The following is a 57,671-nucleotide window of genomic DNA, read 5'->3' as shown; positions in this document are numbered from 1 at the left end:
ATAGGACGTTCCTCTTGCAGCCTGGCAATCAAACATTGCTAGCTTTCCGCATCGCGGAATCAAGGAGACGCTATGGGCGCGAATGAAAAAACGCTGACCAGCCGTACCTCACAAGATAACAGCCTTCGCAAGTTGTTTGTCCTAGACACCAACATCCTTTTACATGAACCTCACGCCATTTATTCCTTCCAAGAACACGATGTTGTCATCCCAATGACGGTGTTAGAAGAACTCGACCGAATCAAAGACAGTAAACGCGATGTTGCTCGTGATGCCAGGGTGGCGATACGAGCATTAGAAGCCATTTTTCATGACGCGACACCAGAAGAAATATCTCAAGGTATTCCCTTTGGGCATGAGCACCAAACTTCCGGTGCTATCTCAATTTTGGCTGATTACGATGTGCAAGAAAGTGATAAGGCTTTTGCTGATAAAGCCGGAGATAATCGTATTCTCAATGGCGTTCTTGCCCTACAAAAGCAGCACCCTGAACGCGAAGTGGTGTTGATCACCAAAGACATCAATATGCGACTTCGTGCCAAAGGGGCCGGCGTTCAATATGTTGAAGACTACCGCACAGACCAATTAATTGATGATGTGCAATACCTCACTAAAGGCTTCACTCAATATGAAGGCAGCTTTTGGGATAACTTCCAACAAGTAGAAAGCCAAACCGTTGGCAGCAAAACCTTTCATACCGTCGACCGCGAAGGGCTCGAGCCTACCTTCATCAACCAATATTTAATTGATGAAGATACCGATTTTGCAGGCCGTGTTGAGGAATTGCACCCGCACAACGCCAAAATTCGCGATCTCAGCCGAGAGCGTTTATTGCATCGTCATGCCTGGGATATCTATCCAAAAAATATTTATCAAGGCATGGCGATGGATGCCCTGCTCGACCCAAGCATCGACTTAGTAATTTTAACTGGTGCCGCCGGTAGTGGTAAAACCATGCTCGCCATGGCCGCGGCACTGGAAATGACGATAGAGAAGAAAATGTTCGATAAGATCATCGTCACACGTAATACGCCAGATATAGGGGAAGCCATTGGTTTCTTACCCGGCACCGAAGAAGAAAAGATGATGCCTTGGCTGGCGGCGATTACCGATACACTCGAAGCACTGCATAAAAACGATCATTGCACGGAAGGCTCACTCAAATACATTTGCGATAAAGCCAATATTCAGTTCAAGTCGATCAACTTTATGCGCGGACGTTCGATTCAAAACGCCTTTGTATTGCTCGATGAGTGTCAAAACCTGACCGCTTCACAAATAAAAACCATCATTACCCGCTGTGGTGAAGGCACCAAAATCGTCTGCTCCGGTAACTTAGCGCAGATTGACTCCACCTACTTAACGCCGGTTACATCGGGGTTAACTTATATAGTGGAGCGCTTTAAAAACTTTGAAGGTAGCGCCAACATTCACTTAAACGGCGTGGTACGCAGCCGCTTGGCCGAGTTTGCAGAGGAAAACTTGTAGCCGAAAATATTAACTTTCAACCACTTAAAAACGGGCTTTGATGCCCGTTTTGTCTTTATTGAACAAAGCTATCTATCAATAGCTATTAAACAAGCTATGGCTATTAAACAAGAACTAACAAACACTAGCGATTAAATATGAGCGAACAAGAAAGAGATAATCACAAATTGATAAAATATCAAACGGTTAGAATTAAAAGAAATACGCTTAGTTCAAAATGATACTAGCTCTCATCTAAAGATGACATTAGTATCACCGGCTTGTTCAAACTTGAGTTATGTGATCTAGGTCACCATACTATAGATAAACCACATACACTCATCACAAGTGGGTTTCCATAATGCAAAATCATCAAAACGTCCTTGTCATTAAACGCTCAGTGTTACGCTTTCTAGTTCTTGCCGTAGTTGTTGCTTTGCCTGTTATTTGTATTCGCGTCGACATTTTTTATTTTAATAACAATTTAGGCGAAATCTCGCTCACTGAGTTTTTACAAGAAGGCATGTTATTCATTGCCACCTGTTTATTCGCCTCTATTGCTAAAAATAACCCAGATGTTCGCCATGCTTACGTATTAATTGCAGGCTTTTTTGCTTGTTTATTGATTCGTGAACTCGATGCCCTATTTGATCTGATTTATCACGGATTCTGGGTCGTGCCAGCCTTGGTCGTCGCCGCTTCAGCGATTCGCTTTGCACTCACAGATAAAGAAAAAACCGTCGCAGGATTAAGCCAACACGCGCAAGATAAAAACAACAGTTCCATGATGGTGGGATTAGCGGTCTTGCTGATATTTTCACGTTTATTTGGTATGGGCAGCCTTTGGGAAGGATTACTGGGTGATGAGTTCGTGCGAGCAGTGAAAAACGTTGCCGAAGAAGGGACCGAAGTGCTGGGCTATGCGTTAATGTTCTACTCAGCACTTTGTTACTACGTTGACTTTAAGCGTGTTAAATCAGAATCACTCTCACACAAATAGAGTTGGTCTGTTGGTCTTGAAATTCTAGCCGGTGATGCCTCCCGCTTGCAAAAAAGCTTGCAGCGCTTCATTTTCATGCGCTGGATTCAAGGTTTCCATTTCCCCGACTTCACTGACTCGCCCTTGCTGCATAAAGGCAAAATGACTGGCAATCATTTTGGCATCGCTAATATGGTGGGTCACCATTAACACTGTCAATTTTCGCTGCTCAGCGAGCTTAGCAACCAACCGCAACATATCCTCGCGCAGTACAGGATCGAGCGCCGAAAATGGCTCATCCAATAACCAAATGGTATGTGGCTGAACAAAACAACGTGCCAATGCGACACGCTGTCTTTGCCCGCCCGATAACTGCTCTGGCAAACGTTCGAGTAATTCTTCGATTCCAACTTGCTGCGCAGCTTGCTGCACTAATTGCTGCTGCTCCGCCGTAAGTTTTAGCCCCGGATGTAAACCCAAGCCAATATTTTGCCTGACGGTTAAATGGGTAAATAAATTATGCTCTTGAAATAGCATGGCGACTGGACGCTGATGTGGCGCTCGCCCAACAACATTATCGCCATTGACCAAAATCTGCCCCTGGCTTGGCTCAATGAAACCGGCGACCAAACTCAGTAATGTCGACTTTCCAGAGCCGCTCGCTCCCATCAAAGCCATGATAGCGCCTGCGGGAAGTTGCAGTTCAAATTCAAAACATTCATTTTGATATTCATACTGCACTTGGTCTAAAGAGACAGCGATAGCGCTTTGTTCACACCCTTTTTTCATTATTGACTACCACGTTTAAAGACACGTTCGATAAGCACAAAACACAACAGGCTAAACAGTAATAAACAAAGGGCGACCATGGCCGCGGCCTGAATTTGATAGCTGCCTAACAATTGGAATAAATACAAAGGCAACGTCGTTAAAGATTGGCTGCCAAATAAAGCGATCGCACTCAGATCGCCCATAGAAAACATGAAACAAATCGAAAACGCATGTGCGATGGTTTTATTTAACGCTCGCCATTCCACCAAACGAAAACGGTTCCAGCCTGCCATGCCTAAACTTTGACAAAGAGAGTGATATTGCTGCGCCGTCTGCAACATTGGCTGACTCAAGGTTTTAATGATGTATGGCAACCCCATTAAGCTATTGATCACCACCACAACCCAAAATGCCAAACTGAACACATCAACCCGCTCACGTAACAGCAAAAACAGCCCCGTACTGAGCACAATACCTGGCGTGACCAAAATAATAGTGCCCATTAATTCTACTTTACCCGCGCGACTCGATTGACCTTTTAAGTGCCAAGCTCGACTGGTCAATAAAATCGCCATGCCGAGTAATAACGCCAAACAGCTGGCAAGCGTGGCAATTTGTACCGATGCACTCAAAGCATGCCAAAATTTCTCATCTTGCAATACCGCAAAGGAGCGAGGATTTAACCCTTGTCCCACCACCATCATTAACGGCGGCAACACCAAGATCGCCGCTGAAACAATCCAAAACGCATCCCACCATTTCGCTTTTGAGCTATCAATAAAAAAAGCATAACGTTGATGACTGGCCGCATCGGAAGTTGGTAAGGTTTTAGTCAGCTTTAATAACAGCAGGCTTAACCCACCACACAGCAGCATTTGCCACAGCGCCAAAATCGCACCGGCCTGTAAATCAAAATCAAACTTAATCGCCTGATAAATCGCAAGTTCAATAGTGGTGGATTTGGGGCCACCGCCAAGTGCCATTACGGTTGAGAAACTGGTGAAGCACAACATAAACACAAGGCCAGCAATTTGCGGAAGTTGCTGCCTCATTCTCGGCCATTCGACTTGTCGAAACTTTTGCCAACCGGTCATGCCTAAATGCGCACACAATTTATGCTGCTCATTAGGAATCGATTCCAAAGCATGCAATAACAATCGACTCGCGTAAGGCAAATTAAAAAAGACATGGGCGACCAAGATGCCACTTAAACCATAGATAGAAAATGGGAGCTGACTGTCGAAGAATCGGAACAGTTGTGCCACTAAACCACTATTGCCCAAGATAGCTACAATACCAAATACGCCGACTAATACTGGTAGTACTAAAGTGGAAGCAAACAATTTCAGCAGTATAGATTTACCAAAAAACTCTCGCCTCGAAAGCGCATGGGCGACAGGAATGGCCAACCCCACACTGAGTAGCATCGATAACGACGCTTGGTAAAAACTAAAGAAGGTAATGTGGCGGTAATAAGGATCAGATAAAATCCAACCCATATTGAGTGTCGGGGCATGATGAATCAATGCCACCACGGTCGATACCACGAACAGGCCAATAGCCGATGCCACGACAATACCTAATTTAGGTACCTGAATATTGACCATGTTAGCGCCCGACCTCACGCACTTTATTACCGCTCATTCTAATGACCAATCAACTTAGACATTATTCCGAAAGTGCCATTTGCCATTCGCGAGTCCAGCTTTTCAACTGTTTGGCAACCACTTCAGGATCCAGCGACAACATTTTGCTCGGTACGGTTAATTGCTCATAACCTTTTGGCAATTCAATGTCGGTCACCGGATACATCCAGTTGCCTGTCGCCATCACCGATTGGAAATCATCACTCAAAATAAACTGCATAAACTCATCAGCAAGTTTTTGGTGTTTTGAGCTTTTTAACTTAGCGGCAAGTTCAATTTGTGCATATTGACCTTCAGCAAAGTCAGCCGCTGCGTAGTTGGGATCATTTTCAGCAATGATGTGGTAAGCCGGAGAGGTACTGTAAGAGAGCACCATATCACTCTCGCCTTTTAAGAACATAGGATAAGAGTCCGACCAACCTTTGCTTACCGTGACCGTCTTCTTCGCGATTTGTTTCCAAGCCTGAGCGGCGTCATCGCCATAGACATCTTTTACCCACAACAATAAACCTTGCCCTGTGATTGAGGTGCGTGGATCTTGATAAATGATATTGAAATCATCACGCTCCACCAGCTCTTTCATGCTTTTCGGCGGGTTCTTCATTTTGGTTTTATCGTACACAAACGCGAAATAGCCATAATCAAATGGCACAAAATAATCGTTATTCCAACCACCAGGAATCGTCACTTTGGAGGTATCAACATCGTGCTTTGCCAGTAAACCCGTCGCTTGTGCTTGCGCCATAATATTGTTGTTTAAACCCAAAACCACATCCGCTTTGGTGGTCGAGCCTTCCATACGAATTCGACTCAACACCGAGCCGCCATCATCAAGTGCAACAAAATTCAGATTACAGCCGCATTGAGCTTCAAATGCCGTTTTGATTTTCGGGCCCGGGCCCCAATCAGAAGTGAAAGAATCGTAGGTATAAACGGTGAGCGTGGGCTTTTCTGCTGCCATGACAGAAGAAGTAAACACGGCAGCGCATGACAACGCCAGTAGCGTAAAAGATTTCGATGTGAAGTTCACTATAAGCATCCTTTTTAGTGAGCGGCACAAGAAAAAGGAAGGCTAGCTTCACTCATTTCCTACGCCAGCATTATCTGGTTCAGGTCACGGGTGTTATCTCAGCCAGTTTTTACACAAATTACTGCGTATAAACTCGCACCCCGATGAGTCGTGTAGATTGTATACAATATAGTCAGAGATGATCAATCAACGCGATGAGTTTTATTCATTACGCTGATCATAACCCCAACGTGGCACCAGCCCCTGCTCAATGCCAAGGTGATCTAAAATACGCGCCACCATAAAATCAACCAGATCGTCGATGGTTTTCGGTTGATGATAAAACCCCGGCGCGGCAGGCATAATAGTGACGCCCATTTGCGACAACTTATGCATGTTTTCTAAGTGCAGCGTTGAGAATGGCGTTTCACGCACCACCAGCAGCAACTGGCCACGCTCTTTCATCACCACATCCGCAGCACGTTCAATTAAGTTATCCGATATGCCGTGGGCAATCGATGCGACACTGCCAGCCGAACATGGGCATACCACCATTTTTTTCGGCGCCGCAGAGCCAGAAGCCACTGGTGAAAACCAATCTTCTTTGCCACACACGACCAATTTATCGCTGTCACAATATAAGTGTTCAACTAACGCTTTTTGAGCGGCATCAGGTCCGCTAGGTAGCTTTAAATCATGCTCAGTTGCCATCACCACTCTAGCCGCCGAGGAAATCAACAGATACACGGTATAGTCGGCAGCAAGCAAACATTCCAGTAAGCGTAACCCATAAGGTGCACCTGAAGCGCCAGTGAACGCTAAGGTAATTCGTTTATCTGCAACTTGAGTCATACCATGCTCCTATACCTTTAACAGTAAAAAGATCATCATGATCTTTTTGCCTACTATGATCTTTTTACTTATCCGCAGCTAAGATTACTGAATGATGGTGATTACTGCTTCGCTTCTAACGCGGTGAGTAATTTGCCATGTATGCCTTCAAAGCCACCATTACTCATCACTAAGATTTGATCGCCCGTTTGCGCTTGAGCCACGATATGCGCCACAAAGTTATCAATATTGTCATCAACATAACTTGGCTGAGCACATTGATCCGCCACATCTTGCACGTTCCACTTAATGTTATTTGGCTGATACAGACACACTTCATCGGCATGTTTAAAGGCTGCGGCTAATGTGTGTTTATGTACGCCCATTTTCATAGTGCTAGAGCGAGGTTCAAACACGGCAATAATTTTACTGTCGCCCACTTTATTACGTAAGCCTTCTAACGTCAGATCAATCGCGGTTGGGTGATGAGCAAAATCGTCATACACTTTCACGCCATTTACTTCGCCTTTTAGCTCTAGGCGGCGTTTAGTATTAATGAATTTACCTAAGGCTTCACAGGCCAAATCCGGAGTTACGCCAACATGACGCGCAGCGGCAATCGCCATCAAAGCATTATTCACATTATGCTCGCCAACCAAGTCCCATTTAACTTCGCCTTGTAACTGACCATCTAAGAACACAGTAAAGTGACTGCCATCTTTTTGAATCTTTTCTGCTTTCCAATGACCATCATCACCAATGTGCTCAAGCTCACTCCAACAACCACGCTTGATCACATCCGTGAGACCATCATCATTCGCTGGCACTAAGATGCGCCCATTACCAGGAACCGTACGGACTAAATGGTGGAATTGGCGTTTGATTGCTTCTAGATCGTCAAAAATATCCGCATGGTCAAATTCAAGATTGTTCATGACTAACGTGCGTGGGTGGTAATGCACAAACTTAGAACGCTTATCGAAAAAAGCACTGTCATATTCGTCCGCTTCCACCACAAAAAACATGCTTTCACCTAAACGAGCAGACACACCGAAGTTACCTAATACGCCGCCAACCAGAAAACCGGGCGCATAACCACAATCTTCTAAGATCCAAGACAGCATACTTGAAGTGGTGGTTTTACCGTGAGTACCAGAAACCGCAAGCACCCAACGATCATGCAACAAGAATTCTTGCAACCATTGCGGGCCGGAGGTGTATTTCAGATTGTTATTTAATACATATTCCACGCATGGGTTGCCGCGGCTCATAGCATTACCAATCACGACTAAGTCTGGTGCAGGATCAAGCTGACTAGGATCAAAGCCTTCAATAATTTCAATACCTTGAGATTCGAGCAATGTACTCATTGGTGGATAAACATTGGCGTCACAACCGGTGACTTTATGTCCTAATTGACGCGCTAATACGGCAGCGCCTCCCATGAATGTGCCACAAATACCAAGAATATGAATATGCATAACTGAGGTTCCTGCCCCATTAAGTTTGAGGCGTTTGAATTGGAAAAAATTATGGCAGATAGTACCGTAAACTCAGGGAAAAGTATGGATAAAATCGGTAATTTTAAGGGGAAATGAATAAGTTTTACCTCATCACAACAATGTAATGCCCCCTGCCTACTCGCTTCGAATCAATAAAACTTCAAATAAATGAAAGTCACATTTGTGAAATTTCACAAGTTACTTCATTACCATTAAAAAGTTTGTCACTTTACAATCACCTACGCCTTGATTGAAAAGGCACTATTTAGCTTTGCTCTGCCTAACGACACTTTTAAAAGGAATAATCATGTCGAACATGCGCACTCTTGGTGAGTTTATTGTTGAAAATCAGCACCATTTCCCGCACGCCAGTGGTGATTTGTCTTCATTACTGGGTTCCATCAAATTAGCCGCCAAAATTGTTAACCGTGAGATTAATAAAGCTGGTTTAGTGGATATCACTGGCTCCGTTGGGGCTGAAAATGTGCAAGGTGAGGAACAACAAAAACTCGATCTCTATGCCAACGAAAAATTCAAAGCCGCATTGGAAGCGCGCGATCAAGTGTGTGGCGTAGCCAGTGAAGAAGAAGATGAAGCGGTCGCGTTTAATAAAGATCTCAATAAGAACGCCAAATACGTGGTGTTAATGGATCCACTCGATGGTTCATCCAATATCGATGTGAATGTGTCTGTTGGTACCATCTTCTCGATTTATCGCCGTGTTTCACCAATTGGCAGTGCGCCAACCGAAGAAGATTTCTTACAACCGGGTCATAAGCAAGTGGCCGCTGGTTACATCATTTACGGCTCATCGACTATGTTGGTGTACACCACAGGTAACGGTGTTCATGGCTTCACTTATGATCCATCACTGGGCGTCTTTTGTTTATCCCATGAGAACATGACCATTCCTGAAACCGGTACGATTTATTCCATCAACGAGGGTAACTACATTCGCTTCCCAACCGGTATCAAAAAGTACATCAAATATTGCCAAGAGAACGTGCCAGAAGAAAAACGTCCTTATACTTCCCGCTATATTGGTTCACTTGTAGCAGACTTCCACCGCAATCTGCTCAAAGGCGGTATCTACCTATACCCAAGCACTCAGAGTCATCCAAACGGTAAGCTGCGCTTATTGTATGAATGCAACCCAATGGCGTTTTTGATGGAGCAAGCAGGTGGTAAAGCCACTGACGGTAAGAATCGTATAATGGATTTAAAACCAACGGAACTGCACCAACGTGTGCCTTTCATCGTCGGCTCACCCACTATGGTTGATAAAGTCGAAAGCTTTTTGTCGCTTTACCCTGAAGATTAGAGACATATTAGGAAGAATTAAGCGATACTTTGAGGGTCAATTGACCAGTTAAGCCCATTTAATAAAAGCGATAACAAGTTTGTTTGTTATCGTTTTTTTATTCTAGTCGCTAATTTAGCTCAAAACCTTTACAACCCCTTTACAAGTCACGTTATAATCAGGCGGTTAATTTCAATTCAACCTTTATTCAATTCAAACCGAGAAAGGAAGCCTCATGAGCTTGAACAATGTTCCTGCTGGTAAATCACTACCAGATGACCTATACGTCGTAATCGAAATCCCTGCTAACGCGGATCCAATCAAATACGAAGTTGATAAAGACAGCGGCGCAGTATTTGTGGACCGTTTTATGTCTGCACCTATGTTCTACCCATGTAACTATGGTTACGTGAACCACACACTATCACTAGATGGTGATCCGGTAGACGTATTAGTACCAACACCATTCCCGCTAATGCCTGGTTCAGTGATTCGTTGTCGCCCAGTTGGCGTATTAAAAATGACGGATGAGTCTGGTGAAGATGCTAAAGTGATCGCCGTTCCGCACAGCAAACTATCAAAAGAATACGATCATATCCAAGACATCAACGATGTACCTGAACTTTTGAAATCGCAAATCACGCATTTCTTCGAGCGTTACAAAGATCTTGAAGCGGGCAAATGGGTAAAAGTAGACGGTTGGGAAGACGTTGAAGCAGCACGTAAAGAGATCTTAGAATCGTACGAGCGTGCGCAAAAATAACCTTCTACCTTCGTAATTGACGCTTCAGCTTTGCTGACTGCGACGTCAATTACTGTGATATAAAAAAGAGAAGCTAACATTTTGCTAGCTTCTCTTTTTGTTTTTATCTCAATGATAAAGATTAGGCTTTAAACGCTTTAAACGCATTGATTAGGCCATTGGTTGAACTGTCGTGTGAGTCAACCGCTTTGCTGTCTGCAAGCTCAGGAAGAATTTGGTTAGCCAGTTGCTTACCAAGCTCTACGCCCCATTGGTCAAAGCTAAAGATATTCCAAATCACACCTTGTACGAAGATTTTGTGCTCGTACATTGCAATTAGGCTACCGAGTGTTTTTGGCGTAATTTGCTTCACTAAGATTGAGTTAGTTGGGCGGTTACCTTCAAACACTTTGAAGTTCACAAGATCTTTTACTTCTTCAGCGGTTTTACCGGCTGCAGCAAATTCAGCTTCAACTTGCTCTTTTGATTTACCAAACGCTAAGGCTTCCGTTTGAGCAAAGAAGTTCGACATCAATTTCTGATGATGATCGCCCACTTGGTTGTGGCTGATTGCTGGTGCAATGAAATCACAAGGGATCAACTTAGTGCCTTGGTGGATCAATTGATAGAAGGCATGCTGACCATTCGTACCTGGTTCACCCCAAATGATTGGGCCTGTTTGGTAATCCACCGCTTCACCGTTGCGATCAACGTACTTACCATTTGATTCCATGTTGCCTTGTTGGAAGTACGCAGCAAAACGGTGTAAGTACTGATCATACGGTAGAATCGCTTCTGATTCCGCACCGTGGAAGTTGTTGTACCAAATACCAATCAACGCCAAGATAACAGGAATGTTGTGTTCAAATTCAGTATTTGCGAAGTGCTTGTCCATCTCATGCGCACCTTCCAATAACTCAATAAAGTTATCAAAACCTACCGCAAGAGAGATAGAAAGACCGATGGCAGACCATAGAGAGTAACGACCGCCAACCCAGTCCCAGAATTCGAACATGTTGTCAGTATCAATGCCAAATTCAGACACCGATTTCGCATTGGTTGAAAGCGCTGCAAAGTGTTTCGCCACGTGTGCAGAGTCGCTTGCCGTTGCTAGGAACCAATCACGCGCTGTGTGTGCGTTGGTCATAGTCTCTTGCGTGGTGAAGGTTTTAGACGCCACTAAGAATAACGTGGTTTCTGGATTTAGGTTCTTCAAGGTTTCGGCAATATGAGTACCATCAACGTTAGAAACAAAGTGCATGTTCAAACGCGTTTTGTAAGCCGCTAACGCTTCAGACACCATGAATGGACCTAGGTCAGAACCACCAATACCAATGTTCACCACATCCGTGATTTCTTTACCTGTGTAACCTTTCCACTCACCCGATACGATACGGTTGGTGAAGCTTTCCATTTTAGCCAGAACAGCGTTAACACCAGGCATCACATCAACACCATCAACCATGACTGGCGTGTTGCTGCGGTTACGAAGTGCCGTGTGCAGTACCGCACGGCCTTCTGTTTGGTTGATCTTGTCACCCGCAAACATCGCTTGAATGGCAGATTTTAATTCAGTTTGCTCAGCTAATGCGAAAAGATGGGTCAATGTTTCTTTGTTCAACAAGTTCTTAGAGTAGTCGACTAAGATATCTGAACCGAACTTAGCAGAAAATTGATTAAAACGATCCGCATCTTGCGCGAACAACTCAGCCATTTCCATGTCTTGTGCTGATTCAAAATGCTCAGTCAACGCTTTCCATGCTGGCGTTGTTGTTGGGTTAATATTTTTCAACATGATTCATTCCTGGTATGTCTATGAAATTGACTCAAACAAAAACCACTCAAGGTTAATTGCCTGCCCCCGATACAAAACAAGCTCAGTCGAACACTCGACTAAACTCAAAAATTTTTTCAATCACTGGTTGTGAAGATAATTATGGCAATGATTTATGTGATCTATATTGCGTTATATCAGTTTAAATAAAAGTCACAAGTGATCAAATACCTAATCAACCTCAACTGCGGATAACTAGAAGTCACTCTTATCCACAGCTGAGGTGAATCAAAATGGCTGATTGACCATTACACGAAATAGGCTTTCTTCATCACCCCATGCCATTTCAGCACGTACCACCACGCCCTCAACCTGAAAACGTACTGCACCGCCATAACTAACTTGCATATCATCATGCAACTCAGACAAATCATAATCATCTGCGACTCGACCAACATCGGTAAAGAGCACCCATTGCCACCATGGCACGTTATACCAATCGAACACGGGCCAATGTTGCAATGGCTGCCAATCTGGCATCACACGGTACTCTAAACTATAGTTAATCGCAGCCTGTCCTGTGAAACGACCAGAAGAAAATCCACGCTGGCGATACAAGCCACCTAAGCGAACACCTGCGTATTCTGGCGGACGATGCTCACCATTGTCACCTTGATTCCAACTTGGTGTCCCTGCAGTATAAAAATCAAACGCGATCACTTGTTTATTAAAAAGATTGCCTAAAGAACCAATGTCAAAGTACTGGCTATTCTGAAACTCCCACGTACTCCATGATTCGTCATTTCCTAGCTCTGGCGCGTAGGTATAATTGAAAATAGTATGTGAACCGCGGGTGGTATTGCGAGTGCTGTCTCGGTTATCCCAATCTAAACTGAAAATAGCGCCCCAGGTCGACTCCGCTTCATCGACACTGATATCGTCCAGCTTACGAGTTTTATAAAAGGGTGTAATACCTAGCGTTGTCACGCCACTGTCCCATGGCGTCATTCCTGTGATTTCACGACGAGGAGCGTAACCGGCTTGAGCGGCTTTTTCTTTACCTAACCCAAGAGGAAGCACATAACGAAATTTGGCCTGTAGACGAGATTCACGGCCATCGGTTTCAATGTAATCATCAAACTCAGAATCATTGCTCGTGGCGGCACCTAGGTAGTAATTGTAATCTTTAAATTGGGCAAGATAAGCGTCCGCATCCACCAACCAGCGTTCACTGAGTTGGTAATTATACCCTCCCAAATAGCTCACATAACTGCCTTTATCCGACACAAAACCAGTACCTAACAAAGCCGCCTGTGGTTGGCCCGCCCCTTTTAACAATCCTGCTGCACCGATAGAGTTGCCGATAGAATCGGACACAAAGCCAAAGGGCACCACTTTAAAATCGGAATACCAAGAGTCAATTTGTTCATCTTTCGTGTTATTGGTATTTTCCTCATCCGTAGCTCCTTTATCCGACATAGCTCCTTTATCCGATGAGCTTGTATCAGTAACGCGCGCTTCTTGAGTGGGCTGAGGCAATTTAATATCTGGTTCAGAGAACACCTGAGTGGTATACAAACCAAGCAGCCCCAAGCATGCATTCAAGATCAGTCGTGGAGTAAAACGTCCCAGCATTAATAGGGCTCTCTTTGCTATGAATTAAACTTGCTCATTGAGATAAACCATCTCAACACGGCCAGTCAACTTAGTGACCAGCTCATACGCAATAGTACCAATGTGCTGAGCCACTTCTTCTGCGGGTAATCCCTCTCCCCACAAAATGGCTTTATCTCCCACCTTATCTTGGCTATTGGCTCCTAAATCAACCGTCAGCATGTCCATTGAAACACGGCCTGCAAGGGGAACCCGACGTCCATTGATGATAACCGGCGTGCCATTTGGCGCGGTACGTGGATAGCCATCGCCATAGCCCATCGCAATCACACCAATTTTAGTATCTTGCTTCGCAGTCCACGTCGCACCATAACCGACACTTTCGCCCGCTTTCACTTCTCGCACTGCAATAAGCTGCGATTTCAGCGTCATCACTGGTTGATAGCCCATGGATTGCGCGGTCTTATCTGAAAATGGAGACACGCCATATAAGATGATCCCCGGACGAACCCACTCTAAATGACTATCAGGCCAAGCTAGAATGCCCGATGAGGCAGCAATAGAGCGCTCACATCCCGATTCAGCCAGTTCTGTAAACACACTGATTTGCTGCATCGTGATCGGATTTTCCAGTTCATCGGCACACCCAAAATGACTAATAAAGCGTAGCGGCTTTTCGACATTGGGGCAGGCATGAAGTCGAGAAATAAACTCTGGTATTTGCTCAGGACGAACCCCTAAACGATGCATGCCTGTATCAATTTTTACCCAGACTTTTATTGGAGAAGATAATTGGGCTTGCTCAAGGGCTTCTAGTTGCTCCAAACAATGTACAGCGGTGTGCAAATTATTGGCTTGTAAAATCGGCAAGTCTGAATCGGCATAAAAGCCTTCTAGTAATAAAATCGGCTTACTGATCCCGGCACTGCGTAGTTCTAATGCCTCTTCTAAGCGGGCCACCCCAAAACTGTCTGACTCACTTTCGAGCGCTAGCGCAACCGGTACAGCCCCATGACCGTAACCGTTGGCTTTCACTATGGTAGTAATTTTACTTTTGGCCGCAGTTTGTTTGATTTGAGCAAGGTTGTGACGCAAAGCAGCTAAGTTAACGCAAGCTGTAGCAGCCAAAGTGGGCTTCATCGATATATCCTAAGTAAAAAATATAAGCCAGAGACAGAAAAAGTAGGCCATATGACAGCCTACTTTTCAGGTTATTTATTCATCATCAAACGCCGGGCCTGCGTAATTATCAAAGCGAGAGAACTGCCCTTGGAAAGTCAAACGAACCGAACCAATCGGGCCATTACGTTGCTTACCTATAATGATTTCGGCAATGCCTTTGAGGGCGCTGTCTGGGTGATACACTTCATCACGATAAATAAACATGATTAAGTCGGCATCCTGCTCGATCGCCCCCGATTCGCGCAAGTCCGAGTTAATAGGACGCTTATCGGCACGTTGCTCCAATGAACGGTTAAGCTGAGAAAGTGCAACCACCGGCACATTCAGCTCTTTCGCCAATGCTTTTAATGATCGAGAAATTTCAGAGATTTCTAACGTACGGTTATCTTGTAGACCCGGCACTCGCATTAACTGCAAGTAGTCGACCATGATCATGGATAACCCGCCGGTTTCACGCGCAATTCGACGGGCACGAGAGCGTAATTCGGTTGGGGTTAAGCCTGAGCTGTCATCGATATACATATTCTTCTTTTGCATCAGAATACCCATGGTCGATGAAATACGAGCCCAATCTTCATCATCCAACTGACCAGTACGGATCTTGGTTTGGTCAACTCGAGAAAGAGAAGCCAGCATACGCATCATGATTTGTTCTGCTGGCATCTCTAGCGAGAAGATCAGTACCGGTTTATCTTGATCCATCGCGGCGTTTTCACACAAGTTCATGGCAAACGTGGTTTTACCCATCGATGGACGAGCCGCGACAATAATCAAATCTGAACCTTGTAGACCAGCAGTCTTCTTATTCAAGTCAGTGAAGCCAGTTGATACACCAGTCACACCATCTTGTGGCGTTTTATAAAGCTCTTCGATGCGCTCTAAGGTTTTTTCTAAAATGTTATCAACGCTCTGTGGGCCTTCATTTTCGGTCGTGCGTTCTTCGGCAATCGCAAACACTTTACTCTCAGCCATATCAAGCAAATCGGCTGAACTGCGACCTTGTGGATCATAACCCGCATCGGCAATTTCATTTGCCACTCCTATCAGGTTGCGCACCAGCGCACGTTCACTGACAATATCAGCATAAGCGTTGATGTTGGCTGCACTTGGAGTGTTTTTGGCCAAGTCAGCTAAATAAGCAAAACCACCAACAGATTCCAGCTCTTCACGCTGTTCTAAATACTCAGAAAGGGTAATTAAATCCAGTGGCTGACTGTTTTCTAAAATGGATTTGATTGCCGCATAAATCAGACGATGAGGTCGGCTATAAAAGTCTTTTTCGACCACTTTACCCGCAATTGAATCCCAACGTTCATTATCAAGTAATAAACCACCTAAAACCGACTGTTCGGCTTCAAGGGAATGAGGTGGGACTTTTAGGGCATCGACTTGTGCATCTGATTTTTTTCGGGGGATATTATCTGCCATAGGAACCACTTACTTGAAAATTTGAGCTCATCATTATACCCAAGCTTCTTCAATATGATAGCCATGAATCTCGTCTATTGCGCTAACTTCAAGGTATTCGAAATGTTCTGATTTACTCTAACACTATCGAATTAGAAAAAAATTAACGGTATGATGACGGCAATTTTTATACATACGTTATCATCACTCGCAGTGATTTTATTGAGGTATTATTCTTAGTGCAAAAACGCCTATTGCCGCTCTTGTTTTTATTGTTAAGCCAGCAAACTTACAGTGAAACAACGGTATCCAGTGAGGATACTGATAACTCACAAGCTGAAAGTGCGGCCGCTACAACCAAGGATGATACGCAAACTGATAATAATCTGTCTGACGATACTCAGACGGAAAGCTCTGACGCACCTGAAACCTCAGATGATAACGCTTTATATTTTGAACAACCTGCCACTGACAATAATAGCGACACTTCAGCGCCAACTACTGAAACCTCTGAAACCTCTGAAACCTCTGAAAATCAAAACACAACGAAAAGCGAAGCGACACCAGAAAATAAATCGAATGTTGATGAAGACGGTGTGGATGAAGAGTTAATCGCCGAGCTTTTAGAAGAGGATGAAGATGGTAACGAGAAAAATGATGAGCCAGTTGAACCAAAAAAAATAAAGGTGGAAGAAGACAGTGAGCCACCAAGCACATCAAGCTGGTTACCTGAAATTGAATTTGGTTATCGTTCAGAACAAGGTAATGAAGACGAGCGTTCTTTAAATGCTCGCTTAGCACTGGATTATATTTCTGGCCGCTTAAGAAACAGCGGTGAAGTGAAAATTTACATGAAAAATGAAGACGGTGAAGAAGACGATAGAAAGCAAAGCTATCAACTACAAAGTGACTATAAGATCAGCCCTAAGATGTATATTTACGGTAGTTTCAAAGGAATAGACTCTAAATACAGTTCTTATTTTCATGATTACACCTTCTCTACTGGTTTAGGTTATCAGGTGACCAACACAGATACTCTCACGATAGAAACCGAGCTCGGTCCAGGTTACCGCTATCAAGAACCGAACACAGATGAAATCGATGATGACGATCCGATCTTCCCGGAAAATGTCGATGAGCCGATCATTCGAGCCAATTTAACCGCAAAATGGAAACCGTTTGATAGCACATCATTTAACTTCGATGGCACGGTGGTGAGTGGTTCAAGTAATACACGTATTGACACCGAAATTAGCATTATCAATAACATCACTGAAGATGTGGCGCTTAAGATCGCGCAGTCACGTCAACATTTAAGCCGCGTGCCTAACAACTTAAGCAAAACAGACAGCACCATTACCATCAATATTTTGTACTCGCCTAAATAGCTTCAGCTGTGAATAACTAAAAGTCACTCAATACCGAAAACAGCGCACTTTTCGGTGCCTAACTTCCTTAAAATCAACGTGATACTTCCCGCTATCACGTCTAGCATTTTCCATTATTCAGATATAAAAAAACCGACACGAGGTCGGCTTTTTTATTGTGCTTTGATGCTGATGATTAGTCAGCAGCAACAACTTGAAGTTTAACTTCAGCGAATACTTCAGAGTGAAGTTGGATGCTGATTTCAAACTCGCCAGTTGTACGTAGAGCGCCTTCAGGAAGACGAACTTCGCTCTTAGCAATTTCAACGCCTGCTGCAGTAACTGCATCAGCGATATCACGAGTACCGATAGAACCAAATAGTTTACCTTCGTCACCCGCTTTAGAAGCGATTACAACTGCTTCTAGTGCGTTAACTTTCTCAGCACGAGCTTGTGCAGCAGCTAGTTGCTCAGCAACTTTAGCTTCTAGTTCAGCGCGACGTGCTTCGAAAACTTCAACGTTAGCTTTAGTAGCCATAACTGCTTTACCTTGTGGGATAAGGAAGTTACGAGCGTAGCCAGATTTAACGTTAACTTGGTCGCCAAGGTTGCCTAGGTTACCGATTTTATCAAGTAGAATAACTTGCATTATCTTAGTCCTCTTAAACTTAATTAAACTGCTGCCAATTACTGATGTTTGTCAGTGTATGGAAGAAGTGCTAGGTAGCGAGAACGCTTGATAGCGCGAGCTAGTTGACGCTGATATTTAGCACTTGTGCCAGTGATACGGCTAGGTACAATTTTACCAGCTTCAGTGATGTAATTTTTAAGAGTTGCTACATCTTTGTAATCAATCTCTTGTACGCCTTCTGCAGTGAAACGGCAGAATTTACGACGACGGAAGAAACGAGCCATGGGCTATCTCCTGATCTTAAATTTGAGTAATGTTGTCGGCATGCAAAACTAATTTTCCTAAACCATTTCGGCCGGTATGGTAAGCGACAAAACCGCTTGCCTTAATTTGACTGCCTAAAACTAAATGTTGAGTGATATGTTGTGACCCTTGCCCACTCACGACCACCTGCATGCGACAATAAACTTGTCTCGGTAAACTCGCTTCTTGTACTGTCGAACGGTGCTCAATACTAAAATGGCAATGGGCAATGCCCGCAGGACTTAGGCTTCTAACCGGAGCTTTGACGACAGTGCCGCTTAACTCCAATCGATTGGTCATCAATTAATTACTCAGCTGCTGCTTCTTCTGACTTAGCTTCAGAACGCTCTTCACGACGAGGTGCGCGCTCTTCACGTGCTTTCATCATGATAGATTGTTCAGTCACTGCAGATTTAGTGCGCATGATCATGTTACGTAGAACTGCATCGTTGAAACGGAAAGCAGTTTCTAACTCATCAATCACAGCTTGCTCAGACTCAACGTTCATTAGAACGTAGTGTGCTTTGTGCAATTTGTTGATTGGGTAAGCCATTTGACGACGGCCCCAATCTTCTAAACGGTGGATAGTACCGCCAGCTTCAGTGATAGTGTTAGTGTAACGCTCGATCATGCCAGCAACTTGCTCGCTTTGATCAGGGTGCACCATGAATACGATTTCGTAATGACGCATCGGTTGCTCCTTACGGATTATTAGCTTCCACATTGGCTCGGCCATCCGGAGGAAGCAAGGAACGAAAATATAAAAGGCCGAGATTTCACAGGGGGCGGATTGTATAAGACGTCGATAAAATAGGCAAGCAAAAAGATTACTGCGAGGAAGAGCAAAAGATTGTTTCGAGAGCCGAGTGCGCTTCGCTTCGAGTTGCGGGTAATAGCAAAAGCGGTTACGGGGTGCGAGTTCGCTCCGAGCCACGAGAAACAACGCGCTCGAATACCGATAAACGATATCGCTTTTCGGATATCGAGCGCAGCGTCCCCGTATCTCGCTTCTAGCTTTAGCCTAAACGCTGACGCACCGCTTCAAACAAACAAATCCCAGATGCCACTGAAACGTTTAAGCTCGACACACTGCCCGCCATTGGGATCTTGATTAAATCATCACAGGTTTCACGGGTTAAACGACGCATGCCATCGCCTTCTGCCCCCATGACAATCGCCAGTGGGCCCGTTAATTTCGCTTGGTAAATATCGTGAGTGGCTTCACCTGCCGTGCCGACAAACCAAATACCTTTTTCTTGTAGCGCACGCATGGTACGAGCCAAGTTAGTAACACGAACAAACGGGACTGTTTCTGCAGCACCACAGGCTACTTTACTTACGGTTCCGGTTAATGGGGCAGATTTATCTTTCGGCACAATTACCGCCGCCACACCGGCCGCATCAGCATTACGCAAACAAGCGCCTAAGTTATGTGGATCAGTTACGCCATCCAACACCAATAAAAGCGGTTGCTGACCTTTCGCTTCACACTGCGCGATAATGCTATCGAGATCATGCTCATTCAGTGCTTTAGCGGGTTTTACTTTAGCAATGATCCCTTGGTGGTTAGCTCCATTCGCTTTCGCATCTAATGTTTTACGGTTCATTTGCTGAATTGATACGCCATATTGCTGCAGTTGTTGTAATACTGGCATTAAGCGATCATCTTGACGACCGTTTAGAACAAACGCTTCAACAATACGTGCCGGATCTTTATCTAATACGGCGTTGATGGCATGAATGCCAAAAATAAATTCGTTACTCATTGTTTACCTTAGAGACTTACTTTGAAAGACTGACCTTGCGAGCGCATGCTCTATATCAGTCATTTTACTTGTTTCGCTTTTGCACGTTTTTTGGCCGAAGGTTTACTGCGCTTCGGCTTTGTTCCTGGCTTTCCTGCAGCACTCGACTTTGATTTAGTGCGTTTCTTCTTGCCTTTGCCCGACTCATTACTACCATCAGGGCGTTTAGTGGGTTCAACCAATGGCTTAGCTTTCTGACCCGGCTTATTGGCTTTGACCGCTTGTTTTTTCTTGGTTGCGGCTTTTTTGTCTGCATTGGCAGCACGCTTCTTAGCGGTTTTACCTTTGCCTCTCGGTTGGCGAGTAGTGCCGACCACTTCAAAATCGATTTGACGTTCATCAAGATTCACCGCCAGCACTTTAACCGAGACTGTGTCGCCTAGACGATAAATCAAACCAGAGCTCTCACCAACCAGACGCTGTCCAATAGGATCGAACTGATAATAATCATTGGCAAGCGATGAAATATGGACTAATCCGTCGATATGCAATTCACTCAAGCGAACAAAGAAACCAAAACCGGTGACGTTAGCAATCACCCCTTCCATTTCTTCTCCGACATGATCTTGCATGTATTCACATTTGAGCCAATCAGACACATCACGCGTCGCATCATCGGCACGACGTTCGGTCATCGAACACTGCTCACCGTAGTAATCCATATCATCAAATGAATAATGGTAACCACCGGTTGGAGTCCAACGATCGGTATTGACACCGTTTTGCTTTGCAATCAAATACTTAATCGCACGGTGCAGTAATAAATCAGGATAACGACGAATCGGCGACGTAAAGTGAGCATAGCGTTTTAATGCCAAACCAAAGTGACCGGCATTATCTGGGCTATAAATTGCTTGTTTCATCGAACGCAACAGCATGGTCTGAATTAACTCTTTATCAGGACGCTCACCAATTTGATGCATTAATTGCGCATAGTCTGTAGGAGACGGCTCAAGACCACCATTTAGGCTCAAACCTAACTCCGCTAAGAAATCTTTAAAGCCTGTTAAGCGTTCTTCTCCCGGAGTTTCATGAATTCGATATAACGCCGCTTCTTTGGCTTTTTCCACTAAAGAAGCAGAAGCAATGTTAGCTAGGATCATACATTCTTCGATGATCTTATGCGCATCATTACGAATGACGGGCTCAATGCGATCGATTTTACGGAATTCATTAAAGATGAATTTCGTTTCAACGGTTTCAAACTCAATTGCCCCGCGCTGCTCTCGCGCTACTTTGAGCACGTTGTACATGTTGTGCAATTCTTCCAAATCTGGCACTAACGCATGGTAACGCTCACGCAGTTCTTCATCACCTTCAAGAATGGCAGCGACTTTGTTGTAAGTTAAACGCGCATGGGAATTCATCACCGCTTCATAGTGCTTATAGCCCGAAAGCTTACCGCTGGCAGAGATGGTCATTTCACATACCATACACAGGCGATCAACTTGCGGGTTGAGCGAACACAAACCGTTTGACAGCACTTCCGGCAGCATAGGCACCACTTGCGATGGGAAGTAGACTGAGTTTCCGCGGTTAATCGCTTCTTTATCTAAAGCGCTATTTGGTCGAACGTAATAGCTCACATCAGCAATCGCGACCCATAAACGCCAACCACCACCTTTTTTCGCTTGGCAATACACAGCATCATCAAAATCACGAGCATCTTCACCATCAATCGTGACTAAAGGCAAGTCGCGCAAATCAACGCGGCCTTCTTTGGCTTCTTCTGGTACTTCCTCACTGAGATGGGCCACTTGCTTTTCAACCGCCTCTGGCCATTCATCCGGGATTTGATGGGTATGAATCGCGATCTTAATTTCCATACCCGGTGCCATATTTTCACCCAGTACTTCAACAATCTTACCCATCATGCCGCGAGAACGCGTTGCACGAGCGGTCAACTCCACCACAACTACGTTGCCCATACGAGCACCCGCGCGAAATTCATCTGGGATCAAAATATCTTGGCTGATGCGTGAATCATCCGGCACCACAAATGCATGGCCATCTTCTAAGAAAAAGCGACCGACTAAATTGGTTTTGCGCGCTTCCAAAATACGCACCAAGCGCCCTTCTTTGCGGCCACGCTTATCGGTACCGTTTGGTTGAACCAGTACATAATCACCATGGATGACGGTGCGCATTTGATGGTGTGGCAATAACACATCATTATCTTTGCCGGCACTGCCTTCTGGGCGTACCCAGCCAAAGCCATCACGGTGCCCAATCACTGTGCCTTTAATCAAATCGATCTTCTCTGGCAACGCGTAACATTGACGACGAGTAAAGACCAACTCGCCATCTCGCTCCATCGCACGAAGTCGGCGACGTAAGCCTTCATATTCTTCCTCGCCTTTAAGGTGAAGTGCTTCAAACAAATCATTACGATTCATCGGCACATTGGCTTGTTTTAGAAAATCGAGAATAAATTCACGGCTTGGAATAGGGTTATCATATTTTTCAGATTCGCGAGCGGCGAAAGGATCAATGTGATGATGTTCAGACATGGCGTACCTGCTTATGTGAGCAAAGTGTAGCCTTCAGTATATCCGAGACTAAGACTAAGCTACAGAAATGCTTTGAATTTGTGAAAATTAGTCCGGGCGTAGCAGCATAATAAGTTCGTCATTACTTTCTAACATATCTGCGACGCTATATTTATCTAGTTCCGATAAAAAGGCTTCCTTGGCAATAGCTAAGGCCTTTTTTAAACGACAAGCAGAGGTTATATGGCAAGATTTCTCAGAGCAATCGATAAGCACAAGAGGCTCTAAGTCCCGAATAACTTCACCTAATATAATGTCTTTTGCTGCTTTACCAAGGCAAATCCCACCATTTTTACCTCTTATCGCTTTAATGTAACCAAGTTGAGATAATTTATTAATGACTTTAATAAGATGGTTTTTAGGAACATTAAATCGCTCACTAACAACTCTGATACTACTTAATTCACCATTAGGCAAAGCGGCTAAAAAGAATAATGATCTTAAACCGTAATCAGTAAAAGATGTTAGCTGCATGTTATCTCCAAAATTTTATGGCCTAGTTAAAAAGTATAAATAGTTGACTGCTTAAAAGATACATTTATAATACCACTTTAAAAGATGCATATTAAATACAACTTATAAAGGGTGTGAACATGTTAAGCCAAAATACTATTGAAATCGTCAAATCCACTGCTCCTTTGATTGCTCAAGCAGGCCCAACACTAACCGCCCATTTCTACAATAGGATGTTTAATCACCATCCTGAACTAAAAGATATCTTTAATTTGACGCATCAAAATACAGGTCGTCAACGTGAAGCTTTATTTAACGCCGTTTATGGTTACGCTGCCAACATAGATAACATTGAAGTTTTATTGCCTGTAGTTGAAAAAATTGCTCATAAGCACACAAGCTTCAATATCACTGCAGAACAATATCAAATCGTAGGTACACATCTTTTAGCGACCATTGATGAGCTCATGAGCCCAGGGCAAGAAGTTTTAGATGCTTGGGCTGAAGCATACGGCTTGTTGGCACAAGTATTTATTAATCGTGAAGAAGAAATTTATCAAGCGAATGAACAGCAGCAAGGTGGCTGGCGAGGAACTCGTGAGTTCAAAGTAATCGAAAAAACAGTTGAAAGTAGCGTTATTACTAGCTTTATTTTTGAACCAATTGATAAGAAAGCGGTGGTCAGTTACAAACCTGGACAGTACTTAGGTATTTACCTCAACTCAGACAAACTTGAAAACCAAGAAATCAGACAATATAGCTTATCGGATGCACCTAATGGAAAAACTTATCGCATCTCTGTCAAACGTGAAGATAATGGCATTGCATCCAATCATCTACACAATGAAATACAAGTCGGTGATACGGTCCAACTAGCAGTCCCGGCTGGTGATTTTTTCTTTAACACTGAGAATAACAAACCCGTTGCTTTAATTTCTGCAGGTGTAGGCTTAACTCCAATGCTAGCTATCTTAGAAAGTATCAAAGAGACGCACAGTGCCAATATTCATTGGCTACATGCTGCCGATAATGTTGAACGTCACGCTTTCTCTCAAATTATTTCTGATTATGCAGAACAGCAAGAGAACTTAACTCAACAAACTTGGTACAAAGATAAACACGGCTTTATGAATTTAAATGATGTGAATTCAATTGATTGGATAGCAACGGATTTCTACTTGTGTGGTCCTATCGAGTTCATGCAATTTGTCGCTTCACAGTTAATTGACAAACATGTTCCTGAAGCCAATATTCACTATGAATGTTTTGGTCCTCATAAAGTGCTTTAGTATCATCACTCGCTTACAAGCATGAAAAAAGCCGACATTACGTCGGCTTTTTAGTAAGAGCTTTAACAATATTCACCATTAAGCGTTAAATGGATGAACCTTGATGATAGTCTCGTTACGATCAGGACCGGTTGAAATAATATCAACTGGCACACCAGTCAGCTCTTCAATACGTTTGATGTAATCAAGTGCGGCTTGTGGAAGCGCATCGATTGATTTAGCACCGAAAGTATTTTCAGACCAACCAGGCATGGTTTCATAAATTGGTGTAGCTTTTTCGAATGCATCAGCAGCCATTGGAGAGACTTCAGCAACGCTGCCATCTTCCATTTGGTAGCCAGTACAAATCTTAATTTCTTCTAAGCCATCAAGTACATCAAGCTTAGTTAAGCAGAAACCAGAAATTGAGTTAATTTGGATTGCGCGACGCATTGCTACCGCATCAAACCAACCGGTACGACGTAAACGACCAGTTGTTGCGCCAAACTCGTGGCCAACAGTACCTAGGTGTTTACCGACTGGATCTTGTTTGTCTAAGCCGTCGTATAATTCCGTTGGGAATGGACCAGAACCTACACGAGTACAGTACGCTTTAGCGATACCTAGAATGTAACCAATATGACGAGGGCCAAAACCAGAACCTGCCGCAACACCACCAGCGGTTGTGTTAGAAGAGGTTACATATGGGTAAGTACCATGGTCGATGTCAAGAAGCGTACCTTGCGCGCCTTCAAACATGATTTTATCACCACGTTTACGAGCAGCGTCTAGCTCATCCGTTACATCAATAACAAGAGAAGTCAGTAGGTCTGCGTAACCTTTTGCTTGCTCTAGCACTTCTTCGTAGCTTACTGCTTCAGCTTTGTAGAAGTTCACAAGTTGGAAGTTGTGGAATTCCATCACTTCTTTAAGCTTCTCAGCAAAAGATTCCATATCGAATAAGTCGCCAACACGTAGGCCACGACGAGATACTTTATCTTCGTATGCTGGACCGATACCACGGCCAGTTGTACCAATTGCTTTTTTACCACGAGCAAGCTCACGAGCCTGATCTAAAGCAATATGATAAGGAAGAATTAGAGGACAAGCTTCAGAAATGTATAGGCGTTCGCGAACTGGAATACCACGCTCTTCAAGCGGTTTCATTTCATTTAATAAAGCGTCAGGTGAAAGCACTACGCCGTTACCGATAATGCATTTTACATTGTCGCGTAAGATACCTGATGGAATTAAGTGAAGTACGGTTTTTTCACCGTCAATGACGAGAGTGTGGCCTGCGTTATGACCGCCTTGGTAGCGAACCACATATTTTGCATCTTCAGTTAAAAGGTCAACAATTTTACCTTTACCTTCGTCACCCCATTGGGTGCCCAGAACGACTACGTTATTTCCCATTTTTACAAGTCTGCCTGCTAGTTAAAAAAGGATTCTAGCACACCCACATAGGTTCTTGCAGTCCTTTTTTCGATGATTTTTTATGCAAATTTCGTTACTGGATAAAAATCACAAATGACACAAGATGTTAGGAAATCAGTAATGCATCCATAAAACAATAACAGCGCCGACCAAAATCAAACCCGTACCGATTTTTTTCAGCTGATTTTCAGGTTGTTGAGCAATTTGGCTGATCATTTCTCGCCATGCTTTTGGAAATAAAGCTGGCCCAATGCCTTCAAAGATCAGCAACAACCCCAATGCAATAATTAATTCATTCATCTTATATCTCAACAATTTGCGCCTTACTCAAAAGCGACGATCAATAAAAAAGGCCCCGTGGGGCCTTTAAATAGTAACTTCCACTTCAATTATTTTGAAGTTTGTCCATGACTATCATTCATGTACTTAAAGAAATCACTCTTAGGATCCAACACAAGCAAATCACTCTTATTGCTGAATGATTTCTCATACGCTTTTAGTGAACGAAGGAATCCATAAAACTCAGGATCTTGCTTGTAAGCTCCTGAGTAAATAGACGCCGCTTTTGCATCCGCTTCACCACGTGTTACACGTGCAGTCTTATCTGCTTCCGCCAAAATTGTCGCCACTTCTAGCTCGGCTTGAGCTCGAATGATTTCCGCTTTTTCTCGACCTTGAGAGCGGTGTTTACGCGCAACAGACTCACGCTCAGCACGCATACGGCGATAGATAGATTCACTGATTTCATCAGGTAGGTTGATTTTCTTCATACGGAAATCAACAATATCTACACCCAAGTCTGTCATCGCACTGCCACGAGTATCCTCTAACACATCTTGCATGATTTGATCACGCTCACCTTCAACCTCAAGTGCTTCTTTGGCTGATTCAGGAATCACTTCGCTTTCTTGAATGCTATCTACAGCGACAATATCGCTACTAGGACCTGAAACAATTTGCTTGATTTCACGTGAACCGATTTCTGAACGTAGTACGTCCGTCACCTTGCGTTCAAGTAAGGTCTCAGCCGTTAAGATATTACCACCACCTGTTGCCAAGTAGTATTGGCCGAAATCACTGATGCGCCACTTCACGTAGCTGTCGATGATGACGTCTTTTTTCTCTGAAGTCACGAAACGGTCAGAGCGGCCATCCATAGTTTGGATACGAGCATCTAACGTTTTCACGCTATCGAAAAATGGCATTTTAACGTGCAGACCCGGTGGGTAAATTTTAGATACATCATTAGTATCTTTCAGCACTCGGCCAAAACGAATCACTATGCCTCGCTCTCCCTCAGGGATAACAAACACAGACATTAAAGTCACAACAATCAGAATCGCAACTAAAGGGATCATTAACTTACGCATGCTTAGAATCTCCCTTGACGTGTTGAGGTTGAAGTTGAGTCATCTTGTGTGTCATTCGTATTTTGCTGATCCAATTGAATTCCATCATAAGTTGGCTGGTTTTTATCTTGCGAACGTGTCGTCGTGCTCTGCGATTTTTTAGATTCTGACACTAGCTTATCGATTGGTAAATAAAGCATATTGCCTGAAGAATCTGAATCAATCAGTACTTTCGAGCTGTTGGTATAAACTTTTTCCATCGCATCTAAGTACAAACGGTTACGAGTCACATCTGGCGCAGCTTTATACTCAGGCAATAGTTTCTCAAATTGAGCTACTTGACCTAACGCCTCATTAACTGTGCGCTCTGTATAACCTTGAGCTTCTTTCTTCAAACGCTCAGCACGACCGGTTGCTTTTGGCAAAATTTCATTTTTGTACGCTTCAGCTTCACGGATGAAACGCTCTTCATCTTCTCGTGCTGCAATCGCATCATCAAATGCATCTTTTACTTGCTCAGGTGGACGTGAAGACTGGAAGTTCACATCAACCACCGTTAGACCCATATCATATTTATCGATGATTTGATTAAGCGTTTTTTCTGTTTCTTGACGAATAGCCTGACGACCACTTGTCAAAATACTATCCATTAAAGAATCACCAATCACGGCACGCAGTGCAGAATCCGTTGCTTGACGTAAACTATCATCTGCATTGGTCACTTGGTAAAGGTATTTGTAAGGATCAGAAACGCGGTACTGAACGCCCATTTCAACCGTTACTACGTTTTCATCTTTGGTTAACATTAAACCCGATGCGCGTAATGAACGAATCGCCTGTACGTTTACTGGAGTGACTTCGTCAATAAAACGAGGACGCCAGTTAAGGCCAGGATCAACCATACGCTCATATTTACCTAAACGTAACACCACGCCACGCTCGGCTTCCCCAATGGTATAGAAACCAGAGAAAACCCAAATCAAAATGGCAATAATCGCAATTGCGCCGAAGCCCATTGCACCACCACCGCCAAAAGATGGCCCTTTACCGCCACCTTTTTTACCAAACTTGCCGCCTAATTTTTGGCTGAGTTTGTTGAATACCTCATCCAAATCAGGTGGACCTTGTTCACGACCGCCGCGATTATTTTTATTACCCCACGGGTCATTATCGCGTCCATTGTTGTCGTTGTTATTTCCAGGCTCATTCCACGCCATTAGAAAGCTCCATCGTATAGATATGACGTTATACTGTAGCAGTGATGTCTTTGACGATAAAGTCCATCAACACTGCCCCTTCTCTTTTCGCTAATCGTGACCAATCAACTTGCTGCATTCGAATATCAATCAACAAATTGCCTTGCTCATCGTACTCTTCAGCTTGAATGGCATTCATTTGGAAGAATAAACTGCGCATTCTGCCTTGATGCATCGGTGAAATACACAATCGATATTGAACAATTTGGCTTGCTAATCGTTCGGTTAATGCCGTAAACAGCAAGTCAATGCCTTGCCCTTCCATTGCCGAAACCCAAACAGTACGCGGATTCCCCTCGTCATCACGCTCTATTCTTGGTTTCTGATCGTCCATGTTATCAATCTTGTTCATCACTAACAGTGACGGAACTTCATGTGCATCGATCTCTTCAAGAACTTCGTTTACCGCATGGATATTCTCACGAAAACGGTCATCACTTGCATCTACAACATGTAACAAAATGTCAGCCTCTTGCGTTTCTTGCAAAGTGGCTTTAAATGCTGCGACTAAGTCGTGTGGTAAGTGTCGAATAAAACCAACCGTATCAGCCAAAATAGCAGGACCAACATCATCCAACTCTATTTTTCTCAATGTTGGATCCAAGGTGGCGAACAGTTGATCCGCCGCATAAACTCCGGCTTCCGTAATACGGTTAAACAGTGTCGATTTACCCGCATTGGTATAACCAACAAGAGAAATCGTTGGGATTTCCGCACGCTGACGCGCTTTACGCCCTTGCTCACGTTGCTTGGCGACTTTCGCTAATCGACGCAAAATCGCCTTAATACGTTCACGTAATAAGCGTCTATCCGTTTCTAGCTGAGTCTCACCAGGCCCCCGTAAACCGATCCCGCCTTTTTGTCTTTCTAAGTGTGTCCAACCACGGATCAGACGAGTAGATAGGTGACGCAACTGCGCCAACTCTACTTGTAACTTACCTTCATGAGTTCGGGCACGCTGAGCAAAAATATCGAGGATTAGACCAGTACGGTCCAGTACACGACATTGGCATAAATACTCTAAGTTTCTTTCTTGAGCAGGTGTTAGCGCATGATTGAATATCACGATTTCCGCACCTACAGCTTTCACTGTATCGGCGATTTCTTGTGCTTTACCGGTTCCAACATAATATTTCGTATGTGGAGATTGGCGGCTACCTGTTACAACCTGTAGCGATGTGACGCCAGCGGAAGACACCAGCATTTCAAATTCGCTGAGATCTTCCCACTCACCTTCTTGTGTGAAGTTGACATGAACAAGTACAGCCTGCTCACCGGCTTCATAACGGTCAAACAAGCAGTCCGCTCCTTAATCGTTGTTGACAATAATTGATAAAAATTCGCTGAAAGTTATTAATCTTCAGAATTCTCTGATTGAGAACGCTCCGAACGTTCAGTTTGTGGACGCGATTCCGCAGTGTGATGGCTCACTGCACGAGCCGGAACAACCGTTGAGATCGCATGTTTATAAACCATTTGGTTAACAGTGTTTTTCAGCAAGATCACAAATTGATCAAATGATTCAATTTGACCTTGTAGCTTAATTCCATTCACAAGGTAAATTGATACTGGGATACGTTCACGACGTAATGCATTCAAGAATGGGTCTTGTAAAGATTGCCCTTTAGCCATTTTATATTCCTTATTTTGTTGTTTATTTTATTTTTTAGCTAACTTTAGCTCTCTACCATTTCCAAAGGAGACTTACCGTAGAAAATCAAAAGTACTTACACAAAAAAGCAGTGCCAGTTCTTAAAAACTTGCGCAAGCCGTCAAGTTAAATAAGTAACGCATTAACGAATGAATTCATCCGACTGCTAAAGATTCTTTTATACCCGATTATTTGGGTATAAATATCAATGATTTCTGCCTTGAAATCATTGAGAGTTTTAAACTCAATTACAGTATATACCCAAGTAACTTCAAGATGCGAGTTGAGATACTCATACTGTTCAGAAATCCCGGTATTTAGCGCTATACCTTATCGAGTTAACGACAATATGCTTCGATTTGGCATGAAACGATAGTAAAGGCAGAATCAATATCTTCACTATCTAGCCAAGTCAAATCGTTCCAACTGCGTAACCAAGTAATTTGTCGCTTTGCCAATTGACGCGTAGCACACACACCACGAAACACAGCGTCTTCCAATGTACCATTCCCATCCAGATATTCCCACATCTGACGATAGCCAACGCAACGAATAGATGGCAGATCAAGATGTAGATCACCTCGATTACGTAAATTGATGACTTCTTGTTCAAAGCCAGCAGCGATCATTTTTTCAAATCGTAACTCAATACGGCGATGAAGCTCGGAGCGTTCTTTTGGCATAATGGCAAACTGTTTCACCTCATAAGGCAATGGTTCGCCTTTTTGTTCCGTCAACTCAGTCAACGTTTTTCCTGAAATTCGGAACACTTCTAAGGCTCGAGATAAACGCTGAGGATCATTGGGATGAATACGTTCAGCGGAAACAGGATCAATACCTGCCAATTCTTGATGCAAGACTTCCCAACCTTTTTGTTGTGCTTCTTTTTCAATTTTCTGACGTATTTCAGGATCAGCCGCTGGCAATGGCGACAAACCTTCTAATAAAGCTTTGTAATACAGCATGGTACCACCGACCAATAATGGAATTTTTCCTGCCGCCACAATCTCTTCCATCTGCTGTAAAGCATCACGACGAAAGTCCGCTGCTGAATACGACTCACTAGGATCAAGAATATCAATCAAGCGGTGCGGTGCTAAGGCTTGCTCTTCGGCATCCGGTTTGGCCGTACCAATATCCATACCTTTATAAATCAATGCCGAATCAACACTAATAATTTCAACAGGGTAATGTTGGCGTAAACGTATCGCGAGATCGGTTTTACCTGATGCCGTTGGCCCCATTAGGAATAAAGCGAGAGGTTGTGTTGATGTCATGATTTCAATGCCAGTATTGTTTGAGAAAAATCGACGGGGCAGATCCAGTTAAAATCAGCGAAAGGTAGCTGATTACCCCATATTTGTTCCAGCTCTGATACCAATTGAATCGCTTCCGATAAACGGTAACTCGGCTTACTCACAGCGATCTTGCGGGTTAACCATTGTGTGATCAAGCCTAAATTCACATTCGGCTGGTTTTTTAGCTCGGCCAATAAAGCTGGGATCAGCTGCTGCAAATTTTGTTGCCTTAAAGGTTGAGGGACTCCCATCACCATAACGCTGGCTTTACTCTTTGTCTGTAAGTCTATGCCAAGCTGTTGTAACACGGCTTGATGAGATTGAATCACTTCAATATCTTCTTTCAACATCGGTATATTAAGGGGGATAAGTAAAGGCTGTGCTTTTAAAGGAAGCGTTTCGGCACCTTGAAATTGACCTTGAATTTTAATGGCTTCAGCTTTAACAAGATCTATCAAATGACAGCCTTGCGAATTTTGCATCAGTAAATACACATCTTGGATCACTGCCAATGATTTACCGAGCGAATCTACGGTTAGCAGCGAAGATGTTTGTTGAGAAGACTGCTCTGCAGGTTGATTATCTATCGGCTCAAGCTTCTCATCACTGTCCACCGTCATCGGTTCAAATAAAGAGCGGTAAGCTTCCGTTTGCCTTTTTTGCACAACAGAAGAGGCTGGCGATGGTGCAGAATAGCGTCCTTTACTTACTGATGAATGGCCTTTGCTTGTATGACGAGAGGCATCCCATGCTTTTTCTCCTGAATAGTCTCTAGGCGATGATTCACGGGCGCGTTCTTGTATCGAATGCTCTGAGAATTGACTCGTGTTGGGTGTTGCATAAGCCGACTGAGAAACAGAAGCTGGGATCAAATCAATACTTTGCGCCAAGGCGTCACTTAAGGCTTGGTAAATAAAATCATGCACTAAGCGAGCTTGATGAAAACGAACTTCGTGTTTGGCTGGATGCACATTGACATCCACTTGGTGCGGGTCGACTTCAATAAACAGAACATAAGTGGCAAATTGCTCGGGGCGCAACGTATTCTCATAACTTTGGCGTATTGCATGATTAATTAACTTATCACGCATCATACGGCCATTAACGTAGCAATATTGCAGATCGCTTTGGCTCCGAGCACCATCCGGCGTGGTGATCCAGCCATGTAATTTCAGATCATCATGAGCCAGTTCAATTTTGACAGCATGCTCCATAAAACCACTTCCACAAACAGCTGATACTCGTTTTTCAATTTGGATATCTGTTTTTGCGGCTCGATATTGACGCACCACTTTTCCGTTGTGTCTTAAAGTAATAGACACGGAAAAACAACTTAGCGCAATGCGTTTAAGGAGCTCATCAATATGAGTAAATTCCGTTTTTTCAGTGCGAAGGAATTTTCGGCGTGCCGGTGTATTAAAAAACAGATCCACGACTTCCACTGTCGTTCCTACTGGGTGAGCGGCAGGTGTCAATTGCACCGCCATGTCTCGCCCTTCGGCATAAGCAGACCAGGCTTCCGATTGTGTGGCGGTACGTGATGTTAACGTAAGACGTGAAACCGAGCTGATACTCGCAAGCGCTTCCCCACGAAACCCCAGACTCAAGATAGCTTCCAGATCATCTAGTGAGTGAATTTTCGAAGTTGCATGACGGCTAAGCGCAAGACCGAGTTCGTCTTTTTCAATTCCTGAACCGTTATCTCGTACACGGATCAGTTTGCTGCCACCTTTTTCAATATCCACATCGATTCGAGTTGCCCCCGAGTCGATACTGTTTTCCACTAATTCTTTAACGACCGATGCAGGACGTTCAACCACTTCACCGGCTGCAATTTGGTTCGCTAATCGAGCTGGTAAAATTTTTATTGCCATAACGCTACTGCACCATTGAATTGATTATGATTGTGGAATTGTCAGCTTTTGCCCCACTGCTAAACTGTCTGAACGTAAATTATTGGCTTTACGTATATCAGCCACACTGACACCATACTTATCAGCGATTTTACCGAGGAAATCACCTCGTTGAACTTGATAAGTGATGCTCTTCGGTTTGCTCGACACAGGGATTTTTAATGTTTGTCCCACCTTCAAAGTATTCGAACGCATATTATTTTGCTGCTTAATACTGTTCACAGATACCGAATACTTCTCAGCAATCTTACCTAAATAATCCCCGTTTTTAACTACGTAAGTCGTCATATGGTCGCTATTAGAGATCGCAGCTGGAGCTGAACTACTGCTTGATGTGGCACTTGGTGAAGCAACTTTCAACTCTTGGCCGACATAAACCGTCGAACTTTTTAAATTATTCCAGCTTTTTAAGTTTGCTGTCGTCGTACCATAATTGCTGGCAATGACCGATAAAGATTCGCCACTTTTCACTTTATGAGTAGTACCTGATGGATGATTAACCACAATCATGCCTTCAGGTGGATTATCTTTAAAATATTGCACTACAGCCTTTGAAATGGCACTCGCTAACTGATTTTGGTGGTAGTTTTGTACTAATAACTTTTCTTCTTGTGGGTTAGAAATAAAGCCCGTCTCCACCAAAATAGAAGGAATATCCGGTGACTTTAGTACCGCCAAGCTGGCATAAACCGGCTTAGAAGTATGCATGCGAGTCACTTGTCTTAGCTCCTGAATAACCTTTAAAGCAAGCTTATTACCTTCAGTTTGCGAGTGACTAAATTGCAAATCCAATACTGTTTGGCTAACGTTTTTATCATTACTGTTCTTCGACAATAAAATACCGCCGCCGCCTAACAATTCAGACTGCTCCTCTTTCTTTACCACCCAACGACCAATTTCAGTATTAGCGCGACGAGTACTCAGTACAAACACAGAAGCACCACGAGGGCCAGGTGTGGTGTAACTATCTGCATGGATAGAAACCAATAGTAACGACTTATTTTTACGTGCTATTTCAGAACGTTTATTCAAATTCACATAGTAATCACCAGTACGAGTCAGTACTGCATGAATATTGGATGTACGATTCAGCTGATCGGCAACTTTCTTTGCTATTGCAAGAGTAATATGTTTTTCATATTTACGTGTTGGACCAATCGAACCAGGATCTTCGCCACCATGGCCAGGGTCAATAGCAACCACTATCTTAGTTGCTGATTTAGACGTTGTAGTAGGAATCGGTGCTGGCAACTTAGTCTCGGAAGAAGATGAAGTATTAGAAGAAGCCGAGCTGCCACCTTCATGTTTAAAGTCAATGACTAAACGATGACCATATTGTCCATCTGCGGTAGGCGCTAATTTGAAAATTTCAGCGTCTTGCTTTGATTTTAATTCAAACACTAAACGGTAGCTTGAAGCGTCGGCAGGGCTACTTTTACGAATTTTAGTTAACACTGGGCTGTCTTTGACCAAGACCGGTAACTTGGTCTTAAGCTGAGTTTGCTTAAGATCCACCACCAAACGGTTTGGGCTAGTCAAAGTAAAATAGCTATATTGAGGCTCAGTACCCATGTCCATCACAACACGCGTATCATGTGGTGATGGCCAAACACGAATACTATCCAAAGTATTGGCTGTCGCAGCAAAAGCAACACCAAACCAACATGTCAGGAGCAAACACAGTGCTCGAAAATGAGAATACTTCAACACAATTCCAACTTACTTAATAAAGATTGTCCGTAGTCATTATTTGCAGTTATGACAACTTGACGTTGCTCATCAAGATAACGTAATTCAATATCCAGATCGGCTAGTGGTAATAGGCCATACCCTTTCTCAGGCCACTCAACTAAACAAATGGCATCAGGGGTAAAATAATCACGAATCCCCATAAACTCGAGCTCTTCAGGATCAGCTAGGCGATATAAATCAAAATGATATACCTGCCAGTCTGCTAATTGATAAGGCTCAACCAAAGTATAAGTTGGGCTTTTCACATTACCTTCATGCCCCAATGCACGAACAAAACCACGGCTAAAAGTCGTTTTGCCAGCACCTAAGTCACCATGTAAGTAAATAGTGGTTTGCTGAGAGCAAATTTTTGCCAATTTCGAGCCTAGTTCAATCGTGGCCGCTTCATCAATTAATATGGCTTGCTTAGTCGTCATAAATGTTCGTTATCCGTGATCAAAAATAGTGCGAAACTGCATACGCTGGAACTCAGAACCAGGATAGAAAATAGTAAACTGAGTCGATAAAAAGAGGCAATAGCTCAAAACCGCTATTATTCTATATATTGACGCTAAATTCTAAACAAAGTGTCAAAAATAAACAGTTAATGAGTTAAAAAAATCCAAATCTTCCATACTCACACCAAGCTGCTGAATCTCAACCCAAAGCCATGCTAGAATTTAACCATCATTCTTATCTAATTAGCCATCTAGCATGAACTACCAAGAACTCGCTCAAAAAATCAAACTGTGGGGGCAGGAACTCGGCTTTCAAAAAGTGGGGATCACCGATGTCGATCTTTCACAACACGAAGCTCAATTGCAGCGCTGGTTAGATTTGGGCTATCACGGCAACATGGATTGGATGGCAAGACATGGGATGATGCGGGCACGCCCTAACGAACTTCACCCTGGAACCATTAGAGTTATCAGTGTTCGTATGGATTACCTTCCCCCTCAAGCTAAATTTGCATCTGATTTAGATGACCGAACACAAGCCTATATCAGCCGTTACGCTTTGGGGCGTGATTATCATAAACTTATCCGAAACCAGCTAAAAAAGTTGGGGCAAAAAATTGAGCAAGAAGTCGGACAATTCGGTTACCGCCCTTTTGTCGATTCCGCCCCCATTTTAGAAAGGCCCCTAGCACAAAAAGCCGGTTTAGGCTGGGCTGGTAAACACTCACTCATTTTAGATAAAGAAGCAGGCTCGTGGTTTTTCTTAGGCGAGCTACTCATCGATCTTCCATTACCAACCGACGAACCTCAGATCAATCAATGTGGAAAATGCACCGCTTGTATGACCTCTTGTCCAACAGGCGCGATTGTAGAGGAAGGCGTAGTAGACGCTCGCCTTTGTATTTCTTATCTCACTATAGAATTCGACGGCATTATTCCAGAAGAGCTTCGTTCCAAAATGGGGAATCGCATTTATGGTTGTGATGATTGTCAGCTTGTTTGCCCGTGGAACCGAGAAGCCGATATATCAAAAGAAGCGTCATTCTTCAGACGTGACATTTTCCAAAATGCGTCTTTAATACAGCTCTTTCAGTGGAACGAACCTGAATTTTTAAAAAATATGGAAGGCTCTGCTATACGTCGTATTGGCCACATACAGTGGCTACGCAATATTGCGGTTGCGCTAGGTAATGCCCCTTATGACGCTGAGATTTTAGAAGTACTACAACAGAGATTAGGACTAAGTGACAACCTCGATATTCATATTCAATGGGCACTCAAACAGCAACAACAAAAGCAGCAAGATATAGAAGCAAACTTAGCACGAAATGCTAAATTAGAACGTTTGGTTAGAATTATACGAAAAGGTTTACCACGCGACGCTTAGTGACACGAGTCCCAAAATAAAAGAAAAATGTGGAAAACGTGACAGGTTTGCCATTGTGACAGGGCGTAACAAAAAGTTAAGCACAATCAAAAGCTATGATAAAGATCAAGTAAAAATCGAAAAAAGATCATTAAAAGACACTGATCTTTTATACATATAAAAAATTAAACACTTAAAAAACAAAGGTTTAAATAAATAACAATAAAAGTCGTTGTATTTAATTTAAAACCTGGATCTTTAAATATCATCTTTGATGACAGCTAAAAAACAACTTACACACCAAGTTATCCACAATAAAAAGCTTGTGGATAAATTTGTAGATAATATTGTTGAAAGATACGTGTGCTGCTGAATAAAACGAAAACAAAAAATCTGTTTTGAATCGAAGATAACTTATCTTAAAGAGCTCGCCTAATATTAGCTATTAGACTTAAGGAAAGTATTATTAAGCTATCTCACTTAACTTTTCTTTAGAGAATAAAAAACGACCTCTAATGAGATCGTTTTTTATATGTTTGGAGCGACACACGAGGTTCGAACTCGTGACCTCAACCTTGGCAAGGTTGCGCTCTACCAGCTGAGCTAGTGTCGCTTTGCGTTGCTCGGATTTTCCAAGTAACGTTTATTTGGTTGCGGGAGCCGGATTTGAACCGACGACCTTCGGGTTATGAGCCCGACGAGCTACCAAGCTGCTCCATCCCGCGTCCGGATGTCATTGTTAAGTACAATGAGAACTTTTCAATTTGGAGCGACACACGAGGTTCGAACTCGTGACCTCAACCTTGGCAAGGTTGCGCTCTACCAGCTGAGCTAGTGTCGCTTTGCTAAACATCTTTCGTTGTTCAGGGCTGCGAATTATAAGAGCATTTTTTTTTGATGCAAGTCTTAGTTTGAAAAAAATTATACTTTCTTCTCTAACCGACTTAAAAATCATCATATTGACTCTTATAACCGCACTTTTATCATCTTTTGAACAATTAAATCTTAAACACACTAGAACGATAGTATTGCAGCTCAGCAATAGATTCACGAATATCGTCCAGTGCTAAATGGCTACCCGCCTTGGAGAAACCATCTAACACTTCCGGCTGCCAACGACGAGTCAGTTCTTTAATTGTACTGACATCAATATAACGGTAGTGGAAATACGCTTCTAATTTCGGCATGTGCTTATACAAAAAACGGCGGTCTTGGCCAATGCTATTGCCACAAATAGGCGATTTACCCTTTGGTACCCACTGTTCTAAAAATGCAATAGTCTGCGCCACAGCCTCATCTTCACTGATGGTACTTTCTTGCACTCGTTTAACTAAACCACTATTGGTATGAGTATTCGTGCACCAATCATCCATTTTATCGAGTTCGGATTTGGGCTGATGTATAGCCAACACAGGGCCTTCAGCTAAAATATTTAATTCGCTATCTGTCACAATAGAGGCGATTTCAATAATTTTATGCTCTTCAGGATCAAGCCCTGTCATTTCTAGGTCGACCCAAATTAGATTTTGCTCACTGAAAGACGCATTTGACATAGAACTTTGCCTTTTTTATTCCGAAAAGAGGTATCATACTCTGCTTATATCCGAAATTATACCGAATAGGAACCCGTATTCCCTGTGGCAAAAAAGAAAAAACTCACTAAAGGTCAAGTTCGCCGAGTTCGAACGAATCAGAAAAAACGCCTCACACAAGAAGATTCCATTCAATGGGATGAAAACATGCTTGGCGGCATGCAAAAAGGGCTAGTGATTTCACGCTTTGGTCAACATGCAGACATAGAAGATATTGAGAGCGGTGAAATACAACGTTGTAATTTACGCCGCGGAATTGAAAGTTTGGTCTCCGGCGATCGTGTGATTTGGCGTCCTGGTCTTGAATCTATGGCGGGGATATCTGGCGTAGTGGAAGCCGTGGAACCTCGAACTTCGGTATTAGTTCGTCCTGATTATTACGATGGCGTGAAGCCTGTCGCGTCCAACGTCAATCAAATGGTCATCGTCTCTTCTGTATTACCCGAACTGTCTTTAAACATCATCGACCGCTACTTGATTGCAGCAGAAACCTTGCAGATTGCTCCTTTGATTGTGTTAAACAAAACCGATTTAATCCCTGAAGGTAAAGAGCAAGATTTTAGAGAGACGCTTCGCCATTACCAAGATATTGGTTACGAAGTGCTCTTTGTTAGCCGTGAAACGGAAAATGGCCTTACCGAGTTACAAGAAGCCTTAAAAGATCGCCTCAGTATTTTTGTTGGTCAATCGGGGGTAGGTAAATCAAGCCTAGTCAATGCGTTGATGCCAGAGATGGAAGTACTAGAAGGTGAGATTTCCGAAAACTCTGGTCTTGGCCAACATACGACGACAACGGCCCGTTTATATCACTTCCCACACGGTGGAGATTTGATTGATTCTCCGGGAGTACGGGAATTCGGTTTATGGCATTTGGAAGAGGAAGAGGTCACTAAAGCCTTTATCGAATTTAGAGATTATCTAGGTGGCTGTAAATTCCGCGACTGTAAACATCAAGACGATCCAGGCTGTTTATTAAGACAAGCGGTTGAAGATGGAAAAATCACGCAAGTGCGTTTTGATAATTACCATCGCATTATTGAAAGCATGAGTGAAAACAAGGCGAATCGACAATTTTCACGCAATAAGAAAGACTTATAGCTCGAGCTCTACAAAAGATTAGCTCGACTGGCACAAAAGCTGACAAGTGTTTTGCTTTTGAGTAAAATCGGCTACCTTTTTCGTCGCTCCAAGCGAAATGTTCAACATAAATGGATATTCACGTGATAGATAAAATTAAAGTGACTCTGCAATATTGGATCCCTCAGCACGGCTTAACGCGCTTTATGGGAAAACTGGCTTCAGCCAAAATGGGCAGCCTCACTACCGCGGTGATTCGCTGGTTTATCAAGCAATATAACGTCAACATGGATGAAGCCGTTCATTCTGATCCTGCTTACTTCAATAGCTTTAATGAGTTTTTCGTTCGTGAGCTGAAAGAAGGCGTGCGCCCAATTGCTGACGGCCACAATGTATTAGTGCATCCTGCCGATGCTCGCACCAGCCAATTTGGTCCAATTACCAATGGCCGCTTGATTCAAGCCAAAGGTCATGACTTTTCAGCCAAAGAACTTTTAGGTGGCGATGAAGCTTTAGCCCAAGAGTTTACTGACGGCGAATTTGCTACTTTGTATTTATCGCCAAGTGATTATCACCGCGTTCACATGCCATGCGATGGTACACTGCGTCAAATGATTTACGTACCGGGTGATCTGTTCTCTGTAAACCCATTAACAGCAGAAAACGTACCGAACTTATTTGCTCGTAATGAACGTGTGGTATGTATTTTCGATACAGAATTCGGCCCAATGGCACAAGTTTTAGTGGGTGCAACCATTGTGGGTAGCATCGAAGTAATTTGGGGCGGCACGATTACGCCACCAACCGGCTCTTCTGTTCATCGTTGGAATTATGAAACCACAGGCGAGAAAGCAATTCACATCAAAAAAGGTGAAGAAATGGGTCGCTTCAAGCTAGGTTCAACTGTGATCAACTTGTTTGCTAAAGACCAAATTCGCTTTGATTCAACTATGGCAGAAGGCGAAAAGACTGTACTTGGTACTGCTTATGCGCATGGCCTGAACACAGATAGTCTGAAAAGCGAGAACGCACCAGAATCACAACCCGTTGAAGATGTTCAAAAGTAACCTATTTCTTATCTTTAAACGTTATTTAGGACTTTGGGCAGTGATATTTTTCACTGCCCTTTTTGTTTCATCAAAATTCACTAGCCATCAGGATAACGGCTGATTATTATGACTTTTCATCCATATCTAAGGGGTTATGTCTATGTTGATCATCGCACACCGTGGCGCGCGCTCTACTCATCCTGAAAATACCCTCACCGCCATCCAAGCGGCAATGGATATGGGCTGCAAAGCGATTGAAATTGACATACATGAACACGATGGCCAATTTTGGGTGATCCACGACAGGTGGCTCAATCGCACTACCGATCATATCGGAAAGCTACATTGGTTAAGTGCCGAAAAACTCAAGCAAGTGATTGTGGAAAAAACAGAGACCTTGCCGACCTTACTCGACGTATTGAAGTTGGTAAAAGGAAAATGTGCCTTAAACATCGAAATCAAAGGGATACAACGCTTTGATTTACTTTATCACCACCTTCAATTTGCTATTGAACACTGCCAGTTTGACAATCAACAACTGATTTTATCTTCGTTTAATCACGATTGGTTACACACGATTAAACAAGAACAGCCGCACTATTTGATTGGTGCACTCAGCGCATCGAAAGGCACGGACAAATCAAGCTTTGCCGCCAACCTAGGGGCAATCAGTCTCAACTTAGATATTGATGTCGTCGATGAAGATTATGTACAGCACGCTAAATCTCTTGGCTTAGCAGTCTATGTATATACCGTCAATCGAGCAGAAGAATGGCAATGGCTGAATGAGATGGGTGTCGATGGCGTATTTTGTGATTGTCCATCCGAAGCCATCGCTTTGTATCCTCAGCCGGACACATTTCATTGGTCGTAAGCGGACTCCTTTCAAGGATAGAAAGAAACCATGAGTAAAACTAAGTCATGAGTTATGAATGGTTCGCTTTAGCGGCCGCAGCACTATGGGCCGTCTCTAGTTTAATTTCCGTTACTCCAGCCCGCCATCTCGGCGCGTTTGCTTACAGTCGTTGGCGAATGGGCTGTACCGCCATTATGCTCAGCGCGATGGCATGGGCGGTGGGCGGATGGCACAGTGTGGAAAACGCGCATATTCTCCCAATGGCGTTATCTGGATTTATCGGGATCTTTATCGGTGATACCGCCTTATTTGCTTGCATGAATAGAATGGGGCCTCGTATGGCTGGCCTGCTGTTTTCTTGTCATGCAGTATTTTCCGCTCTACTAGGCTACTGGCTATTTCATGAAAGCTTGAAAGGCTTTGAATTAATTGGCGCGATTTTGGTTTTTTCAGGTGTGGTGATCGCCATTTTCTTTGGTCGAAAACAAGCCAATCAACATACTTGGGAAATGGTTCAAGGCAGGCTTTCTATTGCGATAGCATTAGGCTTACTCGCAGCATTTTGCCAAGCAATGGGTGGGATCATTGCCAAACCTGTGATGCAAACTACCGTCGATCCAATTGCGGCTTCAGCCATCAGAATGATCACCGCATTTTGTGCCCATTCATTATTACGTCTCAGTGGTGCCAATATTGCGAAACCTGTACAAATCATCAATCTGAGAATACTCGGGATCACGGCCTTAAACGGCTTTCTGGCAATGGCAGTAGGAATGACGTTGATTCTATATGCGCTACAAAAAGGCCATGTCGGAATGGTGGCGCTGCTTTCTTCCACCACTCCTATTATGATTTTGCCTTTATTGTGGCTTTACACCCAACAACGCCCTTCTCCTTTTGCTTGGTTAGGCGCGTTGTTAGCAGTGATCGGCACTGGCATTGTCGTGAGTGTATAAGCGACGAAAAGCTAGGCATCATGCCCTTGGAAAAGAAAAAGCCGTTACCTGATCGATATGATCACAGCCGATCGCTAACATGATTAAGCGATCAACACCAAGCGCAACGCCTGCACAAGGCGGCAATCCTGCTTCTAATGCCGCAATGAGATGATGATCAATAGGCTGTGCAGATAGCCCCATCTCAAGACGCTGTTGATTGTCTTGTTCAAAACGCGCTAATTGCTCTTTGGCATCATCAAGCTCATGAAAGCCATTCGCTAACTCAATTCCCTTGAAATACACTTCAAAGCGATCCGCCACGCGAGGATCTTGTTGATTTATCTTAGCTAAAGCCGCTTGCGAGGCAGGAAAATCGTACACCATCACCGGCATTCTCTGCCCAATATGAGGCTCAATACCTATGCTAAATAAAAGCTGCAGCAAGGTATCACGATTTTCTTCTGACTCCGCAATATCCGACAAACCAAGCTCCCCTGCCGCTTGTTTTAATTGACCCATGGTCGATTCTAACGGACAAATATCTAACACTCGCTCAAAAGCCTGTTGATAGGTGATCTTCTCACAAGGCTCACAACCGAGCACTTGTTGCAGTAACTCATCCATTTCGGCCATCAAATCATGGTGGTCAAAACCGACTCGATACCACTCCAGCATAGTAAACTCTGGATTATGGTGACGGCCATTTTCTTCATTACGAAACGCTTTATTGATTTGATAGATTGAACCGCTGCCCGCCGCCAGTAAGCGCTTCATGTGAAACTCAGGGCTGGTCATCAAGAATACCGTTTGCCCCTGGGCATATTCTGGGCCAATGAATTCCGTTTTGAAGGTATGCAAGTGCACATCCGTTACCGTGGCGTGGCTCATCGCAGGAGTATCGACTTCGAGCACATTTCGCTCGGCAAAAAATTGACGAATAGAAGTAATAATCGCTGCGCGCTGTTTTAACTGCTCAATCGACGCGGAAGGTTGCCAAAGATCCATAACATTCTCGCCATAACAAAAGGGAGCCTAGTGTAATCAAACCCTCATTGATAGCCAAGCCAAACAAATTGTCAGCTTTTAGCACGTCAACACCCCGCCATAAATCACTGTGTTTTCATCAAACTTTAGACATAAATTTGGTCGATTCATCATCAAAGTGAACCTTTATTCATCAAAGCATTTGAGCAACTTATGAACCATATTTTTGTTTAAAAATTCATTTTGTTGCCAAAACCTTGATTGAATCTACCTATTTGGGGTAGGAAATGATGGATATACCCCTGTTAGATCAATTTCTTTTTTCACAAACTTTCCTAAACTTACCTGGCACAAATTAATAACTACTATTTTTCCAATCGTGCTCGTGAAACAAAGCTCTTGTGAGCACACTTACTCTGGAGGATAACTGTGAAAGTCATAACCACAGATATCGCAGTCATCGGCGCTGGCGGCGCTGGTTTACGTACTGCAATTGCGGCAGCAGAAGCAAACCCTGAACTTGAAGTAGCACTGATTTCTAAAGTGTATCCGATGCGTTCACACACTGTTGCTGCCGAAGGCGGTTCAGCAGCAGTTATCAAGGAAGAAGACAGCTTAGATAATCACTTCAACGATACCGTTGGCGGTGGTGACTGGCTATGTGAACAGGATATCGTTGAATACTTCGTAGCAAACTCAACCCGTGAAATGATCCAAATGGAGCAATGGGGTTGTCCTTGGAGCCGTAAAGAAAATGGCGACGTCAACGTTCGTCGTTTTGGTGGTATGAAAATCGAGCGTACTTGGTTTGCCGCTGATAAGACCGGCTTTCACATGCTACATACCCTTTTCCAAACCTCGATCAAATATTCAAACATCAAACGTTTTGATGAGTACTTCGTAGTTGATCTTTTAGTTGACGGCGAAGGCGATAGCAAAGAAGCGCAAGGTATTGTGGCTATCCACATGTCTGAAGGCGAGCTTGTAGCTATCAAAGCAAAATCAGTTGTATTAGCAACCGGTGGTGCCGGTCGCGTTTATCACACCAACACTAACGGCGGCATCGTAACCGGTGATGGTATGGCAATGGCTTACCGTCATGGAGTGCCTCTACGTGATATGGAATTTGTTCAATACCACCCAACTGGCCTACCAGGTACAGGCATCTTGATGACCGAAGGTTGTCGTGGTGAAGGTGGTATCATCGTCAACAAGAATGGCTACCGTTACCTACAAGATTACGGTATGGGCCCTGAAACACCAGTTGGCCAACCTAAGAATAAATACATGGAACTTGGACCTCGTGACAAAGTGTCTCAAGCGTTCTGGCATGAACAACAAAAAGGTAACACTATCAAACACCCATTGGGCGATGTGGTTCACCTTGACCTTCGCCATCTAGGTGAAGAATACCTACAAGAGCGTCTACCGTTTATCTGTGAGCTTGCTAAAGCCTACGTCAACGTTGACCCTGCAAAAGAGCCAATTCCAATTCGCCCAACCGTTCACTACACCATGGGTGGTATTGAAACTAACGGCCAATGTGAAACTCGCATTAAAGGTCTATTTGCAGTGGGTGAATGTGCGTCTGTTGGCTTGCACGGTGCGAACCGTCTTGGTTCAAACTCACTGGCTGAATTCGTGGTATTTGGCCGCGTTGCCGGAGAACACGCTGCAGAACGTGCAAAAGAGTTCAAAGGCTGGAATGAAGACAACATTCAACGTCAAATGAAAGACGTGGAAGCTCGCATTCAAGCACTACTGAACAACGATGGTACTGAAAGCTGGTCTGATATCCGTACGGAAATGGGCCACTCTATGGAAGCGGGTTGTGGTATCTACCGTAAAGAAGAGTTGATGCAAGAGACCATCGATAAGTTGACTGAACTTAAAGAGCGCTACAAAAAAGTCGGCATCAAAGACAAAGGTAAAGTGTTCAACACTGACCTACTTTACGCTATCGAAGTTGGTTACGGCCTAGATGTAGCAGAAGCGATGGTACAATCGGCGATTCGTCGTAAAGAATCTCGTGGTGCGCACCAACGTCTTGATGAAGGTTGTACGACTCGTGATGATGAAAACTTCTTGAGGCACACACTATCGTTCTACCAAGAAGATGCGGCGCCGGTTATCGACTACAGCCCAGTAAAAATCACTAAATCTCAACCTAAAGCGCGTCTATACGGTGCCGCGGCTGAAGAAGCTGCAGCAAAAGAAGCGGCTGAGCAGGAGAATAAATAATGTCTGCGACTGCAACTCGTATCCAAAAAGTCAATATTCTGCGTTACAACCCAGAAACTGACCAAGAACCTTATCTACAAGCGTTCGATGTACCATGTGATGACACCACATCGATCTTAGATGCGATTGGTTACATCAAAGATCACCTAGATAAAGATCTGTCTTACCGTTGGTCTTGTCGTATGGCGATTTGTGGCTCGTGCGGCATCATGGTTGATAACGTGCCAAAACTGGCTTGTAAGAGCTTCATGCGTGACTACCCAAATGGCGTCACCATCGAACCACTAGCGAACTTCCCAATCGAGAAAGACTTAATCGTTGATATGACGCCGTTCATCGAACGCCTAGAAGCGATCAAGCCATACATCATTGGTAACGACCGTAAACCAGAAGACGGCACCAACAAGCAAACTCCAGAGCAAATGGCGAAATACAAACAATTCGCTGGCTGCATCAACTGTGGTCTTTGCTACGCGGCATGTCCTCAATTTGGTCTAAACCCAGAGTTCATCGGCCCTGCGGCTCTGACTCTTGCTCACCGTTACAACTTAGATAACCGTGACAATGGTAAAGCAGAACGTATGAAGCTAATCAATAGCGATAACGGTGCTTGGGGTTGTACTTTTGTCGGTTACTGTTCAAAAGTATGTCCAAAACACGTCGACCCTGCGGCAGCGGTAAACCAAGGGAAAGTGGAATCATCAATGGATTTCGTGATCTCTATGTTCAAGTCTGAGGAGATCTAGAATGAGCAATCGTAAGCCTTATGTTCGTCCTATGAATCGTACTTGGTGGAGCAAACATCCGTTCTACCGCTTCTACATGCTACGTGAAGCAACGGTTCTACCATTGATTTTGTTCACTTTATTCCTAACTTGTGGTCTAGCTAGCCTAGTGAAAGGCCCACAAGCTTGGGTCGAGTGGCAACACTTTATGCAAAACCCACTCGTGATCGCGATTAACATCGTGGCACTGGCGGGTAGCTTATTCCACGCTGCCACTTTCTTTAGCATGATGCCGCAAGTAATGCCAATTCGTGTAGGTGGTAAGCCATTAAGCCCTAAAATCATTATTGCTGCACAATGGGCCGCAGTTGCTGTGATCTCATTGATTGTATTGGCATTGGTGTAGGAGAGAGAAAATGATTAATCCAAACCCAAGACGTTCTGACGAGCCAATCTGGTGGTCTTTATTTGGTGCTGGCGGTACATGGTTTGCCATGATCACACCAGTAACAATCCTAGTGCTAGGTATCTTAATGCCACTTGGCGTATTTGATATGGGTACTTTCAACTACCTACGTGCGCACGCCTTTGCGAGCAGCTTCATTGGTGGTTTATTCATCATTGCTACTCTAGCACTGCCAATGTGGCATGCGATGCACCGTGTTCACCACGGCATGCACGACCTAAAATTCCACACTGGGATTATTGGTAAAATTGCATGTTATGCATTTGCAGCGATCATTTCCGTTCTTGCTATCGCATATATTTTCCTACTGTAATAGGAATTTATAACTTATTGAAAAGCCAGCAATCCTTGCTGGCTTTTTTGTTTTAGGGATAAGATTTTTCGGATCTCGTGGCTCGGGCGCTACGCTGCTCGTGACTAGAAAAGGACTTAATCACCTAGCTTTTAACTGAATCGTCATCCTGAAAAGCGACGTAGGAGCGCAGTTCAGGATCTCCTAAAGCGTGTAAATATTGAACCATGCTTGATGAAACCACGAGTTGTTGGAGATCCTGAACTACGTTCGTGCCTCACTATTCAGGATGACGATCCATTTTTTATTCTGGCTCTAATCTTGTGCTTTTATTCTTCTCGACTCTCGCAACAATCTTTTCTACCAAGTAAAAACGGGCCGCTGAATCATCAGCGGCCCGTTTATTATTCTTCGAGTCTTACTTTTCGAACGACGAGCAGCGTAGCGCCCGAATACCGAGAAACGTAACTTACTTAACTCGACCTACATACTCACCAGTACGAGTATCCACTTTCACAACTTCACCAATAGAGATGAACAGTGGGACACGAACCACAGCGCCAGTGCTCAATGTTGCTGGTTTACCGCCAGTACCTTGAGTATCACCTTTTAGACCTGGATCGGTGTCTGTTACTTCTAATTCAACGAAGTTTGGTGGCGTTACTGCGATTGGGTTACCGTTCCAAAGGGTTAGCATACAAGTGTTATTTTCTACTAACCATTTCGCGCTCTCGCCTACCGCTTTCACGTCTGCACCGATTTGTTCGAATGTTTCTGCGTTCATAAAGTGGTAGAATTCGCCATCGTTGTAAAGATAATCAAGATCGATATCCATTACATCAGCAACTTCAACGGTATCACCAGATTTGAATGTTTTTTCTAGTGTTTTACCCGAAAGCAATTTACGGATTTTTACGCGGTTGAACGCTTGGCCTTTACCTGGTTTGACATACTCGTTTTCGAGAATGACACAAGGCTCAGAATCAAGCATAATTTTAAGACCGCCTTTGAATTCATTGGTGCTAACAGTCGCCATTTTTTCCTCTATATATTCTTCGAGTTCAATTTAATGCCCGATATGATAACCCGAAAAGTCATCCCTGTTGAGCAAAACTGGCGCAAAACCTCGCCTAACCTGCCACAAAATGATCTAACTCGACAAAATGCTTGGTTAACTGAGCTTGCTCAAGCCATATCTGAACCATTAGAACTGCTCAAACAACTTGAGATCGACCCTACGCCGTGGTTATCAGGCCTACAAGCACGCCAACTGTTCGCGCAGCGTGTCCCACAAAGTTTTGTCGACAGAATGGAAAAAGGCAACCCGCACGATCCGCTATTGCGCCAAGTATTACCTCTGGAGGAAGAGTTTGAGGTGCACGAAGGCTACTCCACCGACCCGCTGGATGAACAAGATAATGTCTTGCCGGGTTTACTACATAAATACCAAAGCCGAGTGCTGATGATCGTTAAAGGCGGCTGTGCGGTTAACTGTCGCTACTGTTTCCGTCGTCATTTTCCTTATCAAGATAACAAAGGCAACAAAGCCACTTGGCAGCAAAGTTTAGACTACATTGATTCTCACCCTGAGCTGGATGAAGTCATTTTATCCGGTGGCGATCCTTTGATGGCTAAAGATTCAGAGCTTGAGTGGTTGATAGAAGGCATTAGCCAGATTGAGCATATCAAAACCCTGCGCATTCACAGCCGCTTGCCTGTGGTTATCCCCAACCGAATTACCGAACAGTTATGCGAAATACTGAAAAACACCCGCTTAAATGTGGTGTTGGTGACGCACATTAATCACGCCAATGAAATCAATGCCGAGTTTGCAGCCTCTATAAACAAGCTACGCCAAGTTGGTGTGCACTTACTTAATCAAGGCGTGTTACTCAAAGGCGTTAATGATACCGTCGAATCTCAAGCACAATTAAGTCGCGCTTTATTTGATGCTAGTATTTTGCCCTACTATTTACATGTGCTCGATAAGGTACAAGGCGCGGCGCACTTTTATGTCTCCGATGAACGTGCTCGCGAGATCATAGCGGGTGTCCTCAAGCAGGTTTCAGGTTATTTAGTACCGACACTTGCTCGTGAAATTGGCGGAGAGAAAAGTAAAACGCCGCTCGATTTACAGCTCAGTTAAGAGACTTGAGATGGAATTAGAAGACATTTACCGTCGCGATTTGAATCTGCTTGTCGCCCTACAGGTGTTAATTGAGGAAGGCAGTGTCAGCAAAGCAGCGATTCGATTAAATCTGAGCCAATCTGCCATGAGCCGTGTATTGGGTCGCTTACGTGAGTTGCTCGATGATCCCTTGTTTACCCGCCAAGGCCAATCACTGCTCCCAACCCAGAAAGCATTGGAATTACACCAGCAACTTAATGCACCACTCGATGAATTGCGCCAATTGCTTTCACCGCAAGATTTCGATCCTCAAACCTGCCAACAAACTTTTACCATCGCCACCACTGATTATGCGATGCAAACCATCTTGCCGTTTGCTTTGCCGCGGATTTACCAAGAAGCCCCGAATGTTCGTTTAGAGTTGGTACCATTACAACATCATCATTTAAGAGAACAGCTCACCACACAAGGCGCAGATATGGCGATTTGCCGCCCAACATACTCCGTCGATCCACTCAAAAAAGAACATTTGGGTAAAGTGGGTGTGTTTTGTTTATTGTCCCCCAAGCATCCACTGGCGAATACTGAGCTCAGTTTGAACGACTATTTAGCTGCTAACCATGCCATGATTGCGGTCAGCGATGGCGTCAAAGCGTTAATCGATCAAGCTTTATCCGGTTACCCTGAGCCCAAATGGCTGCTACGGGCTTATCATTTAGAGGCCGCTTTATCCATCATGGATACCTTGCCGCTGATCATTACCGTGCCAGCAGATTTAGCTTATCTGGTCGCCAAACGCTACAACCTGGTGATCAAGAAAACCCCATTTGAATTAACGCCATTTGATTATTCTCTGATTTGGCATTCGCGCTGCGACCAATCTTCGTCCCAGCAATGGTTGCGCGGAGTATTAAAACAAGAATGTGGCAAGTTGATCGCCGAAAGGATTGAGGTGATGGGGATAGGTTAAGGATTTCTAAGTTCGAGTTACTAGGAAAAGATGGTTTCGGATCTCGGACCATTCGCTTGTCTTAACTCAAATAGAAATAACAACTCTAGATCCTAATTTCGTCCCCAAAATAGAGATCACTATTGCTTTCAGATACCACTCCCAGTAACAACCTCATCAAATAGCATAATTTTTAATCTATGATAAACTTAGTGTGAATAATTAACACAGGGCAAATCCAATGGGACGAACAACAAGTGTCACAATCGGTGAATCGCTCAATAGTTTTATTGAACGAATGGTACAAAGTGGCCGCTACGGCTCAACCAGTGAAGTAATGAGAAGTGCCTTACGTTTACTAGAGCAACAAGAAAATCAACAAAATATGCTACGTAATGCGATTGAGGAAGGTGAACAAAGTGGTGAAAGCAACTTATCACTAAAACAGATTGCAGCTCAGCGTAAGGCTAAGTTGAGTGTATAAATTATCCCAAAAAGCCGAAGATGATTTCGGGTAATATATGAATATACTTGGCTAAACTTTGGTGAAGATCAGGCTGATGACTATACCTATGATATGGAACGCTGTTTAGTAATGCTATCGGAATCGCCTTTGATTGGCCGCGATTACAATCAGATAAAACAAGGAATAAGAAGATATGATTATAATAAGCATGCCATTTTCTATCGAATAAGAGCACACGATATTTTCATTCTACGTATTTTACATCAACAAATGAACCCAATGCTCCATCTATAAAAAAGCCAAGCAGCGACTCATGTCAATGCACTGCAAGGCTTTATAATTTGGCTTCCTAAACACTAGTTACTAGCAGCCTAGCTACCGCTTTTAAATCTTCACTACTACTCGGCCCGTCACTTGACCATTGGTAATATCTTCCGCGTATTTTGCAACTTCTTCTAAGGTGATTTCTGTACAGGCTTGCTCGAAGTAGCTTGCCGGTAATAAGTCAGCCAATGAATTCCAAGCGGCAATGCGTTTTTCCGTTGGGCAATTAACCGAATCAACCCCTTGCAAACGTACGTTACGCAAGATAAATGGCATCACCGTGGTTGGTAAATCAAAGCCGCCGGCTAAACCACAGGCCGCAACTACCGAGTTGTAATCCATTTGCGCTAACACCTTAGCTAGAATTTTACTACCAACGGTATCGACTGCGCCCGCCCAAACTTGTTTTTCTAATGGGCGTGCAGGCTCTTCAAATTCACGACGGTCAATAACGCGAGTTGCACCAAGTCTTTCAAGAAGCGGACCATTTTGCTCAATACGGCCAGTCACCGCTGCGACTTTATAGCCTAATTTGCTCAGTAAAGTGACAGATACTGAACCTACGCCACCACTCGCACCTGTCACGAGGATCTCACCGCCTTCTGGTTTGACGCCCGCATCCAAGATTGCTTGTACACATAACATGGCAGTAAAACCAGCGGTACCAACCACCATGGATTGTTTTTCATCTAAACCTTTTGGTAATGGCACTAACCAATCCGCTTTCAGACGCGCTTTTTCCGCCATGCCCCCCCAATGGTTTTCACCCACACCCCAACCAGTAAGCACAACTTTATCGCCTTCAGAATAACGGTCATCTTGAGACTCCAATACCGTGCCAACAAAATCAATCCCCGGCACCATTGGGAAGTTACGAATGATCTTGCCCTTACCCGTCACCGCAAGGCCATCTTTGTAGTTAATCGAAGAGTAATCAACCGCGACCAACACTTCACCTTCTGGCAGCTGGCTTTCGTCTAGGGATTCGATTGTTGCGATGGTACGTTTGTCTTCTTGATTTAACACTAAAGCTTTAAACATAACTTCTCCAAATTGGGCTAGGTTATTTATCTGATGGCGAGTATAGGGAAGTAACCTTAAATAAAACAGTGATAAAGACGCATAACATTTATGCATAAAACACATACAAATAACAAGGTAACATGTGTATTAAGCATTACAATGAAAGCGATGCGATAGAAACCCTTCACCTTTAAGATAAAAAAATATCATCAATAATAGTCTAGATCTCAAACTCAAAAATCGTACTATTTCAAAAATTTCATTCCCTCTCTTAAAAAGGCAAATACACCCGTCAATGACACATGAATGGCTTAACATTGAACCCTTTAGTTGGTGGTCTCTCACCGCTTGCGCCATCAACGGCACCTTTATTGGACTTGAGCGTCAACTGCGTGGTAAACCCGTAGGCATCCGCACTGCGATATTAATCATTTCAGGTACTTACCTATTTATGGCGATGGCGGTTTCATTATCACCCAACACGCTAGACCAAGCTCGAGTGTTAGGACAAATCATTACTGGTGTGGGCTTTTTAGGTGCTGGTGTGATGATGACAATGGATGGCAAAATTCATGGAGTAACCTCGGCGGCGGTAATTTGGGTTCTGGCAGCGCTAGGGTTAATGATAGGTTTAGGTCATGAATCTCAATCGATTCTCCTGACCACTTTGGCTCTATGTGTATTGCTTGGCGTCGATAAAGTCGAAAAAAGCTTTCAAAGTTTGCGCCGTGGTGTTCATCAAACCATGCAAAAACGCCGTCGCCCAAAAACCATTAATATGGCGAGAGTGATCACAAAAGAAGAGCAAAGTACGGAAGACTAAAAGGTTATAGATTAGCCCCATATATCCAATGATGTGGGGCATCACTACAACTCACACAATGCAATAAACCTAAATGAAGCGCACCTAATTTGCGTTCGCCGTCACCTTTACCTCATAGCCATTGTGTGCATCGCCAATAAAATCGACATAGTTGTGAATGGCCGGCAGCGCATCATCAACATGGTGAGAAACGTACAACAATTGGCTTAAATTTTCTTCGGCGATCATGTTTAGCGTATTCATCACTAACTTACGATTAATGAAATCTAAGCCTTGATATGGCTCATCGAGGATCAGCAGCACTGGTTGCTTGATCAAAGCGCGGCCAATTAACAGTAACCGTTGTTGGCCATAATCGAGTTGTTTGAAACTGGTCTTTTCACATTGGCTCATGTGTAAAATCGCCAGCCAATCTTTGGCTAAATCTACCTGCTTCTTACTTGGTTTTTGATAGACACCAATCGAGTCAAAGAAGCCAGACAATAGCACTTCCAATGCACTGCAATTGACTCGATATTGTAAATGCAACGCCGAAGACACGATGCCTATTTGCTCTTTGACTTGCCAGATGGTTTCACCACTGCCGCGAGGCTTGCCAAACAAGGTAATATCGTTGCTATAACACTGAGGGTGGTCGCCTAAAATCAAACCCAATAAGGTGCTTTTACCACAACCATTTGGGCCACGAACTTGCCAATGCTCACCATTATTAATCCGCCAATTGACGTCTTTAAAAATCAAAGCATCGGTGTATTCTACTTTGGCATTTTTTAGCTCAACTAATGGATTATCGTATTGAGGTTGATGTCTTTGTCGCTTAATTAATTGCATCACCTCTTGGCTACGCTGCTGCGACAGCGCGACTAACTGCTCCATTACCGGATGAGTTTGCCATTGCTCTATGCTCATGCCCGCGTCGAGTCGATGGATCGTTTCGCCCGCTTTAGTCACCTCTGCATTAAACATAACGACATGAGTGATGCAACTGGGCAGTTCGTCTTCACGCGAGGTGATGATCAACAATTGCAAACGGTGTGATAAGGTTTCAAGTAACTGAGAAAGCTGTTGCTGATGCGCTAAGTCTAAGCCGGCATAGGGCTCGTCTAAAATCAATAATTGCGGCTCAATCGCTAAAGCCCGAGCTAACATCACGCGTCGAGTCTCGCCGGTTGAAAGCTGGCGAAAACCACGCTGACGCAAATGCTGCAAATCCGTTAACGTAAGTAATTCTTCAACTTGCACCTTGTCTTGGCATGTTTCTGCCACCAACGACTCGACACTCGAACCATAATCCAGTCGGTCCATAAAATCCGTATCATCATCGGCCAGTTCTTTCTCCAACAATAACTGCTGCTGATAAAGCGATACCCAACCAATCTGGCTTGGTAAACCTTCAACTTCAGACACCTCTGCTTGGATATCTCCCGTGAATACACGGCCAATTAACGAGCCTGCATGACTGTAAGTCGAGAAAATCCCCCAATGCTGCCCTTTTTCAATCTCCCAACCTTCGATAATCAACCCATAATCACGAGCAATTAATTGTTGTATTTTTATCGCCATAATCATAACTTCCTTATGAAATTCAACATGTTGAACGGCAAGAAAAAACAAAAAAACAACACGAGATCCACATAAATTGATTAATCGGCCTCATCTAGACATGTCTGACACAGATTTTACATAGCGTTCAGATTTAAGAGTCATTTACGCAACGAAACTACATCCGTATAAAGGAATTGATCATGTTAAAACGTACTCTTGTGTTATCTCTTGTTCTTGCTTCAACATTTGCTACTGCTGCTAGCCTAACAGACAAACAACAAGCCAACCTAGATGAAATGAACGAGAACAACAAGAAACAAGCTGAAAAAATGCTAGAGCAAAATAAAGCATTTTCTGACAAAGTTGCAAACATGACTGATGAGCAAGTGGCTGACTTCCAAAAGAAAATGGATGAGCTTCAATCGAAAGCAGACAAAATCATGAGCGATCTAAAATAAGATTGATTGTGATAAGAACAGCTAAAAAGCCCTCGATTATTTGACCAATCGGGGGCTTTTTCATTTACTCATTCATCCCCTATTTGGCGTGATGAGGGTTAAACTTTAACTTACCGGAACCGGCGTGACGTACGACTTCATTTTTCACCTGTTGTGCAGGCTGCAATTGATAATCGTAGCTATAACGAGGTAGCCAGAACTCGCTATCGCTGTTAGGTGACAAGATGGTTAATGGTGAATTGCTACTTGAACTGGTGGCTCGTGTCTGAGCAATTTCATTCAGATCCATGTCTTCACCATTGACTAAGTTACCTTGTGCATAGAAGTAAGTAGCACAAGCCCCTACTTCATAACGTTGGGTATTTTCACACTTAGTTCGGTTCGATTGGCTAGAGCTGAAGCCGATGATCTTCTTAGCAAAATCTTCACCTTTGATCTCAAACGAATTGTTCTCTGCCACGATTTTCGATGCAGTACCTAAAATAATGGCATCACCCATGCGGTAAGTTGGCGCAGGATCGCTGTTAGCGTCAAGCTGGAAGAAGTTGTTGTAAACATGCACTCGACCAAAACGAACACGCGGCATACGCTGGCCGGTATCTTGCCAATAGTTATGATGGAAAGTCACATCAATCGAACCTGGGCCATACGAACGCTCCGCATTGGTGGTATCGCTGCCACCCAACAAGTTGGTTTTATCGTGATTTTTAAAGTGGTTATAAGACATGGTGACTTGTGTCGCCCCGTTGGTCACATCCACTAAACCGTCATGATGCTGCACTTTTTGCTCTTTGGCATTATAAGGCGCCGCAAATACTGGCGGGTACTTATCATCAGTACGCTTGCCATCACTAAAGGTGTTATGGTCAATCCACACACGATGGGCGTTATCCACCGATATTAAATCGTACTCCGAGTTCCAACGACCACCTTCAATGCTTTCACATGCAGCAGGGTTCACCTCATCACTGACATATGCGTCACTACAATTACCCACGCCAAATTCATTTTTATCAATTTTGAATGAATCGGTTGGGCTCCAAGATGGGAAGAAATCAAACGCATCTTTAAATTCGATATTGCGGATCACAATATTAGACACAGGCTCCTCGCCATTTTTGCCTAATAATAAGGTACCAAAACTGAGCTCAGCATTATTGCCTAAACCTAAAATAGAGGTATTTGAGCCCACACGCAGGACCGTATACGCCGCTTGTGCTTTTTGATAACAATCACGCGCGTCTTCTAGTGGCCCAGATACCGCCGGCGGACGACCATTAGAAGCAAGGCTTTGTTTATTCCAAGTGTGAGGGTTAAATTCGTTGCGGTAGGCTTGGTAAAAAGTGTCGTAATCGTTGTAGCCATACTGCTCACATTGAGCCATGAAATCTTCCGCCGTCATCGATTTATTGCCTTTTTGATTGGCGGATAAATCAATTTTGCCTTTGATATAAATGACTTTTTTCTCATTGCTAGGATCAGCATTGATGTTGGCATCTTGGCTACCGTATAAAGCCTCAATCAACTGCTTACGATTCGTGACTGTGTAGATACGGTCGGCCGTGGCACCAGCGCCACCAGTCACACTTTCCTCGGCACTCGCCCAACCATTTGCCCCCATTGAACCTACCGATTTTTTGTGTTCCACCGGCTGAGGAATGCTGCTAAAAGCCATTGCTGAAGTGGCCGTGAGTGAAGCCATGATAGCCATAGCTAAAGGTAACCGTTTCATACGTTCTCATCTCCATATTGTTATTATTACTTCATGTATTGATTCATGCGCCTGTTTGTTTTTTGCACACAAATAGTAATAAAACAGTATTTTGATTTTTAAAGTACGATATTTTATTTATGTGATTTATATTGCCTTTCTTTGAGCAAAGTTATTGAAATATGAGACAAAGAAAAGGCCAATTGAATTGGCCTTTCAAAGTTATAAATTTGAAACCAGAGAAGTTGAAGATAAATCGTTAATACTTTTTGCTCCGGTTAGCGTCATCGCTACTTTCATTTCTTTTTCATATAAATCTAATAAATTTTCAACACCTAATTGGCCTTGAGCTGCCAACGCGTAAACAAATGAGCGACCTAAAAGAGTACAATCCGCACCTAGGGCTAACATTCTCACTACATCTAAACCCGAACGTATTCCGGAATCGACTAAAATTTTTATATCCCCCTTTACAGCATCAGCAATATCAGGCAAAGCTCTCGCTGTCGAGAGCACACCATCCAATTGCCTTCCACCATGATTAGACACCACTATTCCATCGGCACCAAAGCGAACCGCATCTTTCGCATCTTCCGTATCTAAAATCCCTTTAATAATCATAGGACCTTCCCAAAAATCTCGGATCCATTCTAGATCTTTCCATGAAATGGAAGGATCAAAGTTAGCACCCAACCAACCAATATAATCTTCCAATTTGGTTGGTGTACCTCGGTAAGCTGAAATATTGCCCAAATCATGAGGCTTCCCATTCAAACCTACATCCCATGCCCACTTAGGATGAGTGACAGATTGCATCACTCTGCGAATTGCGGCATTCGGCCCGCTCATACCAGAATGCATATCTCGGTAGCGCGCCCCTGGGACTGGCATATCTACCGTAAAAACAAGAGTAGTGACTCCTGCTGCTTTAGCTCGCTCCAATACATTTCTCATAAAGTCACGAT

Annotated in this window: 54 protein-coding genes, 3 tRNA genes and 1 riboswitch (1 of these 58 only partly in view); of the genes, 21 read left to right on the top strand and 36 right to left on the bottom strand. The window is 43.6% G+C overall.

Features of this window, described 5'->3' with window-relative positions:
* Positions 1-72: 72 nt before the first annotated feature.
* The gene (locus Vgang_RS01860) at positions 73-1,488 is read left to right on the top strand and encodes a PhoH family protein (RefSeq protein ID WP_105902289.1); all 1,416 of its coding nucleotides are present in this window, start codon (positions 73-75) and stop codon (positions 1,486-1,488) included.
* 340 nt (positions 1,489-1,828) lie between these two features.
* Complete coding sequence (locus tag Vgang_RS01855; RefSeq protein WP_105902290.1) at positions 1,829-2,467, top strand: hypothetical protein; 639 nt, start codon at positions 1,829-1,831, stop codon at positions 2,465-2,467.
* Positions 2,468-2,491: 24 nt separating this feature from the next.
* Here the strand turns inward: Vgang_RS01855 and thiQ are convergent, their stop codons facing one another.
* The 5 genes from thiQ to mpl form a co-directional block, all read right to left on the bottom strand.
* Positions 2,492-3,235 (bottom strand): thiamine ABC transporter ATP-binding protein, encoded by a 744-nt coding sequence (gene thiQ, locus Vgang_RS01850; protein WP_105902291.1) that lies wholly within the window; start codon positions 3,233-3,235, stop codon positions 2,492-2,494.
* A complete protein-coding gene (thiP, locus tag Vgang_RS01845; protein WP_105902292.1) occupies positions 3,235-4,824 on the bottom strand; it encodes a thiamine/thiamine pyrophosphate ABC transporter permease ThiP in 1,590 nt (529 codons plus the stop codon). The genes thiQ and thiP overlap by 1 nt, the downstream gene beginning before the upstream one ends.
* A gap of 61 nt (positions 4,825-4,885) precedes the next feature.
* The gene (gene thiB, locus Vgang_RS01840) at positions 4,886-5,902 is read right to left on the bottom strand and encodes a thiamine ABC transporter substrate binding subunit (protein ID WP_105902293.1); all 1,017 of its coding nucleotides are present in this window, start codon (positions 5,900-5,902) and stop codon (positions 4,886-4,888) included.
* A 30-nt stretch (positions 5,903-5,932) separates the two neighbouring features.
* Positions 5,933-6,046: riboswitch (TPP riboswitch) on the bottom strand.
* A 48-nt stretch (positions 6,047-6,094) separates the two neighbouring features.
* Positions 6,095-6,724 (bottom strand): flavin prenyltransferase UbiX, encoded by a 630-nt coding sequence (locus Vgang_RS01835; protein WP_105902294.1) that lies wholly within the window; start codon positions 6,722-6,724, stop codon positions 6,095-6,097.
* Positions 6,725-6,825: 101 nt separating this feature from the next.
* Complete coding sequence (gene mpl / locus Vgang_RS01830; protein ID WP_105902295.1) at positions 6,826-8,184, bottom strand: UDP-N-acetylmuramate:L-alanyl-gamma-D-glutamyl-meso-diaminopimelate ligase; 1,359 nt, start codon at positions 8,182-8,184, stop codon at positions 6,826-6,828.
* Between the two features lie 328 nt (positions 8,185-8,512).
* Between mpl and fbp the strand changes: the two genes are divergently transcribed.
* The gene (fbp, locus tag Vgang_RS01825) at positions 8,513-9,526 is read left to right on the top strand and encodes a class 1 fructose-bisphosphatase (protein WP_105902296.1); all 1,014 of its coding nucleotides are present in this window, start codon (positions 8,513-8,515) and stop codon (positions 9,524-9,526) included.
* A gap of 214 nt (positions 9,527-9,740) precedes the next feature.
* Positions 9,741-10,268 (top strand): inorganic diphosphatase, encoded by a 528-nt coding sequence (ppa, locus tag Vgang_RS01820; protein ID WP_105902297.1) that lies wholly within the window; start codon positions 9,741-9,743, stop codon positions 10,266-10,268.
* Between the two features lie 121 nt (positions 10,269-10,389).
* Here ppa and pgi read toward each other — a convergent pair whose 3' ends face one another.
* From pgi to Vgang_RS01800, 4 genes are all read right to left on the bottom strand, one after another.
* Positions 10,390-12,042 carry a glucose-6-phosphate isomerase gene (gene pgi, locus Vgang_RS01815; RefSeq protein ID WP_105902298.1) on the bottom strand — a complete coding sequence of 551 codons (1,653 nt, stop codon included), beginning with the start codon at positions 12,040-12,042 and terminating at the stop codon, positions 10,390-10,392.
* A gap of 267 nt (positions 12,043-12,309) precedes the next feature.
* Positions 12,310-13,656, bottom strand: coding sequence for a BamA/TamA family outer membrane protein (locus Vgang_RS01810; protein WP_245879924.1), 1,347 nt, complete (start codon positions 13,654-13,656; stop codon positions 12,310-12,312).
* Between the two features lie 24 nt (positions 13,657-13,680).
* Positions 13,681-14,775: an alanine racemase gene (gene alr / locus Vgang_RS01805; RefSeq protein ID WP_105902299.1), complete on the bottom strand. Its 1,095-nt coding sequence runs from the start codon at positions 14,773-14,775 to the stop codon at positions 13,681-13,683.
* 75 nt (positions 14,776-14,850) lie between these two features.
* Complete coding sequence (locus Vgang_RS01800; protein WP_105902300.1) at positions 14,851-16,245, bottom strand: replicative DNA helicase; 1,395 nt, start codon at positions 16,243-16,245, stop codon at positions 14,851-14,853.
* A gap of 218 nt (positions 16,246-16,463) precedes the next feature.
* Between Vgang_RS01800 and Vgang_RS01795 the strand changes: the two genes are divergently transcribed.
* A complete protein-coding gene (locus tag Vgang_RS01795; protein WP_245879925.1) occupies positions 16,464-17,612 on the top strand; it encodes a DUF481 domain-containing protein in 1,149 nt (382 codons plus the stop codon).
* A gap of 175 nt (positions 17,613-17,787) precedes the next feature.
* On the opposite strand, the gene rplI is transcribed toward Vgang_RS01795, so the two are convergent.
* The 7 genes from rplI to nsrR form a co-directional block, all read right to left on the bottom strand.
* Positions 17,788-18,240 carry a 50S ribosomal protein L9 gene (gene rplI / locus Vgang_RS01790; protein WP_105902301.1) on the bottom strand — a complete coding sequence of 151 codons (453 nt, stop codon included), beginning with the start codon at positions 18,238-18,240 and terminating at the stop codon, positions 17,788-17,790.
* Between the two features lie 38 nt (positions 18,241-18,278).
* Positions 18,279-18,506, bottom strand: a complete 228-nt coding sequence (gene rpsR / locus Vgang_RS01785; protein WP_000090472.1) for a 30S ribosomal protein S18 — start codon at positions 18,504-18,506, stop codon at positions 18,279-18,281.
* Between the two features lie 16 nt (positions 18,507-18,522).
* Positions 18,523-18,825 carry a primosomal replication protein N gene (priB, locus tag Vgang_RS01780; protein ID WP_105902302.1) on the bottom strand — a complete coding sequence of 101 codons (303 nt, stop codon included), beginning with the start codon at positions 18,823-18,825 and terminating at the stop codon, positions 18,523-18,525.
* A gap of 7 nt (positions 18,826-18,832) precedes the next feature.
* A complete protein-coding gene (gene rpsF, locus Vgang_RS01775) occupies positions 18,833-19,216 on the bottom strand; it encodes a 30S ribosomal protein S6 (protein ID WP_105902303.1) in 384 nt (127 codons plus the stop codon).
* A gap of 325 nt (positions 19,217-19,541) precedes the next feature.
* Positions 19,542-20,291 (bottom strand): 23S rRNA (guanosine(2251)-2'-O)-methyltransferase RlmB, encoded by a 750-nt coding sequence (rlmB, locus tag Vgang_RS01770; protein WP_105902304.1) that lies wholly within the window; start codon positions 20,289-20,291, stop codon positions 19,542-19,544.
* A 59-nt stretch (positions 20,292-20,350) separates the two neighbouring features.
* Entirely contained in the window at positions 20,351-22,840 is a 2,490-nt protein-coding gene (gene rnr / locus Vgang_RS01765) for a ribonuclease R (RefSeq protein ID WP_105902305.1), read from the bottom strand.
* A gap of 87 nt (positions 22,841-22,927) precedes the next feature.
* Positions 22,928-23,353 carry a nitric oxide-sensing transcriptional repressor NsrR gene (gene nsrR, locus Vgang_RS01760; protein ID WP_105902306.1) on the bottom strand — a complete coding sequence of 142 codons (426 nt, stop codon included), beginning with the start codon at positions 23,351-23,353 and terminating at the stop codon, positions 22,928-22,930.
* A 119-nt stretch (positions 23,354-23,472) separates the two neighbouring features.
* Between nsrR and hmpA the strand changes: the two genes are divergently transcribed.
* A complete protein-coding gene (hmpA, locus tag Vgang_RS01755; RefSeq protein ID WP_105902307.1) occupies positions 23,473-24,621 on the top strand; it encodes an NO-inducible flavohemoprotein in 1,149 nt (382 codons plus the stop codon).
* Between the two features lie 78 nt (positions 24,622-24,699).
* Here hmpA and Vgang_RS01750 read toward each other — a convergent pair whose 3' ends face one another.
* The 10 genes from Vgang_RS01750 to tsaE form a co-directional block, all read right to left on the bottom strand.
* Positions 24,700-26,016, bottom strand: a complete 1,317-nt coding sequence (locus tag Vgang_RS01750; protein WP_105902308.1) for an adenylosuccinate synthase — start codon at positions 26,014-26,016, stop codon at positions 24,700-24,702.
* Positions 26,017-26,151: 135 nt separating this feature from the next.
* Complete coding sequence (locus Vgang_RS01745) at positions 26,152-26,337, bottom strand: DUF2065 domain-containing protein (RefSeq protein WP_105902309.1); 186 nt, start codon at positions 26,335-26,337, stop codon at positions 26,152-26,154.
* 89 nt (positions 26,338-26,426) lie between these two features.
* Positions 26,427-27,407 carry a protease modulator HflC gene (hflC, locus tag Vgang_RS01740; RefSeq protein WP_105902310.1) on the bottom strand — a complete coding sequence of 327 codons (981 nt, stop codon included), beginning with the start codon at positions 27,405-27,407 and terminating at the stop codon, positions 26,427-26,429.
* Between the two features lie 2 nt (positions 27,408-27,409).
* The gene (gene hflK, locus Vgang_RS01735) at positions 27,410-28,603 is read right to left on the bottom strand and encodes an FtsH protease activity modulator HflK (RefSeq protein WP_105902311.1); all 1,194 of its coding nucleotides are present in this window, start codon (positions 28,601-28,603) and stop codon (positions 27,410-27,412) included.
* A 28-nt stretch (positions 28,604-28,631) separates the two neighbouring features.
* Positions 28,632-29,939 (bottom strand): ribosome rescue GTPase HflX, encoded by a 1,308-nt coding sequence (gene hflX / locus Vgang_RS01730; protein WP_105902312.1) that lies wholly within the window; start codon positions 29,937-29,939, stop codon positions 28,632-28,634.
* Between the two features lie 56 nt (positions 29,940-29,995).
* A complete protein-coding gene (gene hfq, locus Vgang_RS01725) occupies positions 29,996-30,274 on the bottom strand; it encodes an RNA chaperone Hfq (RefSeq protein ID WP_105902313.1) in 279 nt (92 codons plus the stop codon).
* A 357-nt stretch (positions 30,275-30,631) separates the two neighbouring features.
* Positions 30,632-31,570, bottom strand: coding sequence for a tRNA (adenosine(37)-N6)-dimethylallyltransferase MiaA (miaA, locus tag Vgang_RS01720; protein WP_105902314.1), 939 nt, complete (start codon positions 31,568-31,570; stop codon positions 30,632-30,634).
* The gene (gene mutL / locus Vgang_RS01715) at positions 31,567-33,465 is read right to left on the bottom strand and encodes a DNA mismatch repair endonuclease MutL (RefSeq protein WP_105902315.1); all 1,899 of its coding nucleotides are present in this window, start codon (positions 33,463-33,465) and stop codon (positions 31,567-31,569) included. Before mutL ends, miaA begins: the two co-directional genes overlap by 4 nt.
* A 24-nt stretch (positions 33,466-33,489) precedes the next feature.
* Complete coding sequence (locus tag Vgang_RS01710; protein WP_105902316.1) at positions 33,490-35,214, bottom strand: LysM peptidoglycan-binding domain-containing protein; 1,725 nt, start codon at positions 35,212-35,214, stop codon at positions 33,490-33,492.
* Positions 35,208-35,672 (bottom strand): tRNA (adenosine(37)-N6)-threonylcarbamoyltransferase complex ATPase subunit type 1 TsaE, encoded by a 465-nt coding sequence (tsaE, locus tag Vgang_RS01705; RefSeq protein ID WP_105902317.1) that lies wholly within the window; start codon positions 35,670-35,672, stop codon positions 35,208-35,210. The genes Vgang_RS01710 and tsaE overlap by 7 nt, the downstream gene beginning before the upstream one ends.
* A gap of 277 nt (positions 35,673-35,949) precedes the next feature.
* Here tsaE and queG point away from each other — a divergent pair, with 277 nt between their 5' ends.
* A complete protein-coding gene (gene queG / locus Vgang_RS01700; RefSeq protein WP_105902318.1) occupies positions 35,950-37,080 on the top strand; it encodes a tRNA epoxyqueuosine(34) reductase QueG in 1,131 nt (376 codons plus the stop codon).
* 516 nt (positions 37,081-37,596) lie between these two features.
* On the opposite strand, the gene Vgang_RS01695 is transcribed toward queG, so the two are convergent.
* The 4 genes from Vgang_RS01695 to orn form a co-directional block, all read right to left on the bottom strand.
* Positions 37,597-37,672: transfer RNA gene (locus Vgang_RS01695), tRNA-Gly, on the bottom strand.
* A 35-nt stretch (positions 37,673-37,707) separates the two neighbouring features.
* A tRNA-Met gene (locus Vgang_RS01690) sits at positions 37,708-37,784 on the bottom strand.
* A gap of 40 nt (positions 37,785-37,824) precedes the next feature.
* Positions 37,825-37,900: transfer RNA gene (locus Vgang_RS01685), tRNA-Gly, on the bottom strand.
* Positions 37,901-38,057: 157 nt separating this feature from the next.
* Entirely contained in the window at positions 38,058-38,612 is a 555-nt protein-coding gene (gene orn, locus Vgang_RS01680) for an oligoribonuclease (RefSeq protein ID WP_105902523.1), read from the bottom strand.
* 84 nt (positions 38,613-38,696) lie between these two features.
* Between orn and rsgA the strand changes: the two genes are divergently transcribed.
* The 4 genes from rsgA to Vgang_RS01660 all read left to right on the top strand — a co-directional run bounded on the left by rsgA (position 38,697) and on the right by Vgang_RS01660 (position 42,589).
* Positions 38,697-39,749 (top strand): small ribosomal subunit biogenesis GTPase RsgA, encoded by a 1,053-nt coding sequence (gene rsgA / locus Vgang_RS01675; RefSeq protein WP_105902524.1) that lies wholly within the window; start codon positions 38,697-38,699, stop codon positions 39,747-39,749.
* Positions 39,750-39,874: 125 nt separating this feature from the next.
* Positions 39,875-40,795: an archaetidylserine decarboxylase gene (asd, locus tag Vgang_RS01670; protein ID WP_105902666.1), complete on the top strand. Its 921-nt coding sequence runs from the start codon at positions 39,875-39,877 to the stop codon at positions 40,793-40,795.
* A 136-nt stretch (positions 40,796-40,931) separates the two neighbouring features.
* Positions 40,932-41,651, top strand: a complete 720-nt coding sequence (locus tag Vgang_RS01665) for a glycerophosphodiester phosphodiesterase (protein WP_245879936.1) — start codon at positions 40,932-40,934, stop codon at positions 41,649-41,651.
* Positions 41,652-41,698: 47 nt separating this feature from the next.
* On the top strand, positions 41,699-42,589 hold the full coding sequence (locus tag Vgang_RS01660) for a DMT family transporter (protein WP_105902526.1): 891 nt from the start codon (positions 41,699-41,701) through the stop codon (positions 42,587-42,589).
* Between the two features lie 18 nt (positions 42,590-42,607).
* Here Vgang_RS01660 and epmA read toward each other — a convergent pair whose 3' ends face one another.
* Complete coding sequence (epmA, locus tag Vgang_RS01655; protein WP_105902527.1) at positions 42,608-43,576, bottom strand: elongation factor P--(R)-beta-lysine ligase; 969 nt, start codon at positions 43,574-43,576, stop codon at positions 42,608-42,610.
* A gap of 408 nt (positions 43,577-43,984) precedes the next feature.
* Here epmA and frdA point away from each other — a divergent pair, with 408 nt between their 5' ends.
* The 4 genes from frdA to frdD are packed head-to-tail and all read left to right on the top strand — an operon-like array spanning position 43,985 to position 47,300.
* Complete coding sequence (frdA, locus tag Vgang_RS01650; RefSeq protein WP_105902528.1) at positions 43,985-45,796, top strand: fumarate reductase (quinol) flavoprotein subunit; 1,812 nt, start codon at positions 43,985-43,987, stop codon at positions 45,794-45,796.
* Positions 45,796-46,542 (top strand): succinate dehydrogenase/fumarate reductase iron-sulfur subunit, encoded by a 747-nt coding sequence (locus Vgang_RS01645; protein ID WP_105902529.1) that lies wholly within the window; start codon positions 45,796-45,798, stop codon positions 46,540-46,542. Before frdA ends, Vgang_RS01645 begins: the two co-directional genes overlap by 1 nt.
* A gap of 1 nt (position 46,543) precedes the next feature.
* Positions 46,544-46,927, top strand: a complete 384-nt coding sequence (frdC, locus tag Vgang_RS01640; protein WP_105902530.1) for a fumarate reductase subunit FrdC — start codon at positions 46,544-46,546, stop codon at positions 46,925-46,927.
* Between the two features lie 10 nt (positions 46,928-46,937).
* Positions 46,938-47,300: a fumarate reductase subunit FrdD gene (frdD, locus tag Vgang_RS01635; protein ID WP_105902531.1), complete on the top strand. Its 363-nt coding sequence runs from the start codon at positions 46,938-46,940 to the stop codon at positions 47,298-47,300.
* A gap of 448 nt (positions 47,301-47,748) precedes the next feature.
* Here frdD and efp read toward each other — a convergent pair whose 3' ends face one another.
* Positions 47,749-48,315 carry an elongation factor P gene (gene efp, locus Vgang_RS01630; RefSeq protein WP_105902532.1) on the bottom strand — a complete coding sequence of 189 codons (567 nt, stop codon included), beginning with the start codon at positions 48,313-48,315 and terminating at the stop codon, positions 47,749-47,751.
* A gap of 33 nt (positions 48,316-48,348) precedes the next feature.
* Between efp and epmB the strand changes: the two genes are divergently transcribed.
* The 4 genes from epmB to Vgang_RS01610 all read left to right on the top strand — a co-directional run bounded on the left by epmB (position 48,349) and on the right by Vgang_RS01610 (position 51,116).
* Positions 48,349-49,425, top strand: coding sequence for an EF-P beta-lysylation protein EpmB (gene epmB / locus Vgang_RS01625; RefSeq protein ID WP_105902533.1), 1,077 nt, complete (start codon positions 48,349-48,351; stop codon positions 49,423-49,425).
* A 10-nt stretch (positions 49,426-49,435) separates the two neighbouring features.
* Positions 49,436-50,377 carry a LysR family transcriptional regulator gene (locus Vgang_RS01620; RefSeq protein ID WP_105902534.1) on the top strand — a complete coding sequence of 314 codons (942 nt, stop codon included), beginning with the start codon at positions 49,436-49,438 and terminating at the stop codon, positions 50,375-50,377.
* 220 nt (positions 50,378-50,597) lie between these two features.
* Positions 50,598-50,840: a type II toxin-antitoxin system ParD family antitoxin gene (locus Vgang_RS01615; protein ID WP_105902535.1), complete on the top strand. Its 243-nt coding sequence runs from the start codon at positions 50,598-50,600 to the stop codon at positions 50,838-50,840.
* Positions 50,841-50,933: 93 nt separating this feature from the next.
* Positions 50,934-51,116, top strand: a complete 183-nt coding sequence (locus Vgang_RS01610) for a type II toxin-antitoxin system RelE/ParE family toxin (protein ID WP_245879937.1) — start codon at positions 50,934-50,936, stop codon at positions 51,114-51,116.
* Positions 51,117-51,206: 90 nt separating this feature from the next.
* Here Vgang_RS01610 and acuI read toward each other — a convergent pair whose 3' ends face one another.
* Positions 51,207-52,187: an acrylyl-CoA reductase (NADPH) gene (gene acuI / locus Vgang_RS01605; protein WP_105902536.1), complete on the bottom strand. Its 981-nt coding sequence runs from the start codon at positions 52,185-52,187 to the stop codon at positions 51,207-51,209.
* A gap of 277 nt (positions 52,188-52,464) precedes the next feature.
* Here acuI and Vgang_RS01600 point away from each other — a divergent pair, with 277 nt between their 5' ends.
* Positions 52,465-52,992, top strand: a complete 528-nt coding sequence (locus Vgang_RS01600; RefSeq protein WP_105902537.1) for an MgtC/SapB family protein — start codon at positions 52,465-52,467, stop codon at positions 52,990-52,992.
* A gap of 84 nt (positions 52,993-53,076) precedes the next feature.
* On the opposite strand, the gene Vgang_RS01595 is transcribed toward Vgang_RS01600, so the two are convergent.
* Positions 53,077-54,555: an ATP-binding cassette domain-containing protein gene (locus tag Vgang_RS01595; protein WP_105902538.1), complete on the bottom strand. Its 1,479-nt coding sequence runs from the start codon at positions 54,553-54,555 to the stop codon at positions 53,077-53,079.
* Positions 54,556-54,737: 182 nt separating this feature from the next.
* On the opposite strand from Vgang_RS01595, the gene Vgang_RS01590 reads away from it, so the two are divergent.
* A complete protein-coding gene (locus Vgang_RS01590) occupies positions 54,738-54,995 on the top strand; it encodes a hypothetical protein (RefSeq protein WP_105902539.1) in 258 nt (85 codons plus the stop codon).
* A gap of 79 nt (positions 54,996-55,074) precedes the next feature.
* On the opposite strand, the gene Vgang_RS01585 is transcribed toward Vgang_RS01590, so the two are convergent.
* Together Vgang_RS01585 and lldD are read right to left on the bottom strand one after the other, a co-directional pair.
* Positions 55,075-56,727 carry a pectate lyase family protein gene (locus tag Vgang_RS01585; protein ID WP_105902540.1) on the bottom strand — a complete coding sequence of 551 codons (1,653 nt, stop codon included), beginning with the start codon at positions 56,725-56,727 and terminating at the stop codon, positions 55,075-55,077.
* 201 nt (positions 56,728-56,928) lie between these two features.
* Positions 56,929-57,671, bottom strand: partial view of an FMN-dependent L-lactate dehydrogenase LldD gene (lldD, locus tag Vgang_RS01580; protein ID WP_105902541.1) — the 3' portion only. 397 nt of this gene lie beyond the right edge of the window; 743 of the gene's 1,140 nt are visible here — the last part of the coding sequence; the start codon falls outside the window, past its right edge — the gene reads right to left on this strand; its stop codon occupies positions 56,929-56,931.

The organism is Vibrio gangliei (assembly GCF_026001925.1).
GTDB lineage: Bacteria > Pseudomonadota > Gammaproteobacteria > Enterobacterales > Vibrionaceae > Vibrio > Vibrio gangliei.
This window is presented reverse-complemented; position numbering and strand designations above follow the sequence as displayed.

Bases quoted from the DNA above. Each gene is read 5' to 3' on its own strand.
- epmB (WP_105902533.1), top strand. From the start codon at position 48,349: ATGCCCGATATGATAACCCGAAAAGTCATCCCTGTTGAGCAAAACTGG.
- miaA (WP_105902314.1), bottom strand. From the start codon at position 31,570: ATGACATCAACACAACCTCTCGCTTTATTCCTAATGGGGCCAACGGCA.
- thiQ (WP_105902291.1), bottom strand. From the start codon at position 3,235: ATGAAAAAAGGGTGTGAACAAAGCGCTATCGCTGTCTCTTTAGACCAA.
- acuI (WP_105902536.1), bottom strand. From the start codon at position 52,187: ATGTTTAAAGCTTTAGTGTTAAATCAAGAAGACAAACGTACCATCGCA.
- efp (WP_105902532.1), bottom strand. From the start codon at position 48,315: ATGGCGACTGTTAGCACCAATGAATTCAAAGGCGGTCTTAAAATTATG.
- Vgang_RS01750 (WP_105902308.1), bottom strand. From the start codon at position 26,016: ATGGGAAATAACGTAGTCGTTCTGGGCACCCAATGGGGTGACGAAGGT.
- hflC (WP_105902310.1), bottom strand. From the start codon at position 27,407: ATGCGTAAGTTAATGATCCCTTTAGTTGCGATTCTGATTGTTGTGACT.
- mpl (WP_105902295.1), bottom strand. From the start codon at position 8,184: ATGCATATTCATATTCTTGGTATTTGTGGCACATTCATGGGAGGCGCT.
- alr (WP_105902299.1), bottom strand. From the start codon at position 14,775: ATGAAGCCCACTTTGGCTGCTACAGCTTGCGTTAACTTAGCTGCTTTG.
- mutL (WP_105902315.1), bottom strand. From the start codon at position 33,465: ATGGCAATAAAAATTTTACCAGCTCGATTAGCGAACCAAATTGCAGCC.
- rlmB (WP_105902304.1), bottom strand. From the start codon at position 20,291: ATGAGTAACGAATTTATTTTTGGCATTCATGCCATCAACGCCGTATTA.
- rnr (WP_105902305.1), bottom strand. From the start codon at position 22,840: ATGTCTGAACATCATCACATTGATCCTTTCGCCGCTCGCGAATCTGAA.
- Vgang_RS01810 (WP_245879924.1), bottom strand. From the start codon at position 13,656: ATGCTGGGACGTTTTACTCCACGACTGATCTTGAATGCATGCTTGGGG.
- Vgang_RS01835 (WP_105902294.1), bottom strand. From the start codon at position 6,724: ATGACTCAAGTTGCAGATAAACGAATTACCTTAGCGTTCACTGGCGCT.
- Vgang_RS01620 (WP_105902534.1), top strand. From the start codon at position 49,436: ATGGAATTAGAAGACATTTACCGTCGCGATTTGAATCTGCTTGTCGCC.
- fbp (WP_105902296.1), top strand. From the start codon at position 8,513: ATGTCGAACATGCGCACTCTTGGTGAGTTTATTGTTGAAAATCAGCAC.
- Vgang_RS01615 (WP_105902535.1), top strand. From the start codon at position 50,598: ATGGGACGAACAACAAGTGTCACAATCGGTGAATCGCTCAATAGTTTT.
- Vgang_RS01595 (WP_105902538.1), bottom strand. From the start codon at position 54,555: ATGGCGATAAAAATACAACAATTAATTGCTCGTGATTATGGGTTGATT.
- Vgang_RS01745 (WP_105902309.1), bottom strand. From the start codon at position 26,337: ATGAATGAATTAATTATTGCATTGGGGTTGTTGCTGATCTTTGAAGGC.
- hfq (WP_105902313.1), bottom strand. From the start codon at position 30,274: ATGGCTAAAGGGCAATCTTTACAAGACCCATTCTTGAATGCATTACGT.
- epmA (WP_105902527.1), bottom strand. From the start codon at position 43,576: ATGGATCTTTGGCAACCTTCCGCGTCGATTGAGCAGTTAAAACAGCGC.
- Vgang_RS01590 (WP_105902539.1), top strand. From the start codon at position 54,738: ATGTTAAAACGTACTCTTGTGTTATCTCTTGTTCTTGCTTCAACATTT.
- frdD (WP_105902531.1), top strand. From the start codon at position 46,938: ATGATTAATCCAAACCCAAGACGTTCTGACGAGCCAATCTGGTGGTCT.
- priB (WP_105902302.1), bottom strand. From the start codon at position 18,825: ATGACCAATCGATTGGAGTTAAGCGGCACTGTCGTCAAAGCTCCGGTT.
- Vgang_RS01610 (WP_245879937.1), top strand. From the start codon at position 50,934: ATGGAACGCTGTTTAGTAATGCTATCGGAATCGCCTTTGATTGGCCGC.
- tsaE (WP_105902317.1), bottom strand. From the start codon at position 35,672: ATGACGACTAAGCAAGCCATATTAATTGATGAAGCGGCCACGATTGAA.
- Vgang_RS01585 (WP_105902540.1), bottom strand. From the start codon at position 56,727: ATGAAACGGTTACCTTTAGCTATGGCTATCATGGCTTCACTCACGGCC.
- Vgang_RS01800 (WP_105902300.1), bottom strand. From the start codon at position 16,245: ATGGCAGATAATATCCCCCGAAAAAAATCAGATGCACAAGTCGATGCC.
- orn (WP_105902523.1), bottom strand. From the start codon at position 38,612: ATGTCAAATGCGTCTTTCAGTGAGCAAAATCTAATTTGGGTCGACCTA.
- Vgang_RS01860 (WP_105902289.1), top strand. From the start codon at position 73: ATGGGCGCGAATGAAAAAACGCTGACCAGCCGTACCTCACAAGATAAC.
- pgi (WP_105902298.1), bottom strand. From the start codon at position 12,042: ATGTTGAAAAATATTAACCCAACAACAACGCCAGCATGGAAAGCGTTG.
- rplI (WP_105902301.1), bottom strand. From the start codon at position 18,240: ATGCAAGTTATTCTACTTGATAAAATCGGTAACCTAGGCAACCTTGGC.
- thiP (WP_105902292.1), bottom strand. From the start codon at position 4,824: ATGGTCAATATTCAGGTACCTAAATTAGGTATTGTCGTGGCATCGGCT.
- nsrR (WP_105902306.1), bottom strand. From the start codon at position 23,353: ATGCAGCTAACATCTTTTACTGATTACGGTTTAAGATCATTATTCTTT.
- ppa (WP_105902297.1), top strand. From the start codon at position 9,741: ATGAGCTTGAACAATGTTCCTGCTGGTAAATCACTACCAGATGACCTA.
- Vgang_RS01665 (WP_245879936.1), top strand. From the start codon at position 40,932: ATGTCTATGTTGATCATCGCACACCGTGGCGCGCGCTCTACTCATCCT.
- frdC (WP_105902530.1), top strand. From the start codon at position 46,544: ATGAGCAATCGTAAGCCTTATGTTCGTCCTATGAATCGTACTTGGTGG.
- rpsF (WP_105902303.1), bottom strand. From the start codon at position 19,216: ATGCGTCATTACGAAATCGTATTCATGGTGCACCCTGATCAAAGCGAG.
- Vgang_RS01855 (WP_105902290.1), top strand. From the start codon at position 1,829: ATGCAAAATCATCAAAACGTCCTTGTCATTAAACGCTCAGTGTTACGC.
- rpsR (WP_000090472.1), bottom strand. From the start codon at position 18,506: ATGGCTCGTTTCTTCCGTCGTCGTAAATTCTGCCGTTTCACTGCAGAA.
- thiB (WP_105902293.1), bottom strand. From the start codon at position 5,902: ATGCTTATAGTGAACTTCACATCGAAATCTTTTACGCTACTGGCGTTG.
- Vgang_RS01645 (WP_105902529.1), top strand. From the start codon at position 45,796: ATGTCTGCGACTGCAACTCGTATCCAAAAAGTCAATATTCTGCGTTAC.
- Vgang_RS01600 (WP_105902537.1), top strand. From the start codon at position 52,465: ATGACACATGAATGGCTTAACATTGAACCCTTTAGTTGGTGGTCTCTC.
- queG (WP_105902318.1), top strand. From the start codon at position 35,950: ATGAACTACCAAGAACTCGCTCAAAAAATCAAACTGTGGGGGCAGGAA.
- hflK (WP_105902311.1), bottom strand. From the start codon at position 28,603: ATGGCGTGGAATGAGCCTGGAAATAACAACGACAACAATGGACGCGAT.
- Vgang_RS01660 (WP_105902526.1), top strand. From the start codon at position 41,699: ATGAGTTATGAATGGTTCGCTTTAGCGGCCGCAGCACTATGGGCCGTC.
- hmpA (WP_105902307.1), top strand. From the start codon at position 23,473: ATGTTAAGCCAAAATACTATTGAAATCGTCAAATCCACTGCTCCTTTG.